The sequence below is a fragment of the Gluconobacter sp. Dm-44 genome, from assembly GCF_018256175.1.
GTDB classification, from domain to species: Bacteria; Pseudomonadota; Alphaproteobacteria; order Acetobacterales; family Acetobacteraceae; genus Gluconobacter; species Gluconobacter cadivus.
This window is the reverse complement of sequence record NZ_JAERLZ010000008.1, coordinates 1-57,671: the sequence shown is the minus strand read 5'-3', so window position 1 is coordinate 57,671 and position 57,671 is coordinate 1. Positions and strand designations below refer to the sequence as shown.

At 56.3% G+C, this 57,671-nt stretch carries 53 protein-coding genes and 2 pseudogenes (1 of these 55 running past the window's edge); 24 read left to right on the top strand and 31 right to left on the bottom strand.

The features are described 5' to 3' along the window. The 4 genes in view from JK213_RS10470 to JK213_RS10455 are tightly spaced (at most 48 nt apart) and all read left to right on the top strand, a layout consistent with a single transcriptional unit that may run on beyond the window. Nucleotides 1-1,159, top strand: the 3' portion of a protein-coding gene (locus tag JK213_RS10470; protein WP_211571425.1) for a DotA/TraY family protein. 1,175 nt of this gene lie to the left of the window's left edge; the window shows 1,159 of its 2,334 coding nt (coding positions 1,176-2,334); its start codon lies beyond the left edge, outside the window; its stop codon occupies nt 1,157-1,159. An 11-nt stretch (nt 1,160-1,170) separates the two neighbouring features. After that, complete coding sequence (locus tag JK213_RS10465) at nt 1,171-1,599, top strand: hypothetical protein (protein WP_349291796.1); 429 nt, start codon at nt 1,171-1,173, stop codon at nt 1,597-1,599. A 48-nt stretch (nt 1,600-1,647) separates the two neighbouring features. After that, on the top strand, nt 1,648-2,661 hold the full coding sequence (locus JK213_RS10460; RefSeq protein WP_211571424.1) for a thiol:disulfide interchange protein: 1,014 nt from the start codon (nt 1,648-1,650) through the stop codon (nt 2,659-2,661). Further along, complete coding sequence (locus tag JK213_RS10455; RefSeq protein WP_211571423.1) at nt 2,658-3,185, top strand: hypothetical protein; 528 nt, start codon at nt 2,658-2,660, stop codon at nt 3,183-3,185. The genes JK213_RS10460 and JK213_RS10455 overlap by 4 nt, the downstream gene beginning before the upstream one ends. Before the next feature lie 33 nt (nt 3,186-3,218). Here JK213_RS10455 and JK213_RS10450 read toward each other — a convergent pair whose 3' ends face one another. Both JK213_RS10450 and JK213_RS10445 read right to left on the bottom strand, forming a co-directional pair. Continuing rightward, nucleotides 3,219-3,518, bottom strand: a complete 300-nt coding sequence (locus tag JK213_RS10450; protein WP_211571422.1) for a hypothetical protein — start codon at nt 3,516-3,518, stop codon at nt 3,219-3,221. Between the two features lie 74 nt (nt 3,519-3,592). Continuing rightward, entirely contained in the window at nt 3,593-3,916 is a 324-nt protein-coding gene (locus JK213_RS10445) for a hypothetical protein (RefSeq protein ID WP_211571421.1), read from the bottom strand. A 552-nt stretch (nt 3,917-4,468) separates the two neighbouring features. Here JK213_RS10445 and repC point away from each other — a divergent pair. The 5 genes from repC to vapC all read left to right on the top strand — a co-directional run bounded on the left by repC (nt 4,469) and on the right by vapC (nt 8,724). Further along, nucleotides 4,469-5,713 (top strand): plasmid replication protein RepC, encoded by a 1,245-nt coding sequence (gene repC, locus JK213_RS10440; RefSeq protein WP_211571420.1) that lies wholly within the window; start codon nt 4,469-4,471, stop codon nt 5,711-5,713. A gap of 52 nt (nt 5,714-5,765) precedes the next feature. Continuing rightward, nucleotides 5,766-6,050, top strand: a complete 285-nt coding sequence (locus JK213_RS10435) for a DUF2312 domain-containing protein (RefSeq protein WP_211512124.1) — start codon at nt 5,766-5,768, stop codon at nt 6,048-6,050. Between the two features lie 505 nt (nt 6,051-6,555). Then, nucleotides 6,556-7,989 carry a DUF6880 family protein gene (locus JK213_RS10430; RefSeq protein WP_211571419.1) on the top strand — a complete coding sequence of 478 codons (1,434 nt, stop codon included), beginning with the start codon at nt 6,556-6,558 and terminating at the stop codon, nt 7,987-7,989. A 106-nt stretch (nt 7,990-8,095) separates the two neighbouring features. After that, on the top strand, nt 8,096-8,320 hold the full coding sequence (gene vapB / locus JK213_RS10425) for a type II toxin-antitoxin system VapB family antitoxin (RefSeq protein ID WP_211571418.1): 225 nt from the start codon (nt 8,096-8,098) through the stop codon (nt 8,318-8,320). After that, nucleotides 8,320-8,724: a tRNA(fMet)-specific endonuclease VapC gene (vapC, locus tag JK213_RS10420; RefSeq protein WP_211571417.1), complete on the top strand. Its 405-nt coding sequence runs from the start codon at nt 8,320-8,322 to the stop codon at nt 8,722-8,724. Before vapB ends, vapC begins: the two co-directional genes overlap by 1 nt. A gap of 189 nt (nt 8,725-8,913) precedes the next feature. On the opposite strand, the pseudogene JK213_RS10415 reads toward vapC, so the two are convergent. The 8 genes and pseudogenes from JK213_RS10415 to JK213_RS10380 all read right to left on the bottom strand — a co-directional run bounded on the left by JK213_RS10415 (nt 8,914) and on the right by JK213_RS10380 (nt 21,467). Continuing rightward, nucleotides 8,914-9,661 (bottom strand): annotated as a pseudogene (locus JK213_RS10415) (IS5 family transposase). A gap of 25 nt (nt 9,662-9,686) precedes the next feature. Continuing rightward, on the bottom strand, nt 9,687-10,181 hold the full coding sequence (locus JK213_RS10410) for a nitrate reductase associated protein (RefSeq protein WP_211571416.1): 495 nt from the start codon (nt 10,179-10,181) through the stop codon (nt 9,687-9,689). A 28-nt stretch (nt 10,182-10,209) separates the two neighbouring features. Beyond that, the gene (locus tag JK213_RS10405; protein ID WP_211571415.1) at nt 10,210-11,190 is read right to left on the bottom strand and encodes an ABC transporter substrate-binding protein; all 981 of its coding nucleotides are present in this window, start codon (nt 11,188-11,190) and stop codon (nt 10,210-10,212) included. Beyond that, a complete protein-coding gene (locus tag JK213_RS10400) occupies nt 11,187-11,768 on the bottom strand; it encodes an ANTAR domain-containing response regulator (RefSeq protein ID WP_211571414.1) in 582 nt (193 codons plus the stop codon). The genes JK213_RS10405 and JK213_RS10400 overlap by 4 nt, the downstream gene beginning before the upstream one ends. Before the next feature lie 15 nt (nt 11,769-11,783). After that, a complete protein-coding gene (locus JK213_RS10395) occupies nt 11,784-15,707 on the bottom strand; it encodes a bifunctional nitrate reductase/sulfite reductase flavoprotein subunit alpha (RefSeq protein WP_211571413.1) in 3,924 nt (1,307 codons plus the stop codon). A gap of 5 nt (nt 15,708-15,712) precedes the next feature. Continuing rightward, complete coding sequence (nirB, locus tag JK213_RS10390) at nt 15,713-18,613, bottom strand: nitrite reductase large subunit NirB (protein WP_211571412.1); 2,901 nt, start codon at nt 18,611-18,613, stop codon at nt 15,713-15,715. A gap of 26 nt (nt 18,614-18,639) precedes the next feature. Next, a complete protein-coding gene (locus JK213_RS10385; RefSeq protein ID WP_211571486.1) occupies nt 18,640-20,286 on the bottom strand; it encodes an alginate export family protein in 1,647 nt (548 codons plus the stop codon). Beyond that, a complete protein-coding gene (locus JK213_RS10380) occupies nt 20,286-21,467 on the bottom strand; it encodes a nitrate/nitrite transporter (protein WP_211571411.1) in 1,182 nt (393 codons plus the stop codon). Before JK213_RS10380 ends, JK213_RS10385 begins: the two co-directional genes overlap by 1 nt. Nucleotides 21,468-21,844: 377 nt before the next feature. Between JK213_RS10380 and JK213_RS10375 the strand changes: the two are divergent. Continuing rightward, nucleotides 21,845-22,416: pseudogene (locus JK213_RS10375) on the top strand (integrase core domain-containing protein). Nucleotides 22,417-22,624: 208 nt separating this feature from the next. Here JK213_RS10375 and JK213_RS10370 read toward each other — a convergent pair. The 5 genes from JK213_RS10370 to JK213_RS10350 all read right to left on the bottom strand — a co-directional run bounded on the left by JK213_RS10370 (nt 22,625) and on the right by JK213_RS10350 (nt 27,312). Further along, nucleotides 22,625-23,071, bottom strand: coding sequence for a DMT family transporter (locus JK213_RS10370; protein ID WP_211571410.1), 447 nt, complete (start codon nt 23,069-23,071; stop codon nt 22,625-22,627). A gap of 25 nt (nt 23,072-23,096) precedes the next feature. Continuing rightward, a complete protein-coding gene (locus JK213_RS10365) occupies nt 23,097-24,350 on the bottom strand; it encodes an arsenic transporter (RefSeq protein ID WP_211571409.1) in 1,254 nt (417 codons plus the stop codon). Continuing rightward, entirely contained in the window at nt 24,347-25,609 is a 1,263-nt protein-coding gene (locus tag JK213_RS10360; protein ID WP_211571408.1) for an MFS transporter, read from the bottom strand. The genes JK213_RS10365 and JK213_RS10360 overlap by 4 nt, the downstream gene beginning before the upstream one ends. Before the next feature lie 263 nt (nt 25,610-25,872). Continuing rightward, nucleotides 25,873-26,280: a VOC family protein gene (locus tag JK213_RS10355; RefSeq protein ID WP_211571407.1), complete on the bottom strand. Its 408-nt coding sequence runs from the start codon at nt 26,278-26,280 to the stop codon at nt 25,873-25,875. Nucleotides 26,281-26,655: 375 nt separating this feature from the next. Further along, entirely contained in the window at nt 26,656-27,312 is a 657-nt protein-coding gene (locus JK213_RS10350) for a TetR/AcrR family transcriptional regulator (RefSeq protein ID WP_211571406.1), read from the bottom strand. Between the two features lie 108 nt (nt 27,313-27,420). Here JK213_RS10350 and JK213_RS10345 point away from each other — a divergent pair, with 108 nt between their 5' ends. Together JK213_RS10345 and JK213_RS10340 are read left to right on the top strand one after the other, a co-directional pair. Further along, nucleotides 27,421-27,987, top strand: coding sequence for a hydrolase (locus tag JK213_RS10345; RefSeq protein ID WP_211571405.1), 567 nt, complete (start codon nt 27,421-27,423; stop codon nt 27,985-27,987). 48 nt (nt 27,988-28,035) lie between these two features. Further along, entirely contained in the window at nt 28,036-29,454 is a 1,419-nt protein-coding gene (locus JK213_RS10340; protein WP_211571404.1) for a DHA2 family efflux MFS transporter permease subunit, read from the top strand. A gap of 365 nt (nt 29,455-29,819) precedes the next feature. Here JK213_RS10340 and panB read toward each other — a convergent pair whose 3' ends face one another. Next, a complete protein-coding gene (gene panB, locus JK213_RS10335) occupies nt 29,820-30,683 on the bottom strand; it encodes a 3-methyl-2-oxobutanoate hydroxymethyltransferase (protein ID WP_062106044.1) in 864 nt (287 codons plus the stop codon). Nucleotides 30,684-30,752: 69 nt separating this feature from the next. On the opposite strand from panB, the gene JK213_RS10330 reads away from it, so the two are divergent. Continuing rightward, nucleotides 30,753-31,700, top strand: coding sequence for a ketopantoate reductase family protein (locus tag JK213_RS10330; protein ID WP_211571403.1), 948 nt, complete (start codon nt 30,753-30,755; stop codon nt 31,698-31,700). Next, nucleotides 31,693-32,652, top strand: a complete 960-nt coding sequence (locus tag JK213_RS10325) for an IS3 family transposase (protein WP_211571402.1) — start codon at nt 31,693-31,695, stop codon at nt 32,650-32,652. The genes JK213_RS10330 and JK213_RS10325 overlap by 8 nt, the downstream gene beginning before the upstream one ends. Here the strand turns inward: JK213_RS10325 and JK213_RS16090 are convergent. The 3 genes from JK213_RS16090 to JK213_RS10310 form a co-directional block, all read right to left on the bottom strand. Beyond that, nucleotides 32,616-33,002, bottom strand: a complete 387-nt coding sequence (locus JK213_RS16090) for a PAS domain-containing protein (RefSeq protein WP_283091834.1) — start codon at nt 33,000-33,002, stop codon at nt 32,616-32,618. The two genes, JK213_RS10325 and JK213_RS16090, sit on opposite strands and share 37 nt — an antisense overlap. A 79-nt stretch (nt 33,003-33,081) precedes the next feature. Continuing rightward, complete coding sequence (gene pdeM / locus JK213_RS10315; RefSeq protein ID WP_211571401.1) at nt 33,082-33,747, bottom strand: ligase-associated DNA damage response endonuclease PdeM; 666 nt, start codon at nt 33,745-33,747, stop codon at nt 33,082-33,084. Continuing rightward, nucleotides 33,744-36,083 (bottom strand): ligase-associated DNA damage response DEXH box helicase, encoded by a 2,340-nt coding sequence (locus JK213_RS10310; protein WP_249200572.1) that lies wholly within the window; start codon nt 36,081-36,083, stop codon nt 33,744-33,746. Before JK213_RS10310 ends, pdeM begins: the two co-directional genes overlap by 4 nt. 144 nt (nt 36,084-36,227) lie before the next feature. Here JK213_RS10310 and JK213_RS10305 point away from each other — a divergent pair, with 144 nt between their 5' ends. The 6 genes from JK213_RS10305 (at nt 36,228) to JK213_RS10280 (ending at nt 42,030) form a co-directional block, all read left to right on the top strand. After that, complete coding sequence (locus JK213_RS10305) at nt 36,228-37,265, top strand: ligase-associated DNA damage response exonuclease (RefSeq protein WP_211571399.1); 1,038 nt, start codon at nt 36,228-36,230, stop codon at nt 37,263-37,265. Then, a complete protein-coding gene (locus tag JK213_RS10300) occupies nt 37,262-38,857 on the top strand; it encodes a cisplatin damage response ATP-dependent DNA ligase (protein WP_211571398.1) in 1,596 nt (531 codons plus the stop codon). The genes JK213_RS10305 and JK213_RS10300 overlap by 4 nt, the downstream gene beginning before the upstream one ends. A gap of 140 nt (nt 38,858-38,997) precedes the next feature. Next, nucleotides 38,998-39,465 carry a hypothetical protein gene (locus JK213_RS10295; RefSeq protein WP_231865306.1) on the top strand — a complete coding sequence of 156 codons (468 nt, stop codon included), beginning with the start codon at nt 38,998-39,000 and terminating at the stop codon, nt 39,463-39,465. Beyond that, the gene (locus JK213_RS10290; RefSeq protein ID WP_211571397.1) at nt 39,462-39,953 is read left to right on the top strand and encodes a hypothetical protein; all 492 of its coding nucleotides are present in this window, start codon (nt 39,462-39,464) and stop codon (nt 39,951-39,953) included. Before JK213_RS10295 ends, JK213_RS10290 begins: the two co-directional genes overlap by 4 nt. Continuing rightward, nucleotides 39,950-41,506 carry a cryptochrome/photolyase family protein gene (locus tag JK213_RS10285; protein WP_211571396.1) on the top strand — a complete coding sequence of 519 codons (1,557 nt, stop codon included), beginning with the start codon at nt 39,950-39,952 and terminating at the stop codon, nt 41,504-41,506. Before JK213_RS10290 ends, JK213_RS10285 begins: the two co-directional genes overlap by 4 nt. Then, nucleotides 41,503-42,030 carry a 2'-5' RNA ligase family protein gene (locus JK213_RS10280; protein ID WP_211571395.1) on the top strand — a complete coding sequence of 176 codons (528 nt, stop codon included), beginning with the start codon at nt 41,503-41,505 and terminating at the stop codon, nt 42,028-42,030. The genes JK213_RS10285 and JK213_RS10280 overlap by 4 nt, the downstream gene beginning before the upstream one ends. Nucleotides 42,031-42,069: 39 nt before the next feature. Here JK213_RS10280 and JK213_RS10275 read toward each other — a convergent pair whose 3' ends face one another. The 7 genes from JK213_RS10275 to JK213_RS10245 all read right to left on the bottom strand — a co-directional run bounded on the left by JK213_RS10275 (nt 42,070) and on the right by JK213_RS10245 (nt 50,064). After that, entirely contained in the window at nt 42,070-43,410 is a 1,341-nt protein-coding gene (locus tag JK213_RS10275; RefSeq protein WP_211571394.1) for an aldehyde dehydrogenase family protein, read from the bottom strand. A gap of 13 nt (nt 43,411-43,423) precedes the next feature. Next, entirely contained in the window at nt 43,424-43,822 is a 399-nt protein-coding gene (locus tag JK213_RS10270) for a DUF2141 domain-containing protein (protein WP_249200530.1), read from the bottom strand. Between the two features lie 14 nt (nt 43,823-43,836). Then, the gene (locus JK213_RS10265; RefSeq protein ID WP_211571392.1) at nt 43,837-44,928 is read right to left on the bottom strand and encodes a glycosyltransferase; all 1,092 of its coding nucleotides are present in this window, start codon (nt 44,926-44,928) and stop codon (nt 43,837-43,839) included. Continuing rightward, nucleotides 44,925-45,686: a lysophospholipid acyltransferase family protein gene (locus JK213_RS10260; RefSeq protein ID WP_349291795.1), complete on the bottom strand. Its 762-nt coding sequence runs from the start codon at nt 45,684-45,686 to the stop codon at nt 44,925-44,927. Before JK213_RS10260 ends, JK213_RS10265 begins: the two co-directional genes overlap by 4 nt. Next, nucleotides 45,683-47,215, bottom strand: a complete 1,533-nt coding sequence (locus tag JK213_RS10255; protein ID WP_211571391.1) for an NAD(P)/FAD-dependent oxidoreductase — start codon at nt 47,213-47,215, stop codon at nt 45,683-45,685. The genes JK213_RS10260 and JK213_RS10255 overlap by 4 nt, the downstream gene beginning before the upstream one ends. Continuing rightward, on the bottom strand, nt 47,202-48,809 hold the full coding sequence (locus JK213_RS10250) for an NAD(P)/FAD-dependent oxidoreductase (protein WP_211571390.1): 1,608 nt from the start codon (nt 48,807-48,809) through the stop codon (nt 47,202-47,204). The genes JK213_RS10255 and JK213_RS10250 overlap by 14 nt, the downstream gene beginning before the upstream one ends. A gap of 130 nt (nt 48,810-48,939) precedes the next feature. Next, on the bottom strand, nt 48,940-50,064 hold the full coding sequence (locus JK213_RS10245) for a zinc-binding alcohol dehydrogenase family protein (RefSeq protein ID WP_211571389.1): 1,125 nt from the start codon (nt 50,062-50,064) through the stop codon (nt 48,940-48,942). A 105-nt stretch (nt 50,065-50,169) separates the two neighbouring features. Here JK213_RS10245 and JK213_RS10240 point away from each other — a divergent pair, with 105 nt between their 5' ends. Next, the gene (locus tag JK213_RS10240) at nt 50,170-51,063 is read left to right on the top strand and encodes an AraC family transcriptional regulator (RefSeq protein ID WP_249200528.1); all 894 of its coding nucleotides are present in this window, start codon (nt 50,170-50,172) and stop codon (nt 51,061-51,063) included. A 299-nt stretch (nt 51,064-51,362) separates the two neighbouring features. Here the strand turns inward: JK213_RS10240 and JK213_RS10235 are convergent, their stop codons facing one another. Genes JK213_RS10235 through JK213_RS10220 form a run of 4 tightly spaced genes read right to left on the bottom strand, consistent with a single transcriptional unit; the run spans nt 51,363 to nt 54,143 of the window. Continuing rightward, nucleotides 51,363-51,653 carry a ferredoxin family protein gene (locus JK213_RS10235; protein ID WP_211571388.1) on the bottom strand — a complete coding sequence of 97 codons (291 nt, stop codon included), beginning with the start codon at nt 51,651-51,653 and terminating at the stop codon, nt 51,363-51,365. A gap of 35 nt (nt 51,654-51,688) precedes the next feature. Next, nucleotides 51,689-52,594: an SDR family oxidoreductase gene (locus JK213_RS10230; protein WP_211571387.1), complete on the bottom strand. Its 906-nt coding sequence runs from the start codon at nt 52,592-52,594 to the stop codon at nt 51,689-51,691. After that, nucleotides 52,591-53,301 (bottom strand): TetR/AcrR family transcriptional regulator, encoded by a 711-nt coding sequence (locus JK213_RS10225; RefSeq protein ID WP_211571386.1) that lies wholly within the window; start codon nt 53,299-53,301, stop codon nt 52,591-52,593. Before JK213_RS10225 ends, JK213_RS10230 begins: the two co-directional genes overlap by 4 nt. A 53-nt stretch (nt 53,302-53,354) precedes the next feature. After that, the gene (locus JK213_RS10220) at nt 53,355-54,143 is read right to left on the bottom strand and encodes a helix-turn-helix transcriptional regulator (RefSeq protein ID WP_211571385.1); all 789 of its coding nucleotides are present in this window, start codon (nt 54,141-54,143) and stop codon (nt 53,355-53,357) included. Between the two features lie 145 nt (nt 54,144-54,288). Here JK213_RS10220 and JK213_RS10215 point away from each other — a divergent pair, with 145 nt between their 5' ends. Continuing rightward, nucleotides 54,289-55,191, top strand: a complete 903-nt coding sequence (locus JK213_RS10215) for a ketopantoate reductase family protein (protein WP_211571384.1) — start codon at nt 54,289-54,291, stop codon at nt 55,189-55,191. Nucleotides 55,192-55,428: 237 nt separating this feature from the next. Here the strand turns inward: JK213_RS10215 and JK213_RS10210 are convergent, their stop codons facing one another. Then, on the bottom strand, nt 55,429-56,160 hold the full coding sequence (locus tag JK213_RS10210; RefSeq protein WP_249200526.1) for a helix-turn-helix domain-containing protein: 732 nt from the start codon (nt 56,158-56,160) through the stop codon (nt 55,429-55,431). A 194-nt stretch (nt 56,161-56,354) separates the two neighbouring features. Between JK213_RS10210 and JK213_RS10205 the strand changes: the two genes are divergently transcribed. Both JK213_RS10205 and JK213_RS10200 read left to right on the top strand, forming a co-directional pair. Next, on the top strand, nt 56,355-57,236 hold the full coding sequence (locus tag JK213_RS10205; RefSeq protein WP_211571382.1) for an NAD(P)-dependent oxidoreductase: 882 nt from the start codon (nt 56,355-56,357) through the stop codon (nt 57,234-57,236). 46 nt (nt 57,237-57,282) lie between these two features. Continuing rightward, nucleotides 57,283-57,671, top strand: a 389-nt coding sequence (locus tag JK213_RS10200) for an NADPH-dependent FMN reductase (protein ID WP_211571381.1), incomplete at its 3' end; no start/stop codon positions are given.

Sequence of the window (57,671 nt, the reverse complement as noted above, 5' to 3'; positions counted from 1 at the left end):
TACGCCAAGTGTCAGCGCGCCAACCTATGTGGGACTGGGCGAAGACCTTCACGGGGATATAGCGCCCCTGATGCAATCTATTGGCGCACTTCTGGCCAACATCTCCAATATGGTCGCGACGCAGGACGGCATGAATGCTCCAGGTGGCAGCAGTGACCTTTATGCTGGCGTTACGCCAACCGGCGATGGTGCAGGCGTTCTGTCGCAGGTCGCGCGGTCTCTCCACCTGACCGATTACACACTCCAGACGGCCATGGCGTTCATCGAACCTTCAGGTGTTGAAGGTTACTGGACGGATCCATTCGGGAACCTCATGGGATTGGGGAACTGGATGGTCACGACTGCCCTTCTGGTCATGGCGTCCGCAGCACTTCTCAGTTCAGACGCAGGATCTGCGATCACAGCGGCTGGTGCGGCTCTAACTGGTAATTTTGCGGCGGCAACGGGCATTGGAGTCGGGCACGTTGTTGTCAGTTTCCTCAGTACGCCCATTCTATCGGGTGCCATGGCGCTTTTGGTTCCGGGCCTCATGCTGGCTTTCGTGCTGCCAATGGTTCCGTGGATCATGTGGATGGCAGCGGTTGCTGGATGGCTTATCCTGGTGTGCGAAGGTGTGATCGCTGTTCCGCTCTGGATGCTGGCCCACATGACAATGTCCGGGGAAGGTCTGCATGGGCACGCGAAGGCAGGATATGCCCTGATCTTCAATGTCCTTTTCCGACCGACCCTGATGTTGTTCGGGCTTTTCCTCGGCTACTTCGTGTTTGACGCCATGTCCTGGCTGATCCACCAGACATTCGGTGTGGCAGCAGGATTTGTGCTCTCGCATGGCTGGATCGTCACTAATCTGGTTGGCATTGTCGTGATGCTCGGCCTGTACGTAACAGTTCACATTACGCTGGCGCTGATGTGCTTCAGGCTGATTGGTATCCTTCCGGAACGCGTTCCTGCCATGATTGGGTTTCATGAAGGAAGCCGGGTCGATCTGGACCAATTTTCGAGAGATGCGGCTGTCGTTGGTATGGCGGGCACGTTAAAAGGAATTGACAGTTCAATTAAGTCGGTGATGAAAAAAGAGGACGGTCAGGGCAAAGGAAGCCAAGGGGCAGCCGGCAATCGTAAGCGGGTTATTGATACAACACTTTCCAAAACAACCTGAAGGTGGCAGCCGTGAGCAGTGATGGTAGTGGATTAAGCGGATGGGCTGGTTACGCTCTCGGGCGCATGGCAGCGGAAACAGACCTTGAAAACAGGCAGTTTGTGGAACGCTTCCAGCATCGCTTACGGCGCCGCAATGATGAAAATCTTATCGACACCCTCACGGCAAAGGGTGTTGAGTTCCTCGACCATATCAAGTGGCAAGAAGGGATCATGAAAGAGCGTAAGGACCAGATTGCGGCTCTTGAGGCAGATCTGATCCAGGTGCGCTCTGATTTGGAGCGTCAGCGTGCTCTTACGAAAGAATGGGTAACGTATGCCGATGTAGGCGACCGTAACATGGAGCGTCTGCAAAAATGGGCTGATGACGCGGAGGCGTCACTCAAGCAGTACCGCGCCCTCTACGGTCCTCTGCCAGAGACCACAAAAAACGGCTCTTAGTCGCATCTCAGCCCGATAGGGTCTCCTTAATTCTTCAGGAGACCCTTCATGCGTTCTCGTACCTCTCTTTATCTCGCCGCATCGCTGTTCCTGGCAGCGCCGGCAATGGCGCAGACCCAATGCGCTGTTCCTTCCCCACCTGTCCAAACATCAGCACCTCAAAAGGCCGCTTCGCTCGGGCCTCAGCCGACTGACGCGATCCAGCGGCTGGTGCAGGCAGGCAGCGAAATTCTGTGGGCAGAGCCACAGCATGGCCTCCAGACGGGTGTTGCTCATGGCGACAACCAGCTTCTGGTGTTCTTCACGCCGGAAAATCACAGCTTCATCATTGGCGGGACGCTCATTCCCGTCCCCTATGATCGCCTTCACGAGCTGATGGGCAAGCGTGCGACAGATCTTGAGGTCTGGCGCGGCACCAGAGGCATGTTTGTGCGCAATGGCGACCGTTTCCAGGTTGTCTATGCGACGCCAGACGGTCAGGCCGCGATTGCGGGCACAATATGGGATACCGCAGGCAAAAACGTCACAAGGCAGCAGATCCGCTATATTCCAGGGGCCGTTCCCACGGTTCGGATCGACGTCCCGGGAGGTGGAAAGGCCCCGGCCGGTTCGTTGTCCGAGCAGATCTATGCCGGTGTGGTCGGCCAGAAGGGTGCGCCGGAAGTGATCATGTTCATTGATCCGCGCTGCACGTTCTCGATCCGCGCCATGCAGCTCCTTCAGCCCGCCGTTGATAGCGGCAAGCTGCGTCTACGGGTCGTACCGCTTTCGCTCCTGGATTATGAGGATGGCGGCGCAAGTACGCGTTACGCCAAGGCCATGACCTCGCTGCCTGCGGATGCGAGTATGGTTCAGGCCTGGACGTCTGGCGGCCTCTCGAATGTGCTCGATCAACCGTCTCCTGAAGCGCAGTCCCGACTTGATGCCAACATGGCAGCGGCTAAAGCGGTATCGCTGACAGGCACACCGACCTTTTTCTGGAAGCATCATGATGGATCTCTGGGGCGTCTCGACGGCGTGCCTCCAGACCTGAACAAGTTCCTGACGGATGTCAGCCAGTGAGTGGGGCGAACGAAAAGAAGGGAGTCCTGACCAAAACAGGCCGGGCAGCCCGATTTGTCGTAGGTTCTCCATCCGTTGCGGTTGGGGCCACGAGTATTCGCGACGGCTACAGTCTGCTTCGGACACTGTGGGGCATTGTCCGGAGAAAGCCTGAAGCGGAAGACGGGTTTCGCGTTGATGATTCGGGCCGCATCGACATTGTTGCGACGGCAGAAGTGTACGATGTCAGTCCGGCCGCGGTAGAGATCTATCTCCAGAACCAACAAGCAAGGACGTATCAACGTGCCTGGGCCGCAGCCCTCATCGGGGCTTGCCTTCTCGCAGCGTGGATCATTGTGGGCCTCAGCGGGTTATGGCGGAGTCAGACGCTTGTGACTGCGATCGAGATGATGCCGTTCTGGTTCGCGCTGGGGCTCTATATTCTGCAGAATGGGTGGATGAACTGGCAGTTTCGTCAGCGGAGGAAGGCCGGGATGCTGGCCTATATCAGAGAGGCCGACACCCTTTTCCCTCGACGGTCCTGAAACAGGAAGCGGCCCCAGAGGGCCGCTTTTCTTTTAGAAGGTTCCGGGCGGGTGCGTGGAGTTATTATTCGGGCCACCGACGGCCCAGGCCGCGTGCTCATAGTCTTCACGGCCCCCAGAATTGCAGGGATCTTCCACCTTCACGATATGACCTTGCCGGTCATAGACGGGAGGCGCCCAGACGGCCCTGGCTGACCCATAGGCGACGCCCGGCTCGTAGCGAGCGTGTTTGAGCGGGGGCGGTTTCGGGCCGTGACCATGATCGGCTGTGACGTTGCCTGAACAGGCGGTCAAAACGAAGAGGGCTGTAAACGGCAAAAGACGCATAATCATATCTAGATCTAGATCTCGTGAAGGGAGATCAGAGAATTGCGCAGGTCTTTGCGACTTAAGGAAATATCTTTCTTCTAGTCGGGCAGGGAGCTGGAATCTTCTTCGAGGCACAGACCCGCTTCGAGAATGGCAAAACAGTTTAGGCACTCTCGTTTCATATTTTCGCTCTCAATATTCGTGAACGTCATTCTCTCAATTTGGCTGGCAAGGCGTCGAGCTTCTCTGAAACAGAGATAAATTTTTTGCACTTCAGAAGGCGTAACCGCAAAGGATTTGGCAAGTTTTTCGGAGGTTCTTTTGATAATAATCACTAATATATGGAATTCATTCAGAGTTTCTTGTGAATTATAATCGAAATAAATTTTATCAATATTATCTGAAGGAACTTTCGAACCCATCTGACACCTTTTGAACTGCACAATTATCTGAGAAGTAGCGGGGGAATTCGCACGTTAACCTCAATTTTCTTTCTGGCTCGTAGCACGGTCATAAACAAAGAAAAAAGGATTCATTAACGAATTATGAAAAAAAATTAGGAAAGTCCGCTTTTGTTCTTTTTTGACCCTTGCGAGGGTGGAACGGAATCATGTTGCAGATCAAAGTCGCAGATCCTTGTGGTGTTCTCTGAGCGCCAGAGAGATTTTGAATCAGGACCTTTCTTTCCGGCTACAGGGAAAGCATAAAGGCAAATCGCCTATTTGGGCTTGAAGAAGGAATTGTTTGAGTGAGTTAGCCAGAGCCCAGATACGTTTAAGGCCCCGCTTTCACGAGGCCCTAAGAACGTAGTCCCACCGGTTTGGCGACCGGGTGAACTGGATTGAAATTTCTCTGCTGAATTTTCAATCCTACATTTCAGCTTCGAATGCAAGAGTTTCTTGCAAACGGGAGGGGCTTGTTTGAAGGGTTGGAGAGCAGGGCTTCGGAAATCCCGAAATCCTGAGAAGTTTTCCATGACCTATTCGCTTTCGCATGACCCCCATCAGGCCGGGGTGAGACGCATTACCCCGGCCATGATCCTGGCCGAGATGCAGTGTGAGGCCCTGCCCCGCAGCGGTGCCACCAAGGCGCAGATCCTCAGCGCCTTGCATACGGAGCCCCGGGCGCTTGGCCTTCAGCCGCGCCAGTCCGATCTGCTTGGCTTCCTGATCAGCCGCACGAAGCCTGTGGATTGGGAAGATGACAATCTCACCATCTGCTCTGTGCGCAATCGCGACATCTGCGAGCGGTTCGGGATCGAGAGATCCACGGTCAAACGGTGGCTTCGTGGCCTCAGCGAATTAGGCTGGATCATCATGCGCGATAGTCCGAATCAGCAGCGCTGGTTGAGGCGCGACGGCCGCAATGGTGCGATCCTGGAGGGGTACGGGTTCGATCTGTCGCCGCTGTCTCGCCGCTATGATGAGATGCTCCAACGCGTCGAGGCCTTCAGAGAGCGCGAACGCGAAGGAAAACGTCTGCACAAGCGCGCGATGGTCTTAGGCCGCCGCATTACGGCCCTTTGTGCTACGGCCTTGGAGACGACCGCTGACAAGCCGACGGTCATGAGCATCCAGCAGAACGGGCATCAGCTCCTGTCATTGCGTGGCAATGACCACGATCTGGATACCCTGTCGCCGCTGGTTGAGCAGATGGAGGGTTTGGTCGAACGTCTGGAGGCCATGATTGCAGGGGCTGATCCTGTGGAAATAGACCCCATGGGGCGCACGGATGAACCCCACAATACTGATACAAACACAAATAGTATAACTAAAGTTACTGTAAGCGGAGCCGGCTACGCCGGCATTAGCATCGAAAACGAAGTAGTTGGCTCTGACAGTGCCTCCCGTTCCAAGGCCTCACCGCTTCGGGGCTTCAAGGCTGGGCCGAATTTCCTTCTCCAGCTTGTTCCTGATTTACGAGATCTCTGCACCAGCAGTCGTCCACATGAGGCCGAGCTGATCGAGGCGGTTGAGATGCTGACAGGGTCTTTGGGAATATCGTCTCATGCCTGGCGTCAGGCGTGTAGCGTTATGGGCCGATACGAAGCAGCCGTCGCCGTCTGCGTGATTTCCGCGAAGTCCCGCAAAGGGAAAGTGCGGTCGGCTGGTGGCCTGCTCCGCGCCATGATCGAGCGCCACCTTGACGGAACGCTTGCTCTGGACCGAACCCTCTATGGGCTGGCGTCAGATCTTTCGGCCGACCGGACCTATCATTGACACATCAGTCGCAGATTGAGCCTGCAGAATGGGCGAGTGAAAGGAGAATTGTATGTTGGCACATGAAGAACAGGACACAGCACCTGCTGAGACGACCGTTCAGACTGGAGGAATTGCAGCGGATCGGCTGAGATCCATCATTGAACGGGTTGAACGCCTGGAAGAAGAACGAAAGGCGCTGGCCGGAGATATCAAGGACATCTTCAGCGAAGCCAAGTCGGCCGGGTTCGACGTCAAGACCATCAAACAGATCCTGAAGCTGCGGAAGATGGAGCCTGCCCAGGTCGAGGAACAGGAAACCCTTTTGGACATCTATCGCCGTGCTCTGGGAATGTGACTTACTGGTGGTGTGTCCATTGCGGACACACCAAGAAGGAGAGACCAGATTTCTACGCCAGCAATAGCGGCATTGTCCTACCGTGTGGCTATGGTGTCCGGGATTATTGGGATCACTTTGATCTTGGCTGGGTATGCGTGGCTGAAATATCTACAGTCTCGCCCATCCTCATCAGGCCTGTCGTCTGCGGCGGTTGAGCGACTTCTTATGATGATTTTCTGCGGTACGCTCGTCAACATGACTGTTGCTTTCCTTGTCATCTGAAGATGGTTGCCAGCCAACCTTCTCAAGAGTGTTGAATGCGCTGTTCCGCAGAGGACAGTTTTCTGGCCCTTTTGGTTAGTGAGTTGAGCACCATGTCCAACCGGCTCCTGAATGATCGACGGAGGCCTTCCGCTCTTTAGGCTTGTCCGTCGATCCTTGTCATGACCCACTCATGGTTCAGGAGTTTGGAAAGCCGTGCCAGATGATTGCGTCTCTTGAGGGTCAATCATAAATTGTTTCAATGACTCGAAATTCCTCTGAGAAGCCTAAATCCCGTGCGCCCGTGAAAGTCAGCACAACCGTCACGAAAGCAAATTTGCAAGCGCTCGGTACTGATCGACTGGCGGACCTGCTTGTCGAACTCGCAGAGCAGGACGCCTCACTGTCTCGTAGGCTCCGAATGGCGCTGACGGCAGTTCACGCAAAGGATAAACTCGGTAAGGAGATTGAAAAAAGGCTGCGAACAATCCAGCGTTCCAAGGGCTTCCTCCCCTGGGAGCGGGTCCGCCCTCTGGGAACTGAACTCGATACCTTGCGGCAATCCATTCTGAACGACCTCTCTACTGTTGATGTCCGGCAGGCTATTTCAGCCATGCGTCTGCTCGTGGAGATTGCTCCATCCGTCTATGAGCGCTCTGACGACAGCTCCGGATATTTGTCAGATGTCTTCCGGGAGGCCGCCTCTGATCTCGGAGCCCTCTGGGGGCGGCAGGCCAACCGGGATCCGGCCAACGTTGTTACGGATATTCTCACGCTGCTTGATCATGACGGGTATGGCACTTGTGATCATCTTCTGGCCTCCTCCGGTGCAGCATTAGGCGAAACAGGCTCGGCCATGCTCCGAAACGCGCTTTTGGTGCGACTGCGCGATCTTCCTGCCTCAAAGGGGAAGAGAGATTATCATACCGACATCGCGCGCAGGCAGACGATCGGTCACCTTCTGGATCTGGCTGATGTTATGGGTGACGTCGATGCGTATATTGAAGCGACCAATTTGAGTGACCGCCAGTCTGGCTATATCGGCAATATCGCACGGCGCCTCATGGACAAAGGCCGGCATCGTGAGGCAATCGCATGGCTCGATCGTGAGACGAACGAGACGCCCGGCTTTCGCAGAGGACACGACGACCTGCGGATTGAGGCATGCGAGGCTGTGGGAGATCGCACAGCAGCACAGTCTCTGCGCTGGACGGTCTTTCGGGAAACGCTCAGCCTGTCGCATTGGAAAGCATATCAGCGCCATCTCAGCGATTACGATGCGATTGACGCCGAAGAGGCGGCGCTTGATCACATCCGGAATTTCCCGAACAGGAACGTTGCCCTTTCCATTCTCCTAGAATGGCCCGTGCTCAACGAAGCGGCGCGTTTCGTGCGAAAGCATGCGGAGGCACTAGATGGACGGGACTACGAAACGCTACGTCCGGCAGCGGAACGTCTGTTGGAAGGTTATCCTCATGAGGCAACCCTGCTTTATCGCTTGCTGATTGAGGCCGTTCTAGACCGGGGGCTTTCCCGTTACTACGCCTATGCCGCAAAGGATTTTGCGTCCTGTCAGCTTCTGGCCCCCATGTTGAGCCTGGCAGCAGGTATAGAATCTCATGACGCGTTCTGGACACGGCTGAAGGCTGCACATAAGCGCAAACTGGCGTTTTGGTCATTGGTCGCCGATCCGTAAGAGTGTTTTTTCCGAAAAAATGGGTGGGCTTGCATGACGCGTGAACTTTATTGCCATCCAACAAGCGTGTGGATATACTTTTGACATATCCCTCATGGAGGTTACCATGCTCACCCGCACGACGCTTTTTCTGTCCAATCGCTCCCAGGCCGTGCGCCTTCCCAAAGCAGTGGCGTTTGATGTCGGTCTAAAAGACGTCGTGATCATCCCGGATGGTCCGCGCCGCATCATCGCCCCGGCAAATGCCGCATGGGACGATTTTTTCGCCGCTTCGGGCATTCCATTACCTGAGCGCAATCAGCCCGGAATGCAGGAGCGTGAAAGCTTCTGATGCTTCGTTATCTTTTGGATACAAACTTTTGTATTCGCGTCTTGCGTGATCGTCCCCAAGGTCTGCGTGAACGTTTCAATGATAACGCCGAGGCGCTCTGCATCACGGACGTCGTCCTCTACGAGCTTCTTTATGGAGCAGAAAAGTCTCAAAATCCGCTCAAGACGCGACGTGACGTTGAGCATTTTGCCGCGCGTCTGTCTGTTTTGCCATTTGATGATGCCGCTGCCGTCCATACAGCGGAAATCAGGGCAGACCTGGAAAGGCGTGGCTGTGTCATCGGTCCATACGATTTGATGATTGCTGGGCACGCGCGAAGCAGAGGGCTTGTCGTCGTGACCGGAAACTTACGAGAATTTACGCGTGTAAATGGATTGCGATCTGAAGATTGGACGGCAGATTAGGGGGGATTGTGTTGAAAAAATCAGCTTGAGGCGTTTTCTTAGGCTTTTGTATCCAATTAGATATGAAAATCCCTCATAATTACAATACTCTATACGTTATGATATCGAACCAAAATGTTGAGTGGAAGCTCCAAAGGGACTTTTTCAACACAATTGGGGGAAAGCGGACAATCCGCTTAGGTTCAGGACTCATAGCCAGAAGCTGACGGTTGCTGCGAGGCAGACGGCTGAGAAGAAGACTGTCGGAGACCTGTCATAGCGTGTTGCGACCCGCCGCCAGTCCTTGAGCCTTCCGAACATAATCTCGATGCGGTTGCGTCTTTTGTATTTTCTCTTGTCGTATTTGACTGGTTTTCCGCGAGATTTCCGTCCTGGAATGCAGGGCTTTATCCCTCTCTCTTCCAGGGTGTCTCTGAACCAGTCAGCATCATAACCTCGATCTCCCAGCATCCATTGTGCTGCAGGAAGACTGTCCAGCAGGGCAGCGGCACCGGTATAATCGCTGATTTGTCCTGCCAGCTCAGCGGTCGTCCGTTCTGATCGGTGACCGCATGCAGCTTGGTATTCATACCGCCTTTGGTGCGACCGATCAGGCGGCCTGGATCCCCTTTTTTAGCCGCAGGGTCGAAGCCGTGTGGTGCGCCTTGAGATACGTCGCATCAATCATAATCGTCTGAGGCTCGGCTTTCGCAGCAGACAGGCCATCCATTATTCGCATGAAAACGCCCATGTCGCTCCAACGCTTCCAACGGTTGTAGAGCGTCTTGTGGGGGCCGTATTCCCAGGGCGCATCACGCCAGCGCATCCCATTGCGGTTCACAAAGATGATCTCGCTCAACACGCGACGGTCATCAGCGCGAGGTTTGCCGTGGCTCTTGGGAAAGAACGGCCGCAGACGCTCCATTTGTTCGTCCGTCAGCCAAAACAGGTCGCTCATCTTCAGTCTCCTTACAGAGCCTGAATCAAAAGTCCTCACAAAAATCAATGGGTCCTGAGCCTAAGTTAAACTCGTTTAAAGCCGCTGGGAGATTATGGTTTTCGTGGCCGGAACGACAAAGTTTCACAAGAGCAAAGCGTTGCAGTGGCGTTAAGGATGCCCATTTCTGCATGGAAAGAGGAGAGAGTTCTTTCGCTATAATCTGCTCTTGAAGGCATAATGGGACCGATTGCTCATCCTGCCATTCGACAGATTGGGGGCGATCCAGAAAAACAGGCTCTTCATTGGCGCGCGCACGAATCAAGTCCTGCAGAAATTGGCGGTAACGCTGTCTGTCGACCTCTAAAGTGGTTGAGAGGTAACAGAGTTCGTAGCGATCTTCGTAGTTGAAACGGCTCCACTGACGGAGACTGAGCTTTATTCCACATTCATCGAGCTTCATGCGTACGCTCATGGGAATACAACGTAGTGTATCGGCAAAGTCACGCTCAAATCCAAATATCTGTAAATCTGTACTCATGATTTTATCTCTGGAAGATTTGTGTTGCTCAGGCGACGGATGCTGGAGTGAGCCAGCCTAATGCGTGAAGCCGCTTAATATTGATAGAAGTTAACCAACGCTGTGCCTGCATGGCCTGAATTATCCAGTTGATTGAAAGATCGACGTCTAAAGCCGAAAAATTGAATTGCATGGCGTTGGAATTGTTCTGATCAGGCATGATCTGTTTTGTGGCTTCTGGGGGGAGGGCCAGGCCGTCATTCGTAGTGGAGTTCGAAAGTTGGCGAACAATCTCGGGAAAATTGCAGGGATTCATACAAAAACGGCTTGCTTCGCCAATGGCGGCTTGCAAATCTTGCAAGAGCACAGGTGAACTCTGCCCCCATCGTTGAGTAGTTACGAGAGTTTTCTCCAAATGACCGGCATGAATATCGGCGGACCCAGCTATAATGGAACCGAGACCACGCAGGTCCGCTTCGGTTCCCCATGGTGGCCCAGCACAAAAGCCGTCGATTTCCTCGTCGGCTAGAGCATCGATCATGCGGTCAGGTGGCATGATGACTATTTCCACGTCCTGTTCTGGATTAGCGCGAACGCGTTTGAGGAAGTCCATCAGAATAAGGAAGTGGGTCGAGTATAGATGCACAACAGCCAGTTTTGGGCGGCGGCGTAAGCCTGTACGCCAGATTTCAAAGTTTTGGTGTCTCGTTATGTCATCTGTATCAAGACAGGAGGGGATGTACTGGCCACGAAGGACAATTGTATTACCGCCGCGGCTAACAGGAATGCCTGGTCCGAGATTAATCTCTCGGCCGCGATGACCCATAGCCGTCATGATTGCCAAAGGGGGGAAAATCAGAGCCGCGTCCAGCCCGTTCCAGACGAGACCATCCGCGATATTGGCCCAGGATGGAGATACGACAAGTTCTGCATCCAGCCCATGTTTCTCAAATATTCCTAGATTACGGGCGATAATCAGAGGGGCGCTATCTGCCAGCCTTAGCAAGCCTATTCTGATGGCAGAACTCATGATGTCTCATCCTTAGTCTGAACCCGGAGGTAATCGGCGGCAACATCCACCATTTTGCGGGCCTGCTGCATGGCGCGGCGTCTGAGCCAACGGTAGGCTTCAGCCTCACCGCAGCGTTCGTTGCGCATAAAGAATTTTTTTGCTGTATCGACTGTTTCCCGGTCAGAGAGAACCTGTCGGGCTGCTTTGAGTTCAGCCGTCGTTTCCTGAAAGCGGCGGTACAAGGCAATTGCTGATCGAAGCAGGGGTTTGACATTGCGAGGCGGCGTATCCATCACGTTGTAGGAGCAGACGCCGGCTGCAAAAGCATCTTCCATAAAGGCTTCATCATCTTCGTCGACAAACAGTGCGATGGGGCGTTCAAGCCCAGAGGACGATAGCGCACGGACGCTGTCCAGCCCATCACGGTCAGCACGGCAGATGTCCATGAGTACAATGTCAGGAAGATGGGTTTTGACGGCTGATATCAAGCTTTCATACCCCTCAAGCCGGATGACCTCCAGTAAAGGATCAGCTTGCAAAATCTCTGCCAGGGCTCCAGCACGTTGGGAGTTTTCATCTGCAAGAAGTATTTTCATTGTCACCGACCCGGATCAGTACACATCACGGGCGTATCGCCCATTCCGGGTGAGGTTACTGACATAGTCATCAGCCTGTTCCGAAGACATATTACCATGACGTGCCACGATGCGACGCAAGGCACTATCGACGTCCCGAGCCATACGAGCGGCATCTCCACAGACGTAGAAATATGCCCCTTTACAGAGCCAGTTCCAAAACTCCTCCCCGTTTTCTTCCATTCGGTCCTGTACATAAATACGCTGACCCTGATCACGGGAGAATGCCGTATGCAGATGTGTCAGGTGACCTTGCGCCATGAAGCCTTCCAGTTCCTCGCGATAGTAGAATCCGTGTTCTGCATGCCGCTCTCCGAAGAAAAGCCAGTTTTGGCCGGGACTGTTGCAGGTAGCACGTTCTTGGAGAAAGGCGCGGAAGGGGGCAATGCCTGTGCCCGGCCCAACCATGATAACAGGTTTGGTATCGTCTTTCGGTAAACGGAACACGGATGTAGCCTGCAGAAAAACCGGGACCTCAAATCCTTCCGGCAAACTCGCTAGCCAGTTTGAGCATAAGCCGGGATAGGGATCATTATTGACACCCACAGTAATGTGGACGCTCTCAGGGCAGGCTTTCAGGGACGACGCAATAGAATAGAGCCGCGGCTGCATCCGGCGAAAGAGGCTCGGGACGTCCTGCGCCTGCACGTCGAGTTTGGTGGTAGCCAGCAACTCTGACAGGTAGCCGGCAGATTGTGCTCCCAGTTTTTCCAGAAGCGCAGAAGATGGCCGGGAAAGATCGAAATGTCTGGTCAGGGCGTCTTTCAGAGACACGGTACCATGGCCCCGAACGGAGACTGTTGTATCGGAAGGCAGCCCCAGAGAGTTCAAAACTGTTTCAACAGTCGAGCCAGCATTGCAGGGCCAGACCCCGAGAGCATCCCCCGGTTCATAGCGTAACTCTGTCCCTGAAAGATTCAGAACGATCTGTCGGGTTTCCTTGTCGCTATTACTTCCTGTCAGGCAGCGATTAAGGCTGACGCGTGCAATCGCTGGTGCGGCCCGTGTGATGACGGCGGCGTCAGGAAGCGGAACGTCTGGTTCTGAAACCGCTTTGGCACCCAGGGCAGCCAGAAATCTGTGCTGCCAAGCTTCAATAGTTTCTTCATAATCGGGCTCGCAATCCAGCCGTGGCATAACCGGGATTGCATGAAGCGCGATCAGCCGCTCATCAAGACTCCGGCCAAACCCGCAAAAATTGGCGTATGAAGAGTCTCCAAGGGCTATAATAGCGTAACGGAGATCTTCAAGAGGTCCTGGAGTTTTGCGAAGTTCATCCCAGAAAACGCTGGCGCTATCAGGAGCGTCTCCGTCGCCGAAGGTGGAGACGATGAAGAGGACCGTTCCGGACAGATCTGCAGGGTTGCAGGTCTCCAGGCTCATAGCATCGACGGCGTGCCCGCTTTCTTTCAGCCAGATGATGAGTTGTTCAGCAAGGCCTTCTGCTCGACCTGTCTGGGAGGCCCACCGAAGAAGCAGTTTGGGTGGGGTGGCTAGCGGTCTTTCTGAAACGGCGACATCGTTCGCTACGGGACTGCGTGCATATAGACCAGCTAGAAGGCCGTTAATTCTGGCTTTCTGCTCTGCGTTTAGAGGCGCGTTCGCCGGGATAAAAGGAAGTTCGTTTTCCGGTGGGGTAAGCCTCAGGCCTTCCATAAAGCCCGTTAACCACTGACGATTTTCGACAGACAGAGCCAGTGGCTCTAAAGCAACGAGGCCAAGGTGGTGTGTCAGATTGTCAAGTGGCATGGTAGCAGCGCTCTCCTCTGCCGGAGCAGAAACAGGTTCGATGCGCGAGAGGGACACCGCGCAGTGTTTGATCCCGGGCTGAAGCGAGACGGGGTCCGTGAAATCGGCTGTGACAGCATTGATGGTCAGATTTTCGCCGAAACGGTCGTTCCAATGAAAAGGGGAGAAGCATGTTCCGGGCGCAACGCGATCGGTAGGACGGGCGGGGAGGATTGCTGTGCCTCGGCGCGATCGAAGCTCGATAGGATCTTCCTTGCGGATGCCTAGTCGCTCGGCGTCCGTGAGAGCGATTTCCACGAAAGGGCCGGAATTGAGCTTGTTAAGTCCATCGACCCGACCGGTTTTTGTGAGTGTGTGCCATTGGTGCTGGAGACGGCCCGTGTTGAGCAGGAAAGGGAAATCCTCAGACGGCTGCTCTTCGAAGGGGAGATAAGGCCGAGGATGAAAAACTGCTTTTCCGTCATCCGTAGCGAAGACAGGCGGTTTATTTGGGTCTGGCCGGTAGCGGATTGGATGGCGGGGCACGGTGTCCCCCGCCTGGCTGGGCCACTGGACGGGTCCGGATTTCAAGCGGCTATGGCTGACTCCGGAAATATCGTAGCCTGTCTTTGGGTTGGCGAAACGACTGGCCTCCGCAAAGACTTCGGCGGCAGAAGAGAAGGTGAAGGCTCCCTCAAAGCCCATCTCACAGGCAACGCGTGCAATGATGTCCCAGTCGGCCATGGCATCACCGGGCGGGGAGACAGCCTGCTGGGCCAGCGTCATGGTGCGGTCTGAGTTCACCAGAACGCCGTCTTCTTCGGCCCATAATGCACCCGGCAGAAGAATATCCGCATAAGCCGCCGTTTCCGTATCGGCGTAGGCATCCTGAACAATGACCAGATCAGCGGCCTCAAGAGCCGCGGTAACGTTGGCGCGACGGGGAACAGTCACGACAGGGTTGGTGCAGATGATCCAGCAGGCACGGATTTCACCGCGGGTCATGGCCTCGAACATTGCTATCGCGCCATTGCCGCCCGCCTTGCGAATGGTTCCTGCGGAGAGCTTCCATTGCTGCTCTACAAAGGCGCGGTCATCATCGACCAATGCCGAGCGCTGCCCGGGGAGGCCGGAGCCCATATAGCCCATTTCCCGGCCACCCATGGCGTTGGGCTGTCCTGTGAGGGAAAATGGTCCTGCACCAGGGCGGCAGATGGCGCCAGTCGCAAGATGAAGGTTGCAGATCGCGTTGGTATTCCAGGCCCCTGACGTGCTCTGGTTCAGTCCCATGGTCCACAGCGTCAGCCACGCGTTGGCTTCCGCAATCCATCTGGCGGCTGTTTCGATATCCTCTTGCGACAAGCCGGTAATCTGGGCAACGCGTTCGGGAGAATAGTCTGCCAGAAAGGCCGGCATGTCGCTCCAACCGTTCGTGGCACCAGCGATAAAGTCCGGATCTATTGCATCGTCCCGAAGCAGAATGTGAAGTAGGCCGTTCAGCAGAGCCAGATCAGTGCCGGGACGGATCTGAAGGAACAGGTCGGCCTTGTCTGCCGTCGCAGTCCGCCGTGGATCAACGACGATGAGTTTTGCTCCCTGACGCTTACGGTCCATCAGACGCAGGAACAGGATCGGGTGACAGTCGGCCATATTGGCGCCAATCACGAAGAACAGATCCGTGCAGTCGAAGTCCTCGTAGCTTCCGGGGGGAGCATCTGCGCCCAGGGAGAGTTTGTAGCCAGCACCCGCCGCAGCCATGCACAAGCGGGAGTTGGACTCGATATGCTGTGTTCTCAGGTATCCCTTAACGAGTTTGTTCGCCAGATACTGCGCTTCCAGAGACATCTGGCCGGAGACGTACAGGGAGATTGCATCCGGACCATGTTCCTCCAGAATATTCTTCAGGCGACGCGCGGTTTCCCTGATGGCTGCGTTCATTTTGGTGGGAACGGGTAGGGACGTTCTGTCAGGCCGGATCTGGGCGATATCCAGCCGCGCGGACGACGAAACCGGCTTGTCGCAGGAGCTCCCTTTGGTGCACAGGCGACCACCATTCGTCGGGTGCTCGGTATCTCCGCGCACCTTGACGATCTGATGGTTCTCAACCTCCAGCACGATGCCGCAACCGACACCGCAATAGGGGCAGACAGAACGGATGTCTTCCCGTGCCATGACTGTCAGGCGGAAAGACGTTCTGCGGTGGTCTCCATAACCCTGGCGCGGATTTCAACCTTGCCCTCTGCTGTCAGGCGACCCTCCCAGGTCCGCAGGGATTTGCTGGGATCTTCAAGGCAGAGCCCGCTTTCCAGATTGAAGTGCTGTTTGTAAAGCGGGGAGGCGACAACGAGCTGCCCTCGCAGATCTCCCATAATGCCGCGCCCGATAATATTGGCCTTCGAGAACGGGTCATGGTTGTCCACGGCAAAAACACGGGCTGTCGTTGTTTCCGTTTCCGGCAGGTAAAACAGGGCAATCTGTGCCCCTTCATACCAGGCAACCACCCCTGATTTCGGTACCAGATCGCTGGTGTTGCAGAGGGCTGTCCACTCCACAGGGCCGGACTCTTCAGGAACGGCCGCCTGATTTGGGGCAGGCTTGACCTGATCCCGCTCTGGAACAAGCTGAACGTTTGGGTCGGGGCGGCTATCATTGACGAACGTGCGGAAACGTTTGAGCTTTTCACCGTCCGTGAGGGCATCTTTCCATTCACAGTGGTATGTTTCGACCACGTGTTGCATCTGACGTTCCAGCTCTTCGGCAATGCCAAGGCTGTCCTTGATAATGACGTCCTTGAGATAATCCAGACCGCCCTCCAGGCCTTCACGCCAGACAGACGTGCGCTGGAGCTTGTCTGCGGTGCGAATGTAGAACATCAGAAACCGGTCGATGTATTTCACGAGCGTTTCTGAATCGAGATCGGTCGCGAACAGCTCTGCATGGCGAGGACGCATTCCGCCATTGCCACAGACATACAGGTTCCAGCCATTCTCCGTGGCGATGATGCCTACATCCTTGCTCTGTGCCTCAGCGCATTCCCGAGTACAGCCGGACACGGCGAATTTGAGCTTGTGTGGGGAACGTAGCCCCTTGTAGCGGTTCTCCAAATCCAGCGCCTTACCCACGCTGTCCTGCACGCCATAACGGCACCATGTGCTTCCAACACAGGATTTTACCGTCCGGGTAGACTTTCCGTAGGCATGCCCTGTCTCAAATCCAGCATCCAGAAGTTCTCCCCAGATTTCAGGAAGCTGATGCAATTGGGCGCCAAACAGATCAACGCGCTGGCCACCGGTGATCTTGGTGTAAAGACCATATTTCTTTGCGACCTGTCCGAGGACAATCAGTCTGTCCGGGGTAATTTCCCCACCAGCAATGCGGGGAACCACGGAATAAGTGCCGTTCTTTTGCATGTTGGCCATGAACGTGTCGTTCGTGTCCTGCAAAGGAATATAGAGCGGGTCTGTGATGGGTTTGTTCCATGCCGAGGCAAGGATCGACCCAACGGTTGGCTTGCAGATATCGCAGCCGAGCCCCCCGTTGCCATGGCGGGCCATCAGCTCTTCAAAACTGCGGATCCCGTGGACACGGACAAGGGAATAGAGCTCCTGACGTGTATGGGAAAAATGCTCGCAGAGGCTGTGATCGACCTCAATGCCTCTAGCCGCAAGTTCCGTTTCGAACACGCTCTTGAGCAGTGCGGCGCAGCCACCGCAGCCTGTACTGGCTTTTGTGCCCTGCTTGAGCGAGGCAAGGTCAGCGCATCCCGCATCAATGGCGTTACAGATCGAGCCTTTCGTGACGTTGTGGCAGGAGCAGATCATGGCCGTATCGGGCAGGGCATCCGCACCCAGGAGTTCTGCCCCTTCACCACGCGGCAGGATCAGTACAGCAGGATCAGCCGGGGGCTTGATGCCATTTTGAACGTATTGAAAAATCGTGTCGTAATAGGAGTTATCCCCGACGAGGATCGCTCCTGTCACGCGTTGGCCATCTGCGGATAGAACGAGACGGCGATAGGAGCCGTCTGCTTCTCCAATGAAGCGATAGCTTGTCGCACCTGGCTCACGTCCATGCGCATCGCCGATCGAGCCGACATCAACGCCCTGAAGCTTGAGTTTGGTGGACATATCTGCCCCGGTGAAGGCAGCGTCTTCTCCGGCCAGAAGCGAGGCCACAGTACGCGCCATAGTGTATCCCGGTCCGACAAGGCCAAAAACCTGGTCCTGCCAGAGGGCACATTCGCCTATGGCGAAAATGTCCGGATCGGACGTTCGGCACTGATTGTCGATAACAATGCCACCACGCGCGCCCACACCTAACCCGCAAGCTCTTCCAAGCTGGTCTGTAGGGCGGATGCCTGCGGAAAAGATCACCATATCGGTTTCGAATGACGGACTGTCTGCGAATATCAGGCGATGACGGTATTGGTCTCCTGCAACGATTTCCTTTGTCGCATGTGATGTTCTCACATCGATACCCAGCGCCTCGATGCGGCTACGGAGCGCGCGGCCACCGTCTTCATCGAGCTGGGCTGACATCAGATGTGTTCCAAGCTGAACGACACTGACCTCCAGCCCCAGAAGTTTCAGGGCATGAGCGGCTTCCAGACCCAACAGGCCTCCACCAATGACAGTCCCATGCCGAACACCCTGAGCCGCGGCACGGATGACGTCCAGATCTTCAAGGGTGCGGTAGACCAGCCCCGCAGTGCCGGTATTGCCTGGGACTGATGGAACGAAAGGTGTAGAGCCTGTCGCTAGTATCAGGGTGCTGTAGGGCAGAAGACCATCTTCACTTTCCACTGTCCTGGCGTCACGGTCGATCCGCATGACTGGAACACCCAGATGCATGGTGATGCCGTGAGCCGAGTGAAAATCTTCCTCATGCAGACGCAGGGCCAGCGCATCCTGACCCGTCATATATTCCGTCAGATGAACGCGGTCATAGGCATGGTGGCGCTCAGAGCCAAAGACATGGATCTGATGCGTTTCATGCAGTCCGTGCATGATGAGCTGCTCGGCGCAGTAATGTCCAACCATTCCGTTGCCGATGATGATGATGTTTTCTTTCATGGTCATACGTCCGTTCTGTGGGGCAGTCATGGTCAGAACTTGAATTCGAGGGTCTGCATGTAGAATGCGTCGCTCTTTGCGCCTGCTGCGCGCATGCTCCGGGATGTGATGAAGCCAGCAATGTCGTGCGTCCAGGTCCAGTGTGGGGCAAAGTTCCAGGCAAGCTGCGTCTGGGGAGTGACCCCGATAAAGCCGCCGGATAACCCATTGCGCCAGGAATAGATCTTGCCTGTGCCATAAACCGCATCCTGTGTGCTTTCCCGCCAGAAGAAAGGAACATGCAGCTTGAAGTGGAGGTTTTTCTGTAAGGCAAATGTTGCGAGAGGCCCTACACCAATCAGGTTCTGGGACGTCACGGACAATGTGACGTCATTGTAGTACGGCAAGGGAAAATAGGGGGAGGCAAATGTTCCGATTGCTCCATCTTTGCTCTTGTACGAACCGCCGGAGAAAAGGTCTGCCTGAAGGCCAGCGCTCGGCTTTGTCGGAAGATCGGGTCGGTTATACAGCAGGGATGCATTGACGGCATAAGCCCGTACGGCGCGAGTTGGCTGGCTTTCCTGTGCTGGCCGAAACTGGCCTCCCTGAAACACACCGCTCAGGCTCGTCGAGAAAGGGCCAACATTTCCCCATAGACGCATGCCGACATTATCCCGACGGCTGGAACCTGCCTCTGTACCCGTGGTGGTCGGGATAGACGCTGTAGTGCCGCTGTAGAGATAGCCGATGTAAAAGATGTCTACGAAAAGCTGGCTTTTCTTTCCCATGGCGGTGAATGCAGGAAGCGCCGTGGACGTCATGGCGCCATACATCCGGGCGCTGTAGTTCGTGCCATCTCCAAAGACAGCATCAGGCAGTTTGTTGGTCTGCATGAAATCAAACAAATCCACCCGAAAACGTTTCCAGATGGCATAGCCACGGAAGCCATCCCAGGTTTGCTGGGCATTGGTCAGGTCTCTGGCAGACTGCATGAAGACTGGCGTATCAAGGAATACTTGGCGACCGCCAATAACACCTGCCTTAGCGCCCAGAATATTACCCTTTACTTCCAGAATGCCCTGCTGAAGATCCAGTCGCTCTCTTTGAACGCCTGTCTGATACCCATATGTATGGGAGCCTCCGGCAACGCCGTACAGAAACTCAGCATAGGCGCGGACATGCTCCCCCAGATGGAGATCCGCGCCATACAGATTGCGAAGAAGAATACGGTTGGCGTTGGTTTTGCCGGCCGTTCCCATCAGGGGTTGATTTTCATAGATGTAACGAAAGCGTTCCTCCGCGTTCAGGGAGAGCCAGATACTTCCGCTCTCATTCAGGCGAATGTATTTCAGGCGATTGAACCAGTCATTTCTGCGCTGTGCGGGCGGCATGTTGACAATATCGCTCCAGTCTTCGGCCCAACGAACCTGACCAAAGCCGGCCATTGACCCGAAACCGGAAGCGGCTCCGTTCCCCGCATTGAAAATGCCCCAGTCCGGGGAGTGGAGAGGCCGGCCCTGCTGAGAATGAACCGTCTGGCTGACCGCTCTTACTTTTGATGTTGCAGACGGGTGAATTTCGGTGCTGGGGTGAGGGCTATCGTCAGCTTTCAAAGAGCTGGAGAATGCCATTGCTCCCAAAGCGAGACCTGCCAGAACTGGCGTATAGGGATGAGGAGTAAAAATGGAGAGACCAGCCATCATGCTTTCTCCATCCAGCGACGATGACACAGAACAACGGAGATGCAGGCAATCAGGCAAATCCCGGCAAAGGCGAGAAATCCAGGCCCGTAGGAATTGACGATCTGCCGTGCTTCGCCAAGTGACAGGGCCAGATAAAATCCGCCAACACCGCCAGCCATCCCAACCAGACCTGTCAGAATGCCGACCTGACGCGGGAAACGGGTTGGCACAAGCTGGAAGACGGCTCCATTTCCCAAGCCGAGTGTCAGCATCCCGAAGAAGAATGCCGGAAATGCGAGATAGATCGTCGGAAGCCCGAGAGAAATGATGCCAAAGCAGACCGCTGCGATTGCATACAGAACCGTCAGAGCCTTTGTACCCCCTACGCGATCGGCAAAGGCTCCGCCAACAGGTCGCACAAAAGAGCCGACGAAAACGACAAACGCCGTGCATGCACCGGCAACTGCGGGTGAAAGGCTGTATTGATCATTGAAATAGATGGTCAGGAACGACGCAAGACCAACGAAACCTCCGAAGGTTACGCTATAAAAAAACATCAGCAACCAGCTATCGATTGACCCCAAAACGGGCCCCCATGCGCGCAGGCCGGGGGATGGTGGTCGATTGGCAGGTTCTTTGGCCAGAACAAGAAAAAGCAGCAGAACACAGATGAGCGGAAGCGTCGCAAGTCCTATGACATTGCGCCATCCGACCAGAACCGCAAGTCCAGGCGCAAAGAGGGAAGCCAGAGCAGTTCCTGAGTTGCCTGCGCCAGCAATACCCAGCGCGGTGCCTTGATAATGTGGGGGATACCAGACAGAGGCGAGGGGAAGAGCAATTGCGAAAGACGCGCCTGCAACGCCGAGAATACCCGCAAGACCAAACATCTGGGGGTAGGTATGCGGCGCAAGGTACCAGGTCAGGGCAAGGCCGATAATGACCGTAAGCTGTGCGACAATCGCAACACGGCGAGGGCCGAACACGTCCACGAGGCCACCTGCCAGTACGCGAAACCCAGCCCCCGCCAGGACTGGAGTTGCGACAAGCAGGCCTTTCTGCCCGGCATTCAGATGCAGGTCATGCGCAATGGCAATGCCGAGAGGGCCCAGCAACACCCAGATCATGAATGAGACGTCGAAATACAGAAAAGCGGCCAGCAGGGTTGGTGCGTGCCCGGCTTTCAGGAAACCCCTGTCCACAATGCGTTTCCAGACGACGCATCAAACAAAGGATGCATCATCGCCCTCTCGGGGCCAGTGGACCGCCATTGATCCACCCCATGCGTCTCTGTCCTGACCGGACAAACCCGAATCTCCGCCGACTCTGACAGAGAGTCATCATACTAAGACACATTTTACTATCACGGAATGGTCCGATTTCGGAATAGAAAATTATTTAATCGGGATGAGCACAAACATTACAATCGTTATTGACTGTGGGTTTCGTAGCACGCCCAAAGCGTCGAACGAACGGACTTTGTTAGCTGTCAGGTTGTGAGACGTCATTGGGACGGCGTATCGTGGGCTATTGCCGCTTACGCCCCCTGGTTTGACGTTGAACGCCGGAGTGATTGTTAATGCATCAGATCCACCCGCAAGCCCGCACCACACCTGTCGTTCGGGCCGAAATCGCACGCTCGATGGAAGGGACCGGGGTGTTGGCGCGACGCATCGGCGTCAGCGACGAGACGGTGCGCAAATGGCGCAGGCGTGGAGCCGAGGGATGCACGGATCGAAGCAGTAAGCCCCGGTTACTGGCCTGGAAAACGACCGAGGCTCGTGCTTCACTGCAGACGCCTTCGAGAAAGCCTGTCAGAATGTCGATCGTCGGCGAACCAGAGCGTATTCCCCTCAGACGAACGGTATGGTCGAGCGGTTCAACGGTCGCATCGCAACCGAGGTTCTGCCGATCAACGTCGCACACCACACGGATCTCGAAGTCCTGCTGCATGGGTTCAATCACGCCTATAACCTGCGCCGACAGCGGGTTCTGGGCGGCCTTTCGCCTACCGCCAAAGTCGCCGAGCGCCTCAGGCAGAGACCACGTCTGCGTAATCGAAGCTATAAAACTATGACAGAAGTCAGTATCATGAACGACGTCGACCGTATCATGGTTTACGCCAATGACGTCTCACAACCTGACAGCTAAGGAAGGGAACGATGATCCAGTTCGAAAAATTCGACTACCTCAGCCTTTAAAAACATGTAGGATTATGGTCGCATAATATTTCTTATGCCAACTTTTATGCTACAGAGCTGAGAGCAGAAATAACTGCAACGTTGGAATTCCTAGCTCTCCATTAACGTTGTTTGAGATTTTTCGCCGCCCCATTTTATGAAGCATTGATTCAAAGCACTTAAAATTTTGCAATCAGCGCAACGCCTGCTATCATTAGAATAGCTCCTACAATACGGTAAGGGTTTAACGAATGCTGCTCCATGTGCAGCAGCCCGAAATGATCAATCAGCAGGCTGGCCAGAATGTTGGCCGTGATGGTAACACCATTCATTGGCCCTGCCCCTAGTTTCTGAATTAGTAGAAGCCCGGCAAATACAGCAACGGCTCCGGTTATCCCACCCAAAGGAGCCCACCACGGCATCTGGGTTATATCTCCCGTAGACGGAAGCGGTTTGGGCATGCAAGCGAACAGACCAAGCGCCAGGAACAATACCAGTAGAAAAGAAATGGCGGTTGCAAGCCATGGATTGACCATAGCCTTGTTCAGGGCGCCGTTCATCACGGCGCCCACGGCCTGCAACATACCGGCCACAAAAATAAAAGCGAACGCCGCAAAAGTATTCATAGTGTCAGTCCCTGATTTTACCACGTTACCCGACCAAAAGTCGCGCACCGAGTGCCGCGAAGAGCGCAACGGGCATCGCCACGGCACCAAGCCTGAGAAATTGTAGAAACCCGACCTCTTCGCCTTCTCGACGGATCACCTGCAGCCAAAGAATTGTGGCCAGAGATCCCGTTACGGAAAGGTTTGGGCCAAGATCCACACCGATCAACAGGTTATCAATCACCAGCCGCGGGACATGCGCCTGCGCCACTGTCTCACTGGCAATCAAGCCGGCAGGCAGGTTGTTCATAATGTTGGAAATGAAGGCCAGAAGAGCGCCCGCCCCCCAGGACGCAGTGACAGGATCGGTGTTGGCGGCGTGCTGAAGCAGGCGGCCAAGCACCCCGACCACCCCCGTACTTTCGACGGCGGCCACCAGAACGAACAGGCCCCCGACCAGCGGGAGAACGCCCCATGAAATATCCCGCATGAGCGCAATCGGCGATCGTCGTGCCAGCGTCGATACGCCCAAAGCTGTCCCAATACCGGCGAGCGCTGTTGGTAAGCCGAGAGGCAGATCAAAAGCGGACACCGTCACAAGCAGGAACGCAGTTAGCACGATGCCGACAAAAGCCGCCTTGCCGCCCAGTGTTAACGGAGTGGTTTCAACCTGAGAGGCACAGGCCTGACGCAGATGTGCCCGCTCCATAAGGCGCAAAACCAGATAAGTGGTCATGATAGCTAGGAGCGACGGTAGCGCGAATGACCTCATCCATGATCCCAGCGCTGGGAGTGCGCCGTCATACAGAACCAGGTTCGCCGGATTGGAGACAGGCAGGACAAAGCTTGCTGCATTGGCGACGAGTGCGCAGGCAAACAACAGCGGAAGGGGATCCGCTTTTGCTTTTTTTGCTGCTGCGAACACGGCCGGTGTCAGCACAACAGCCGTCGCATCGTTGGACATAAAGGTCGTCACCACGACACCGGCCAGATAGACCAGTGTGAACAGCTTTGCCGTTGAACCTGCGGCATGATTGACGGCCCAGGTCGCGATCCAGTCGAACAGACCGTTTGCACGCGCCGTTTCACTGAGCAGCATCATGCCGATCAGAAACAGATAAACATCGCCGCCTTTCACGAGACCGGCCCCCGCCATGGTGAGCGGGATCAGCCCCGTCACCATAAGGACCGTGGCTCCGATGACGGCCCACACCCACTCCGGGGTCCGGAACGGTCGAAGAATAACACCGGCCGTCGCCAGAACAGCGATCGTCCAGATTGCCTCCTGGTGAAAGGTCATGCCGACACCTGATCGGCAGATCGCAGGGTCGATGCCGAGCCTATCCAGAGCCCGAGCGATATGATTGCAAAGCAGCCCAGAGTATAGAACGCCACCGGATATCCCAGATCTTCGGCAAGCCATCCTCCCAGCGCCGGAGAAAGGCTTGCTCCAATGCCCTGCGCCGTCATGACCACGCCCTGTCCGATATTGATCCGTCCGGTTCCGTTCAGCAGTCTGGCCACGAGACCCGGCACGGCGACACTCTGAAGCCCCGCACCGATTCCATCGAGGATCTGCACCGGCCACACCCCCCAATGCTGAATGAAGCTTCCCGCGATCAAACCACGCAGCGGCAGGGCGGCAAACGATATCAGCAGGACGAACCAGTAACCACGGTCCCTGACGAAACGTATGGCCAGCAGGCTCACGACGATCATCACAGCCTGTGCGACCATCACGGTCATCGCCGTGAACATGGCTGGATTGCCTTTGCCTGCACTGACGACCGCCATGCCGTACAGCGGGAGCATCGCGGCGTTTCCGAGATGGAAGAAACACAAACAACTCGCCAGAATGAGAAGAGGCTTGTGTCGCAGAAAAGATCGTAACCCCTCCGCCGTCCCCTCATCGTGAACGGGTTCATCGTCCAGTCCGCGTGCAGCTTTATGATCTATGGATTTTTCCGGGATCAGGAGGACCGCAGAAATGGCGAACAGACCGAAGGCGACTTCAAGGAAGAAAATCGCTGAGAGGCCAAACTGCCATCCCAGCCAGCCGGACAGTCCGGCCCCGGCCATATTGCCGGCATGGTTCCAGGCCTGATTACGGCCGATCTGTGTGTTGAAGCCTTTCTGGCGCACGATCCCGAGCGTTATGGCCGCCATCAGAGGGCCAATTCCAGCGCCGGCCAGAGCGGTTGCAAGCTGACTGGCTGTCACAACGGCCACGGATTGCGAACTCAGGAGAAGAAGAGAGGCGGAAATCGTGCAGAGCGCTGCCACAATGACGAGCAACCGCTTTTTCGTCGTGTGATCAATCAGCGCGCCTGCGGGAATGGTGGCGAGCATTCCCGCAACTCCACCCACAGTCATGACGGTTCCGATCGGTCCCGTCTGCCAGCCGTGACGCTGAAGGAAAACGCCCAGAAAGGGCCCTATCCCCGCCTGGACGTCCGCCATGAAGAAATTGAGAGCGCATAAGGCGAGCAAGGCCCGATTGAACCCCAGAATAGCAGGAGTTTCATCAGTAACGACTGTGGCAGTACGAGGCGGGGTCATCACGTTCTCTTCGTTAAGCAGCAAGCCTTAACTGTGTTCGAGAGAATAAGTTACAAAATTATTTTTCCACTGCTTTTTTGAGTTTATTGCAATATTCATTGCCATTTACCCCGTCTAATAAAGTATTTTTAACGCAAAAAGGGCCAATCTATAAAAATATTTATCCGTTATTTAATATAATGGACAAGCATGCTAATATTTCCTTCATCCCTCATCCTAAATCAGAAAGGTCGTTCAGGTTGCTCAGCCTCTCGTGCCCAGCATTAACATGGGGCTCTCCGATATGCTTCTTCGGGGCGAACCGGCGTTAATGTCGTCACTTCGATAAAATAACCCCCTTTCGCTCGAAAGTAGAAGGACCACGCACCATGCACGTTGCGTGGAGCCTGCACCTCCCAGCCATCGGCGCTTAGGCGCTCATATAGAGCATTAACGTCCTCTCGAGACTTCTGGATGAAACCAATGTGCAGGATGTCGAATTGCCCGGGATAATCGAAGCCTTCGAGCTTGTTGTCGAAATGATTGACGATCAGCACCAGCCCATCATTGTCCTCCATGATGGCCATCTTGATCCCACGTACAACGAGAGTGCGCAGGCCGAAATACTGTTCGAACATCACGCGATCAGCCTCAGTATCGTGGCTGTAGAGATTGATATGGTTTAGCTTCATGACTGTGTCTTTCCGTCGGTGAGACGGACACGAGCCGGTCGCAATCTGGACAGCGACGACCGACCACGGACGAGGCCTATCCTCGTCGTGTCCGGCCATGGCCAAGAGCGGGTTTATTCGCTCAAGCGTGACTGTCTCCGGAGAGACCACAGGTTATCACCATACCTGTATCGCTGTCTTTTTAGGCAAAACCGACTTTGCTGATGCCAGCATCAGCAGTCAAGCAGCGTTTTTAGTTATCCCCGCTTCATAGAAGTTTATTCGACGACAAAAATAACCGACATGAAGGCGACAACTGCCACGACGTCTCACACTCCTCCGGGACAGCGCCAACGCTTTCAGATCGTGGAGCAAATACTGCACCAATCTGCGAAATTATGGAGCGGCATCCGTTGTGCTGTCTGAAGCGGGCCGAAACGGCGCCAGCCGGTTCGTAAGATAAAGACAGTGCATCCGCCGGAGCTCGTCAGGCGAGCCTGACGTCGTGGGCGCGTCCTGCGCGAGCATGCTGCGTAGCACTTTCATAGTGTTTAGAACGACCGCAGCAATATCTCTCGCCAGTGCTTCATCCAACCCTGGCGCACAGACACGCAACGCTGCCGCAATCCCGGCTATCGCATGTTCGCGTGCACGATCACGGATCTCCATCCTGTCAGTCCGTGCCTCCATCAGCGCGGACAGGGATTTCACGCGAGGATGAAGCGTGACAAGCAGTTCTATGAGAACGTCCGCCAGAGCGTCCGGGGACAGCGTGGCGGCACGTTTGGCGAGTGCCGCGTATTCGTCTTCCAGAACGGCGATATGCCGCTGCACAAGAGCGTCCGCCACAGCCTCTTTGTTTGGAAAGAAACGATAGAGCGAGCCGATTTTTGCTCCGGCGCGCGCGGCGATCTCCGCCATGGTCGTCGCCTCGTAACCTCGTTCCGCCATGAGGTCGGACGCGGCCTCCAGTAATTCCTCGACGCGCTGACGCCCAGCCGCGCGCATCGGCTGAAGAGACGTCCGTTTACCTCTTGACGAATTTGAGTCCATCCTCAAATAATACTCCTTCTTGAGTGTCTACTCAACTTACTAACGTTTCCACGTGTCCCGGAAAACGGTTCGGGATGGCGGTCAAACGTTAACAGGGAAGGTCTTGCCATGATTTCACTTCCAGTCACTAGGACGGCCCTCGTTCTGATCGATCTCCAGAAGGGCATTACAGGACTTCCCCTGGCTCCGACACCGGGTGCTTTGATTGTTGAACGATCGAAAGAACTTGCCGCGCGCTTCCGGGCAGCCGGAGCACCGGTCATTTTGGTTAATGTAGCGTTCGCACCAGATTTCGCCGATGCCGTGCATGCGGTCGTCGATCGCTCCTTTTCACCGCCTGGCGGCTTCGCACCGGACTGGGCAGAACTGGTTGACGGACTTGCCGAACCGACCGATCTACGCGTCACGAAAAGGCAATGGGGTGCGTTCTACGGCACGGATCTCGATCTTCAGTTACGGCGACGTGGTATCACGACCATCGTGCTCGGCGGAATCGCCACCAATCTGGGTGTGGAATCTACCGCCAGAGCGGCGCATGAGCATGGATACAACGTCGTGCTCGTCGAGGATGTCATGTCCACATTCACCGACGAGATGCAGCGCTTTGCCTGCGAAGAGATTTTTCCCCGTCTTGGCCGGGTGACGACGAGCGACGCAATCGCGCTGGATGCATAAACGCATGGCTCATGTCTGCCCGTCTCGCGGTTCCCAGCGAGATCATTCATGAACGCCAGAACGTCGTCGCCAGCCTTAGACCCGGATCAACTGCCTCCGGGCACCTGGAAAATCGTGAGCGTCGCGGCGGTCGGATCTTTCATGGCGCAACTGGACGCCACGATCGTCAATGTTTCGCTACCCGATCTCGTTACGAGCCTGCACGCTCCGTTTTCACACATTCAATGGGTGGTCAGCGGCTATCTGCTGGCGCTCGCCCTGACGTTGCCACTGAATGGATGGCTCGTAAGCCGCCTCGGGGGACGGGCGGTCTATTTATGGTGCTTCGGTGCCTTCACGCTGACATCAGGCCTGTGCGCACTAGCGTGGTCTGCGCCGTCCCTGATCGTATTCCGGCTGCTGCAAGGCATGGCGGGCGGACTGCTCGCCCCTATGGCGCAGATGACGGTAGCTCGTGTGGCGGGCCGACAGATGCCGAGGGTCGCGAGCGCGATGACGGCACCTGTTCTGCTCGCGCCGCTTCTTGGACCCGTCGTCGCCGGTGCCATTCTCTCCGTCGCGTCCTGGCGATGGATCTTTCTTCTCAATGTGCCGGTCGGGCTTGCGGCTTTTGCCCTTACCGTTCTGTTTCTCCCTGACGATCGACATGACGGGCGTTCCCGTCCACTTGACCTGACAGGGCTAGGATTTCTCGCGCCCGCTCTCGTCTCGTTTCTTTACGGCATGGATCATGTCGCCCGGCCTTATGGACAGGCGACCTTAGGCACGTCCCTCGTGCTGTTCGCCCTGTATGTCCGATCCGCGCGACGCAAGGGCGATGACGCACTGATCGACCTGCGCCTGCTGCGTGCGCCTGCCTTTTCGGTGTCGGCGATCATCATGTTTCTGACGAACGGGGTGTCGTTCGCCGGTCAGATGCTTCTACCCGTATGGCTGATCCACGCCTGCGGTGTTTCGCCCGAGCGGACAGGCCTGTTCATGGCGCCCCTGGGTCTGGGGATGATGTGCGTCTACCCGCTCATTGGCCGCTTGAGTGACCGGTTTGACGCGCGCGATCTGAGCGGTTGCGGGGCGCTGCTTTCACTGGCCGGGACAGTGATCCTGGTGATGCTCGCCTATAGTGGCCTGAACGTCGCCCTGCTTGCCATAGCACTGCTGTTGCGTGGAGGCGGCGGGGGCGCCGTAGGCATTCCGGCGATGAGCGCGGGATACGCTTCGATCGCACGTTCGGATATCCCGATGGCAACGACTGCGCTGAACATCATGCAAAGGATTGGGGGACCGACATTGATCACAGCGTGCGCCACATTCCTTGGGTGGCGGCTTTCGACAGTCGCTCCGTTTCATGTCGCATCACAGGCTTATGCCGAAACGTTTGGGGTTCTCACGTTATTTCATGGTGTTCTGTTGCTCGCCACGCGCTTCATCAAACCTTTGGAGAAGAACCGCCAGTTTGGATCGAATTGATGCTGTCACGCATTGAGGCTTGCCTGAGTGAATAAAAATCACCCAGACAAGATGGGTCAGCGTCTTTTACTTTAGGCTCATTCGTTTGTATTTCGGATTGTTCGACATGTACATGACTATAGCCTGTTTGTTCTGAGCGAACAGGCAGATCAGGGGAGGAAACAGAATGCCCGTTATCAGACGCTCCATAAGTAAAGCAGATATTTTAAACGCCCATGGCGAACGATGAAATTTTTTGTTTGTGTTCGACCCACCCCGAAAAGGACTTGATGTCAATTTCTAGCGAGATAATAGAATGTAAATCAGGCGACGCCAACATTTCCCTCTAGCCCCCCGATCCTAAAGGACTTCAGAGCTCGGGGAGCTTAAATTGGCTGACCAAAGCTATGCACCTGTGCCGGAAATTCTCCAGCCCGAACCTCCGCAGCATATTGTTCGATCGCCTGACAGGCCTGGTGTGAAAGATCCGCATAGCGTTTCACGAATTTGGGTCTGAAATCAGCAAAGGCACCAAGCATGTCATCCACGACCAGAATCTGTCCATCGCATGCAGGTCCGGCGCCGATCCCAATCGTAGGGATTGCAGTTGCTTGTGTAATCTCATAGGCAAGTGCTTGTGGTATCTTTTCCAATACCACCGCGAATGCGCCCGCGTCTGATACGGCTTGGGCATCGGTAAGAATACGCTGAGCATCCGGACCCTTTCCCTGGACCTTGTAGCCACTCAGAACATTGACCGCTTGCGGTGTAAGACCAAGGTGGCCCATAACAGGGATGCCTCGTGCGACAAGGAAGGCGATCGTCTCCGCCATATGTACGCCGCCTTCAAGCTTGACTGCTGCGGCTCCTGTTTCAGCCAGGAGACGGGACGCATTCCGAAAGGCCTGTGCGGGACTTTCTTCATAGGTCCCAAAAGGCAGGTCAATGACGCATAATGAGCGTGAGAGGCCACGCATTACAGCTTGACCATGAAGAACCATCATCTCCAGGGTCACCCCCAGTGTGGAAGGCAGACCATGCAGGACCATACCCAGGCTGTCTCCGACAAGAGTGACATCACAATGCTGGTCAACAAGCCGGGCTGTCGGCGTCGTATAAGCCGTCAGACATACGAGAGGAACGCCTCCCTTCCGCCCTTGAATGTCTGAAACCGTGAGGCTCTTTTCCGGTAGATTTGTGCTCACAGGATATCCCTTCCAGACCGTGTTCAACGAGTTTTGGGGTTGCATATGTCACGTTGCCCCTGTTTTACGCAAAATCTGAGAGGTACTCCCTGACAGATCTTATCGAGAGTTCACATGACTTCATCACGATATTCAGCCACCCTGATCGGAGCGGGATCCGTTGGTCTGGTGCTTGCTGCCTCTCTGGCAAAGGCCGACTGGGATGTATCGATTGTCGGCGCACGGACGCCTTTGAACAAAATTTCCATGCAGGAAAACGGAATTTCCTCACAATATTCGGTGAAGAGAGTCGACGTCAATCAAGACTTTAAGCCGCCAAGAGTGCTGATTATTGCGGTCAAGTCCCAGCAGGTTGAGACGATATCGCATTGGCTCCCAGCTTTTGATAGCCAAAATACGACCGTATTGGTGGCGCAAAACGGCATTGATCAGCGGCAGACTTTTCGAAAATATTTTTCTAATTCGCCCATTATTCCGGCAATTATTTACTTCAATGCACAGCGAGACAAACCGGGAAGCGTCAATCTGCGCAGAATCGGTCATCAGGACGTGTGCTTGCCTCAACAGGACCTAACACGACTGCTGGCCAGCGCATTCTCCACTGGCGGCCTTCGTGTCCTACTGACAGAGGATATCCAGACACGCCTATGGCTGAAACTTCTGGCAAACATTTCCGTCAACCCGTTGACTGCCTTAACCGGTCAGCCAACACGCATCATGCACCGTTCGGACATTGCGGACAGTGCGAGAGCCCTGATGCTCGAAGCTCTTCCTGTTGCCCAAGCAGAGGGGGCGAAGATTACAATACAGGATCTGGAAGACACCCTGAAATGGATATCCACCATCCCCCCAGAGAGTCGGAGCTCCATGCTTCAGGACAAACAGGCAATGGTTCCTTTGGAATATCAGGCTCTGACAGGAGCTGTGGTGCGAGCCGGCGCGCGGCACAGCATCCCAACGCCATTGAACGAGCTCGTTCTCTCTCTTTTGGCAGGATCTGAAATTGAACCGCCCCGGGATTGGCGGAGACCTATTCACCTGAGAAGAGGGTCTGATGAGTAATTCTGTGAAGAAGTTTTCTCCTGAAGTCCGTTCCCGTGCGGTGCGGCTGGTTCTGGAGCATGAGGGCGAACACCCGTCGCGGTGGACGGCGATGGTGTCGATTGCCGGCAAGATCGGCTGCTCGGCGCATACGCTGAACGAGTGGGTTAAGAAGGCTGAGGTGGAGACTGGCAAACGAGCCGGCGTTCCGTCTGAGACTGCGGATCGACTCAAGGCGCTGGAACGCGAGAACCGCGAGTTGCGGCAGGCTAACGAGATCCTGCGCAAGGCATCGGCATATTTCGCTCAGGCGGCGCGATGCACGGTCGCGCGGCTGATGCGTGATCTTGGCCTGCAGGGCGTTATCCGCGGCAAACCGAAGCGCACGACGATCAGCGACAAGAGCGCGCCCTGTCCGCTCGATCGCGTCAACCGGCAATTCAAGGCACCGGCGCCGAACCGGCTGTGGGTGTCGGACTTTACTTATGTCGCGACATGGGCCGGGTTCGTTTATGTGGCATTCGTCATCGACGTGTTCGCCCGATACATCGTCGGCTGGCGCGTCAGCCGGACAGCACATGCGGGCTTCGTGCTCGATGCGCTGGAGCAGGCGATCCACGCCCGATGCCCGTCAGGAGCAGGCAATCTTGTCCACCACTCGGATCGCGGCTCGCAATACGTCGCCATTCGCTACACCGAGCGCCTGGCCGAGGCCGGGATCGAACCCTCGGTCGGCAGTGTCGGAGATAGTTACGACAACGCCTTGGCCGAGACAATCAACGGTCTCTTCAAGGCCGAGGTGATCCACAGGCGTGGCCCATGGCGCTCGTTTGACGCCGTGGAATATGCCACTCTCGAATGGGTGGACTGGTTCAACAACCGACGCATCCTCGAACCCATCGGCAACATCACACCAGCCGAGGCCGAGCAACAGTTTTACACCGCTATGGACCACGTCCCACTGGCAGCATAACTTAAGAAAACCAGTCTCCGCCAATCCCGGGGCGGTTCACCTTGTAGAAAACGACAGTTTCTTCCGACCACTTCACTGACCTCATATCCGGTGAGGTCAAGAAAGGCATTATTTGCAAAGGCAATCGGGCAGTCGGGCAGACGCGGATCAGCCAAAATCATGGGCATTCTGGTCATTTCGACTGCTGCAAAGAAAACATTGCTTCTGTTTTCAAGCGTCGGGTCACTGATTTTTGTCTGCGCCCAATGGTGCGGCTCACGATCGCTCAATGTTGCCAGCTCCCCAGTCGAGGGATGTTTGGATAAATCTTGATTCATGAACTCTGCCGATGACGTGGGGCGCGTTTGCATAGCCTTCCATCCCACGCGGAAGAACGGAACGGCAACATAAATCTTGCTTCCGGGTAAAAATCATCCGTCTGGTTCTTTTCTAGGCAACCCGATGAACGTCATTCGTGCCCCAGACATATGCCGCAGATCCATGCGCAAACAGGTTGCTGATAACCGGAGCGGAGATGTCCAGACCTCCCGTATAGGTCCCCATCGCCGGCAGGATCAGACGTTCTTCTCCTGTGATAAAGCATGGGCGGCTCATAACGTGGCCCTTGCTTCGTATCCTGATCTTCGGATGAAGATGCCCTGCCAGTTCCGCATGGCCGGAAGGAATGACTGCAGATGGAATATGTCGAAGGAGAAGATTGCCACACCGGTATTCTTCAAGCCATTCGCCTGCGGCCTCTCGAACCGGACCCCCATCATGATTTCCTGTAATCCATAACGGAGCTACTTTCTGGCTGATACGATTAAGAAGAGCTCGTTCGGCGCCAAGAAGACGCTTCCCAGCGTAATGGTCATGAAAGCTGTCCCCAAGGGCTATCAAAAGTCGAGGCGTATACGTTTCAGTTAGCAGTAATACCCTCTCCAGCGTGGAAACCGTGTCTCCCGGCGGCAGCAGCAACCCGCGTGTCCGGGCAGATGTGCCTTTCCCGAGGTGAAGGTCAGCGACAACGAGTGTCTCAGTTTCAGGCAGAAGAACGGCACCACCGGGGAGAAGATGTATTCGCTCACCTGCGAGGGTAATCTCCCGGAATTTCATGCTTTTCCTGCTAGAACGTACAGCTTGTCAGCCTCAGCCAGCAGATAGTCTTCCCCTTCTCCTCCTTTAATTTTTTCACGCCCCTGTTCGAGAAGAACAGGAACGGCCAGCGGCGAGACATGGGACAGGGTAACATGCTCGATATGTCCCTGAATTCGATCCAGCATGGCGGACAAGCGCCCCAGATCGGTCAAACCTTCTTCTGCCTGTAGACGTGTTGCCCGCAGGAGGATGTGATCAGGATCATATTTTCTAAGAACGTCATAAAGCAGATCGCTACTAATCGTCATTTGGCGCCTGTTTTTCTCGCGTCCCGGATAATTACGCTCTACCAGCCCGGCAATAATGGCAACGTCCCTGAAAGTCCGGCGAAGCATGGCACTTTCGGCCAGCCAGTCCGTCAGATTGCCGCCCAGCAGATCCCTGCTGAACAGCTCCGTCATGGCGCCTGTAGGATGAACGTACCAGCATGCGACCATATAATCGTTCGCAACAAAGCCCAGAGGACCTTTTCCTGTTTCTTCCAGTCTTTTCGTCAGCAACAGCCCCAGCGTCTGATGTGCATTCCGTCCCTCAAAAGGATACGCCACGATGTAATGCAGTCCCCGATGGGGAAAGGTCTCGACCAGAAAGTTTTCCGGCCCGGGCAAACGGGAGCGGGCTGCCTGCAAAGTGAGCCAGTCCTGCACGGATTTTGGCAATACATCCCAAGCGGATGGTGTGTGCAATATTTCACGCACATGCCTTGCCAGATCAGGGGAGATGGAAAGCTGGTTGCCTCCGTAAACCGGCACACGTGGGTCTTTCCCCCGACCTCGGGCAGCCTGAACAGTCGTATCGTGCAGCCCCAGAAACTCAAGAAGCTCTCCGCCCAGCAAAAACGTATCGCCCGGCACAAGTGTCGAGGCGAAATACTCGTCAATTTCTCCATAAGGCTTTCCGCGCCGCGACTTGACGCGCAGCATCGGGGTATCAACGATGGTACCAATATTCATCCGACACTGCCGGATAATCTGCTCATTACGGACCCAGAGTTGCCCGAGTGAATCCCGGAAAAGACGTTGATGGCGTTCGTAGGCCTGCAAAGCATAGCCGCCATCTTCCACAAACTGGATAATTTCATCGAAATCAGCGCGGGAAAGCTGGCTGTAAGGAGCGGTCTGACGGACTTCTGCGAATAGAGTGTCCGGAAAGAAGGGCCCGGTACAGGCCGTGACCAACACATGTTGAGCCAGAACATCAAGGGCTCCTGCACGTGGAGGCTCACCATCAAGTTCGTGGCGCAAAACAGCTTCTTTGGCGGCTTCACATTCCAGAACTTCGAACCGGTTGGCCGGGGCAAGAAGTGCGCGCGAGGGTTCGTCCATCCGGTGGTTCGCGCGTCCGATCCTCTGGGTCAGACGAGAAATCTGCTTTGGTGCCCCGACCTGAATGATCTGGTCCACGGCACCCCAGTCCAGTCCCAGATCAAGCGAGGACGTCGCCACGACCGCCCGCAGGTCCCCCCGCGCCATGGCTTCCTCCACCCGCGACCGACGTGCTGCGTCCAGACTGCCATGATGAAGTCCGATTGGCAGATTATCGGCATTATCTTTCCAGAGTGCCTGAAACAGCAGTTCCGCCTGTGCCCGACTATTGACGAACACAATGGTCAACCTGGCACGCGCAATTTCTGCCAGAATGGCCGTAGCACTTCCCAGACCCGTGCGACCAGCCCAAGGAAGATAGCCCCTTTGGTCAGGCAAAAGCACATGAACATCCGGTCGTACGCCGTCTTCCGCTTTGACAAGGCGAATGTCAGCACTTTGCCCCGTTGGAGACACCCATGCAGCCATGGCAAAAGGATGTGCCACGGTTGCAGAAAGACCATTGATGCGTAGCACGGGTGCAAAAACTCTCAGGCGGCTGGCGCACAAAACGAGCTGGTCTCCCCGCTTTGTACCTGCCAGCTCATGGACCTCATCGATAATCAGCACTTTGAGCGTGGAAAAATATGTAGCCGCATCAGGATACGAGAGCAGGAGCGCCAGACTTTCCGGCGTTGTCAGCAAAATATGTGGCGGATTTTTCTGCTGCTTTTTCCGACGTGCTCCGGATGTGTCTCCGCTTCGGACCTCAACCCGGACAGGCAGATCCATCTGCATGATCGGACGGGACAGACTTTCTGCAATATTGGCCGAAAGCGCCTTCAGGGGACTGACATACAGCGTGTGTAGACCTTCGCAGGAACCGTCAGCCAGTTCGATAAGACTGGGTAGAAACCCGGCAAGCGTTTTTCCTCCACCCGTCGGCGCAATGAGGAGCGCGGACACGCTGTCTTCTGCCGCCTGCAACATGGCGAACTGGTGAGGTCGGGGAGACCATCCCTGTTGCGAAAACCAGCTCTGAAAAGGTTCGGGAAGATGTTTGCTCATTGGCGTTAAGGAACGCACACGCGTTTCGCGGGTTCTGCTGGCCGGACAAGACATGGAGAAAACCGGGTGGACTGGCTTGAATTGAAACCGGAAGGTCTTTTCTGCGCGCCTGGCGACTTTTACATTGACCCTCTTCAGCCAGTAGCCCACGCCGTCATCACTCACGGCCATTCCGATCATGCCCGACCCGGCCACAGGCATGTCACCGCCACGCCTGAAACACTGGCGATCATGCGTCTTCGGATGGGCGAAGACCGGGCGGGCCAGACTCAGCAAGGACTGGCTTATGGGGAAGTCGTCTCCATTGGAGATATAAAGCTCTGGCTTGCGCCTGCCGGACATGTTCTGGGAAGCGCGCAGATCGTTATGGAGTACCGTGGGGAACGCGCCGTCGTCAGTGGCGATTACAAGCGCGCGCCTGACCCGACATGCGTTCCGTTTGAGGTGGTTCCCTGCGATCTGTTCGTGACGGAGGCGACCTTTGGTCTTCCCGTCTTCCGGTTACCCGATCCCGCTCACGAGATCGCCAAACTGCTGCATGACGTGCGCCTGTTCCCGGAGCGCACGCATGTCGTGGGCTGTTATGCCCTTGGTAAATGTCAACGCCTGATCGCTTTGCTTCGAGAGAGCGGCTATCACGCGCCGCTCTGGCTCCATGGTACTCTTCTGCCGATGTGCAGTCTTTACGAAAGTTTCGGCATTCCGCTGGGGGAACTGCGCTCTGCAACAGCAGCCAAAAAAGGCGAAATGCGCGGAGGCATTGTTCTGGCGCCACCTTCCGCAATTGCCGACCGATGGGCGCGTCGCCTGCCAGAGCCGGTCGTGTGTCTGGCCTCCGGCTGGATGCATGTCCGACAGCGGGCAAAGGCGCGTGGGGTCGAGTTGCCTGTTGTCATCAGCGATCACGCCGACTGGGACGCCCTGCTGGAGACGTGCCAGGCCACGGGAGCGAAGGAAATCTGGGTCACGCACGGGCGCGAAGATGCTCTGATCCACGCATTAAGCCGGAAGCAGATTCGCGGCCGGGCCCTTCGGCTGATTGGCTATGAAGACGATGAGGAAGCCGCTGAACAGGAAGCTGCCGGTCAGGATGCCAGCATATGATCGAGTTCGCCACGCTTCTGGAACGTCTGGCCTTTACACCTTCGCGAAACATGAAACTTACCCTCCTCAGGGAGTATTTTTCCATGGCCCCGGATCCGGATCGGGGATACGCACTGGCCGCAATGGCGGGAAGTCTGTCTTTTACCGCGGCCAAACCAGCTATGCTCAGGGCGCTGGCCATGGAGCGTACCGATCCCGAACTGTTTGCCTGGTCTTACGATTATGTCGGAGACCTCGCAGAAACAGTTTCATTGATCTGGAAGCCGGAGCGCACGGAGCACGATATTCCGGCTCCTCCCGGGCTGGCAGAGGTTGTTCACACACTGGAGCGCCTTCCCAAGACAGATGTTCCGGACGTTGTCAGACAGTGGCTGGATGCGTGCGATACAACCTCGCGCTATGCCCTTCTCAAACTTATCACCGGCTCACTCCGGGTAGGCGCATCGGCTCGTCTGGCAAAAACGGCTCTTGCCGAGATGGCTTCTGTCGCCGCTGATGACATTGAAGAAGTCTGGCATGGCCTTAAGGCACCCTATAAGGAGCTTTTCGCCTGGGTCGAAGGAAAAGGGCCAAAACCGGATGCGAAAGATGCTCCTGTCTTCCGGCCTCCCATGCTGGCCCAACCTCTGGAAAATGTTGATCTGACCGCTTTCGATCCTGCCGAATGGCGTGCGGAATGGAAATGGGATGGCATCCGGGTCCAACTCGTTTCTACTCCTCAAGGAGAGCGGGTTTACACCCGCACAGCGGAGGATATCGGCAAGGCATTTCCGGACATACTGGCTATCCTTCAGGATCTGGGAAGTCGTGTCGTTCTGGATGGAGAGCTTCTGGTCGTCCAAGATGGTGTCGTCGCACCGTTCGCGGATCTCCAGCAGCGCCTGAACAGGAAATCGCCGACCGCTTCCATGCTCAGGGACATGCCAGCCGGTATCCGGCTGTACGATATCCTGTTTGAAGATGGCGAAGACCTTCGGTCCCTGCCCCTCGATATCCGGAGGCAGCGGCTGGAAAGCTGGTACGCGCGTCTGGAGCCGCCCCGTATGGTTCTCTCAGAGCTCATCTCGTTCCGCAACTTTGAAGATCTGGCCACGCTCCGCGAGAATGCCCGGAGCGAAGGTATTGAAGGACTGATGCTGAAAAAGGCCGACAGCCCGTATGTGCCCGGCCGTCCACGGGGACCCTGGTGGAAATGGAAACGTGAACCCCTGACTGTCGATGCCGTCGTTATGTATGCCCAACGTGGTCACGGCAAAAGAAGCAGCTTTTATTCCGACTATACGTTTGGCCTGTGGCGCACAGTCGAAGGAAAACGCGAGCTTGTTCCCATCGGCAAAGCCTATTCAGGCTTTACGGATGAGGAACTGAAGTTTCTGGACAAATGGGTCCGCGATCATACCACGAAACGTTTCGGACCAGTCCGGGAAGTCGCACAGGGGCTTGTGCTGGAAATTGCCTTTGACGCGGCTCAGTATTCCAAGCGGCACAAGAGCGGCGTCGCGCTCCGGTTCCCCCGTGTAGCCCGTATTCGACGCGACAAACCCGCAGAAGAAGCCGACGATCTGGAAGCCTTTATCAGGGCTTTCCTATAAGGATGGGACCAGATTTTCCAACGTGAATTCTTCCTGCCCGAAACAATCCGGAGACAGAGTCACGCGTTGGTGACCTGCCGAACAGACTTTGCATTCAAGCTGACTGATAAGTTGGCTGGGCCGAGGGAAACAGGAAGATCATGATTTCACGTCTCTGGAAGATTACGCTCGGGGGCGCGCTTGCTTCCTCCTCGGCTGCCTTGATCCTCAGTCGGATCAGGACAGGCTCTTATGGACCGGGCGTGAACTGTACCGCACACTGGCTGCACGGCGATGACGCCGCCAAAATCGGGAGACTGGATGTCTCCCATTCCCTCGCCGGCATCGCAACCAATACATCTGCCGTATTTTTCTGGGCCTGGTTCTATGACAGGGCCCTCGGTCGCAATCCGACGGTGATGCGCACACTGCTCTTAACGGCGGCTCTTGGTCCCGTATCCTGTGTGGTGGACTACAAAGCCACTCCAAAACGTTTCACTCCAGGCTGGGAACTCGTCTTCTCCCGTTCGGATATGGCGGTCATCTACCTGTCGATGGTCGTCGGCATGCTCTGTGGCACTCTCGGAAAATCATCGCCTCGCAAGAAGACCGAAGGCGACGAAGCATGACTCCCCGAATATACCACGGCGAGGAAGCTCAGGCGGACCATGTACCCCTTGAAGGCGGCCTGCTGGGATGGCTGGCCATCCTGATGCTGGCCGTCCTCCTGCTCTGTAGCCGCCTCACATCCGGGAAGATCCGGTCTTTCGTTTTCCGTCTGGCCCGGATCTGGGTTGCAGGTCTTTTCTGTTTTTTTGCTGGCGTCCATCGTGGGGCGAGTTTTTACAACCCGGAAGGGCCGCGTCTGTCTGATCCGCTGATTTTCCTGAGCATGCATTTCGGAGGGCTGGGGCTTGCGCTTCTGCCCTCGCGCACAGCATGGCGGATTGCGCCAGCCGGAATGCTTCTGACGCTTGGTGGAGACGTTTTCCTGGCCCGTCAGGACCGGCTTCCCCGGTTTTTTCTACGCCTGCGGCCGTTCCAGCTTCTGGTCGCGACAGCACTGATTGCTCTTCTTGGTTCGGCCGCACGCAATAACGTCGAGGCCCGGGGGTGACATTGCTGATCCCTGTTCTGGGAGACCAGCTTTCGTCCTCTCTTGCCAGTCTGCAGAATGTGGACCGAAAGACGTCCGTGGTGCTCCTCATGGAAGTCTGGGACGAAGCGACCTATGTCCGGCACCATAAGAAAAAGATCGCGTTCATATTTTCCGCCATGCGTCACTTTGCCGATGATCTGCGAGCAAAGGGCTGGACGGTCGATTATGTCACACTCGACGCGCCGGAAAATACGCACGGTTTCACAGGCGAGGTTGTGCGTGCAGCGAAAAGGCACCGTGCCACGCGTATCCGGACAGTCACAGGCTCTGAATATCGTGTCTGTCAACTCCAGCAGGAATGGGGTAAAAAAGCTGGCATTCCCTGCGACATTCTTGAGGATGACCGGTTCATCTGCTCGCGGGACGAATTCGAGCATTGGGCCAAAGGCCGCAGAGCGCTACGCATGGAGTATTTCTATCGCGAGATGCGCCTGAAAACCGGTCTGTTGATGAATGCTGACGGCACACCGGCGGGCGGTCAATGGAATTTCGATCATGACAACCGCGAAAAACCTGCCTGCCGCCTGAATTATCCTTCTCCAGAGCGTTTCAATCCCGATGATACGACCACAGATGTCCTGAAACTCGTGCAGCATCGCTTCGGTGAGCATTTCGGAGAGCTGGAGCCTTTCGCACTTCCTGTTACACGGCTTCAGGCCCTGAAGGCACTTGAAGCATTTGTTGGAACATCCCTCCCCGACTTTGGGCGCTACCAGGATGCCATGATGACGGGGCAGGACTATCTTTATCATAGCAGCCTCTCCCTTTGTCTCAACACGGGGTTACTGACTCCGCTCGAGGTCTGCACAGCAGCAGCCGAGGCCTACGAGCAGGGCGACGCCCCCATCAATTCGGTCGAAGGTTTCATTCGCCAGATCATTGGCTGGCGCGAATATATGCGCGGAATGTACTGGCGCGACATGCCCCGGTTTGCATCCCGGAATGAGCTGGCCGCTCGCAGACCCCTGCCTGAGTTTTTCTGGACGGGCCAGACAGACATGAACTGTCTGGCCCAGAGTATCGACCAGACAAAACGGGAAGCATACGCCCATCACATCCAGCGCCTGATGGTTCTGGGCAATTTTGCCCTTCTGGCTGGTCTAAATCCGCAAGAAGTCTCTGACTGGTTTCTGGTTGTATATTTCGATGCCTTCGAATGGGTTGAACTTCCCAACGTCATTGGCATGAGCCAGTTTGCGGATGGCGGGAAGATCGCGTCCAAACCGTATGTAGGTTCAGGCGCCTATATCAACCGCATGTCGGATTACTGCGGGAAATGCCGGTTTGACGTCGGACAAAAGACAGGCTCCGAGGCGTGCCCCTTCAACGCTCTTTACTGGGACTTTCTGGCACGGCACGAAACACGGTTTTCTCACAACATGCGCATGAAAAACATGTATGCAACGTGGCACCGTTTCAGCAGGGAAAGACAGCAGGAGTATCGCTCGAGTGCATCTGCTTTTCTCGAAACCCTCACCCCGGCTGCAGCGGGCTGGGCGCGTAAAGCGTGAGTCACTCTCTGTCCGAAAAACAGGACGCGCCCCTGATCCTGACCCTTGAGTTGGAACAGTCCATGCAGGACTGGGCGCAGTCCATGCGGGACCGCCACTTTCCCCAAGACCGCAATATTGTCCCTGCCCATATCACGCTTTTCCACGCCCTGCCTGCAGACTATGCAGACACCCTCCTGACGCATCTGACCGGATACCGACAGGCGCCCCGCGTCACAATCGAGGCGCCATTTCTGCTGGGACGGGGTGTGGCTTATCGTATCATCTCCCCTGAGATCAAAGTCGTCCGGGAAGAAATTGCCGCTCTTGTTCCGCCAGAACGCCGTACGGCACAGGATCGCGCGCGATGGTACCCCCATCTGACCATCCAGAACAAGGTTACTCCCCAGAAAGCCCGAGAGCTTCTGGAAAATCTCTTACCGGCATACAGGCCTGTCAGAACCTATGGAGCGGCCCTTCGCCTGTGGCGATATCTTGGCGGACCTTGGGAACTCCTCGTCCGCTTTCCGTTCTTACTCCCGTAAGAGCGTCTGAGGCGATTGTCTCGCAGTAGCCGACAAGGATCAGATCCGGCCATCCAGAGATTGCAAATATCGAGACTTCGTAACTCTGCGAGCCACCCGGGCGATGAAGCCAGACGCCTTTATAACCTGATCACTGCGGACCGACGTCACCACAGGTCGCGTTAATGCCAACAATCCCTCCGGCCCACGCGTCACTCCATAGCCACTTGCGCCCGCTCCTCCAAAAGGCAGTCTCGGATCCGCAGTCGGGACGATCAGGTCGTTGATGCAGATTGAGCCGGAGCGTATTCGTCGTGCCATTCGTGTGGCCTCAGGCACAGGTCCGAAAATACTCGCTCCCAGCGCATAAGACATTCCCGTGTCCAACATCAGGGCCTCTTCCATGTCTGACACACCTGTCACCGCCAGCCATGGCACGAAGATATCCGTATCCAGACGGTCGCTTAGCCCTTCCACCTCCGTGAATAGGGTCACACCACCAATTGTTTCCGCACGACCACCCGAAGCTTCAATCTGCTCCACCAATGCCGCGAGCCGCGCCTGGCCAGCACTGTCGCATGAGAGCGGTGGTTTTTGTGCCAACGTGGACCTTAGCAATGCCAGAAATTCTGCCTTGTCTTCGTGCCGGACAAAAACCCGATGCGGCGCGATACATGTCGCGCCGTTATTCAAACGGATCCCATAAGCAAGCCGACGAGCCACATATCCCAGATCAGCGCCCCGAAGCACAAACACCGGGTCTACGCCTGAAAGCTCCATGATCGTCGGCGTCAGTGTCCTGGTAGCACCCTCAAGCACTTGCCGCCCCGTCTGCACGGATCCCGTCAGCATGATCAGATCAAAACCCGCCGCAACTGCCTCAGCCCCTGAATCCGTTGGTAGAACCATACATACGGATTGGGGGAAACCAGCCTGCGCCAGAAGATCGACCAGCAAACGCGCCGCCGCCTCCCCCCCTAGGGCTGGCTTCAGAGCCACCACATTGCCCGCCACCAGAGCCTGCAAAAGCTGGATACCCGGCAGCATCAGCGGGTAATTCCCCGGTGCAAGGATCAGAACCGCCCCGTAAGGCCGCCGTTCCACATGCGACGTCACACCCGGCAGCCACAGCGGCCGCCCCCACATTCCTGCTGTGCGTGCTCGCAGAACTTTTTCTGCATTTCGCTCAAGAAACCTGCACGCTGCCAGCAACGGTAGCAACTCGGCCGTCCATGTCTCGATTGCCGGTCGTGCGGGAAACAGACTGGACAACATGCGCCACCTGCTGCGCAAAAGCCGACGGAACCGTCTGACCAGACGCAACCGAACTGTCATCGGCACCGCCTTCCAATGCTCTGCCGGCTGTTTCAGCCGGGCGACAACGTCGTCGGACACCGTCATCTGTGCGGTCCCCCTACTTCGTTCTCAAGGCTACGGAGAGCGCCGCATCCTGATTTCCAAGTGTAAAGGCCGCATCGGCAAACCGGGGTGGTCCGAAATGCATCGGCGGACTGCGCGAAAAGCCCAGTGGCTCCTTGGGCATCCCCAGAAAATTCTGATCCAGCTTCTGGTTGCCATTGCGGTCCTGAAAGGACTGAACCGCATAAACCCCAGGCCGGACATCCGCAAATGTTACGCTCACCTGCCCCGGCCGGGACGGTACGATCGCATGATACCCGCAATCCGGTGCCAGAAACTCCGCCTTCATACACACAGCCACGCGAATATTCCCGGTCGCATCAGGAATATTCGTCACCGTCACAGTCAGTGCAGCAGCCTGCACGGCACCGGGTAACAGAAACAAAAACAGCATCAGAGGTAATTTCATCATACAGACCCCCGTGGATAAGACCGCCCCCGCCAGCGCGGCGCATGGCCAAGACATCTGCCAATCAACGCCTGCCACTGAAGCAGCAGCAGCAGTGCTGTTCCAAGGGGCGCCAGTACAACAGTGCCCCAGCCCTGCCGGAAGCGGTACGAAATCAGCCCCCGTGTCAGAAGCGTCATCCCGGCCGCCAGCCGGGAGACCGGGGTTGCAGGCAGTACGAAGGGAAGAATCTGCGCTGCTCCGAGCAACACGCTCCAGACCGGAAGCCCCCGGGGCGTCGCCATGCCTTCCGTCGCGTTTTTCAGAAGCCCGTTCCAGACATCCGCCCCACGGCGGTACATCCGGCACGAGGCGAGATCCGTCGCATCAAACAGCATCGTCCGAAACCCGTGCCCCCGGAACTGTCGCGCAAGGGCAAGCCCGTCATGCAACCGGTTTCGGACGGCAGCATGCCCCCCGCTGGCCTGATAGGCTTTGCGTCTCACCAGAACGAGTTGCCCGCAGGCCGCAGCGAAAGCAGGCTTCCGGCCGGTATCGAGTACCATCGGCAGATACCCCAGCAGCAGGACATGGATAAACGGCAGGAGCAGCCACTCCAGAAATGTCCGCGTCACCTGCCGCGGCACACCACTGAGAAACGAAACATCAGGCTGCTCCGCCATCAGGGCGGAAAGCCGCGCCAGCGCATCGGGCTGCAGCCGCACATCCGCATCAACAAACAGCATCAACCCGTACCGCGCAGCCTCCCCGAGCACCGCACAGGCATGCGTTTTGCCGCACCATCCTTCCGGAAGATCGGGCGCCTGTAACACGCGCAGACGCGGATCATCGCAGGCCCGCAGAATCTCCAGCGTCCTGTCGCTCGAATGGTCATCAAGCACGATCAGTTCCAGCTCCACGCCCTGACTGGCCAGAACCGTATCAATCGCTCCCTGAATGGTTTTTTCTTCATCCCGCGCCGGAATCAGAACGGAAATTGCCCCATGTCCGGATGCGTCCGGAAGCCTGCGCAACCTGCCCAGATTCAGCAGCGTCATAACGAATGGCAGAAGAGCCGCGCCGAATGCCAGTTTCTCAAGCTTTCGGGTCATGGATCATGCCGTGGCTGAAAATTCTCCCGCCGCCCCCACTGCCGGGCTCTGCGCCCCATATCATAAAGGCCGCCGATCCCTGCCCGCCCCTGCACAAACGTCGTAAAGCGTGCTGCATCGCGCGTACACGCATCGCGCGCCAGCGCATCCATCGTTTCCGTCAGAGCGGCCTCCATGCGCATAGTCACACAGCGCACACTCTCCCTCTCACCCACAGGCACCGGGGCGCCAAATCTGAGCAGAAGCTCCGGCCGGTTCTCGTTCCAGAATGGATATTCGATCGCCAGCGGCACAAGCCGGACCGAAGGAATATGCCGCACCAGATGCGCAAACCCCGGCTGAAGCCGGACGGGCCGCACACGGCAATCGGCAAAGTCTCCCTGAGGCGTGATCCACAGGACATGCCCCTGCTGCAGTACATCCCGCGCAACACGAACAAACTGCCGGAGCGACTGCGGATCATTAGGATCAATGGGGATAAGCCCGGCCTTTTCCAGCAGCGGGTATCGGCGCAAGGCCGCCGCTTCCATCGGGCCATAGCCATGACAGTGCCCGAAAAAATGATGTTGCAACCATGCAAAAACCGCAGGATCCCACCATCCCGGATGGTTTGCACACACCACGAGAGGTCCGCGATGACGCAGTGCCTCTGCATCTCCCGACAGCCGGACCGCATTGAAACCGCGCTGAATCCCCCGGCGCATGCCCCGCGACACAAGTGCGGCCACCAGCGGATGCCGCCCCCCGGGCGCTGTCACGAGACGCGGGCTTTCGTCATGTCCTGATCGGCGCAGTCCGCCGCGATCCATCCCGACATCAGCGCCATCGGCATTCCCGCTCCGGGATGCGCAGAGCCGCCTGCAAGATAAAGCCCCGGAACATCTGCTGAGCGGTTCGCAGGCTTGAACGCCCCGTTCAGACGCCCGTGGCTCGCCAGACCATAAATTGCCCCACGTAACGTGGAATAACGTTCCTGAATATCGAGCGGCGTCAGATGATGTTCCACCCTGATCCGCTCCTCCAGATCAGGCATTCCTCCACAGCGCTTCAGCTTGTCGAGAATGACCTGCCGGTATCCCGGAAACATGTCCTGCCAGTTCTGACCGCGGTGGATGTAAGGGGTGTGCACCAGAACATACAGCGCCTCGCCCCCTTCCGGTGCGACCCCGGGGTCGGTCCGTGACGGTGCCGCAAGATAGCAGGTCGGGTCCGGCGCAGGCACGCCCCGGCGATAGATGGCGTCGAATTCCTCTTCCGGATCGTCGGAAAAGACGAAGTCATGATGCGCCAGATGATCATAGGCACGATCCAGCCCCAGATAGAGCACCACACCCGAACACGCTGGCCGGCGCCGCTTCCAGTGCCGCTCAAACCCTGCGGTCGGAACATGCGCCAACAACTCCCGCATCGTGCGCACACTGTCCATGTTGGAAACGATCGCATCTGCCTCCAGAACATCACCCTGCGCCGTCAGAACGCCACAGGCGCGCCCGGCCCGCGTCAGGATCCGCTGCACCCGAATTCCCGTCCTGAATTCGACACCGAGTTCCTCGCCAAGCCGGACCAGCGCTTCCGGAACGGCACGGGTGCCCCCCATCGGATACCAGACCCCGTCATGACTCTGCATATCGGCAATACCAAGCAGTACCGCTGGTGCCTGAAATGGATCAGAGCCCACATACTGCGTCAGATGATCCAGCATCTGCGCCGCCTGCGGATTATGGATGCGCTTGCGGATTTCCCGCGCGAACGTGGAATCCATCCGCAGCCGAAGTACATCCTGCAACGTCGCAAGCGTGAACGACGTGCGCAGATCCATCGTATCCGCAATGCCGCCCACGCTTTTCCAGAAGAAAAACCGTTCGGACGTCTCATGCAGCTGACGGCTGGTTTCCATCAGGTCGCGATACCCGTCGCCATCCCCTGCACACAGGCTTTCCAGAACCTGCGCCATCCGCTCCGCATTTTCTTCCAGATCAAGCGTCTGCCCGTCCTCGAAAAAGCAGCGCCACTGCGGATCAAGCCGCCGCAGATCCAGCCGCTCGTGCATATCAACGCCCGCTTCGGCGAAAACACGCTCCAGCACACGCGGAACGGTCAGGATGGTCGGCCCCATATCGAAGCGGTAGCCGCCCTCCCGCCATTCCGCAGCCTTGCCCCCCAGCCAGTCATTGACCTCAAGCACGGTCACTTTATAGCCACGCGCCGCCAGCGTGCAGGCCGCTGCAAGTCCGCCCAGCCCGGCTCCGATGATAATGACGGACGACTTGTGTTCAGGACGCGACATGGGTGGCCCCTTTCCGGGAACGCCGGTTGAAAAACGCAGAACCCCTGCGAGGCGCAAGATCGCGGATCACCAGGTCGCTGCTGATCCGCGCACCCTCGAAAATCACCGGAAGCCCGCTTCCCGGATGGGTTCCGCCCCCCGCCAGATAGACGCCCTGAATATCCTCGAAACGGTTGTGCGGCCGCCGGTGCAGCATCTGACCCAGATTATGCGCCAGATTGAAAACCGCCCCCTTGTGAACGTCGTAACGCTCCTCCCAGTCGGCCGGCGTCAGAATCTTCTCAAAGCGGATCCGCTCCTCGATATTCGCAAAACCGGCCTTCTCCAGACGCGCCATCACGAGTTTGCGCGCCTGCGCCCGTGTTTCATCCGTCCAGTCCACACCCCCGTCACGCAGATGCCCCACCGGCATCAGGACATAGAGCGTGGAATGGCCCGCCGGCGCCTGCTCCGGATCGGTCACGCAGACGTTCTGGATGTAGAGAGACGCCTCCTCGGACAGCATTTCCCCTGCCTCGATTTCAGCGAAGTTCCGGTCATAGGATTCCGACAGGAAAATCGTGTGGTGTCCCTTGTCCGGGACACTGCCCTCAATTCCAAGATACATCATGAAGGTCGAGCAGGAATATTTCTTCTGCTCGATGGACGTGTTCTTCCACCGGCGCCGTTTGCGGTCCGGAACCAGCTTCGTCATCGCCCGCCCGAAATCGGCATTGATGACGACGGCATCCGCCCGTTCAGGCCCCTGATCGGTCAGCACACCGGTTGCGCGCCCCTTGCGGGTCAGAATCTCACGCACGGGCGTGTTCAGACGGATCTTAACCCCAAGCCGTTCCGCCGCCTGCCCCATGGCCTCCATGACGGCCATTGTGCCCCCGACGGGATGATAGATGCCGTATTCATGCTCCATGAAACTCAGGATCGTAAAAAGGCTCGGACATCTGTAAGGCGACATGCCGAGATATTTGCTCTGAAACGAAAAGGCGAGCCGTGTCCTCGGATCCCGGAAATACCGGCTCAGATCCCGGTCAACCGAGGCGAGTGGCCGCAGTTTCGGAAAAGCCCGCAGCATGTCAGGGCGCAACAGATCCAGGATACTGTTGAAAGGCCGCTGTAAAACAGGAATGAAGTTCCGGAACTTGGCACGGTTATCGGCAATGAACGCCCGGACCTGTCTGGCATCCTGCGCATCGATCCGCGCAATCTCACGCTCCAGCACCTCAATGTCGGACGTGACAGTCAGAGAAGGGCCGTTTTCAAAAACCAGATCGTAGTTTTCATCAAGTTTCTTCAGGGTGATCGTGTCTTCCATCCGCAGTCCGCAGCGCGTGAAGATATCCCGAAGGATCTGCGGATAAAGAAAGAAGGTCGGGCCGGTATCGAACCGGAACGCCCCGGCTCCTGTTTCGCCCTCAATGGCGGAAGACCTGCCCCCGAGCTTACCGTGCCGCTCATAGAGCGTCACGTCCGCACCGGCATGGGCCAGCAGCATTGCCGAAGCCAGGCCGCCCGGCCCGCCCCCGACAATCGCAATCCGCCGATTGTGGAGAGAGCCAGACTTTGTGAGCGTTTTGGCGATCGCATCGTTTTCCAAGTTTTGGTCTTTTCCACTCGAGACAGAATTTTTTCTCAAAACAGAGACGCGATGAAACGCTGTATTTTGCCTCTGCAAGAACTCGTCAGACGCCCGTTCGTTGCATGTCGGTTCTGTTTTGAATCGGCCGTTATCGTGGCCCTAGGGTTACAACCAGTTTTCTGGCCGAAACGCCCTTACGCTGGCGTTCGAGTGCTTCTGGAATTACTTCCAGGCCGTGCCCGACAATTTCTGGCTCAGGCGCGGGCCTGAACTGCCCGCTTTCAAGCACCGACGGCAGGAATTCCCTGTAAATCATAGGACCGACGTCATTATGGAGTGCACTCCCACCCCAGATGAATTTTGTTTTTACACCTTTGCGTCGGGCTCTCAGAGTAAGAGAAATATTTCCGGCCACTATCCACATCAAGGCAGGAATTAGTTTTTGCCAGCGTCCACGCCCTGCCGGAATTTCGTCGAAAGACCCAGGGGGCGTTGCCAATGCGATAAAGCGCTGCCCTTTAGAGGCACCCAGAATATCAATACAGGCTTTGGCTGATCCGGTGCCGATCGTCAGAGCCCCGCAGACCTCCCGTCCACGCAACTCCTCAATCATGACCGAAGGTGTCGATGGGCAGTGTCGATCATAAACGACACGGGCGCCCAGACTTTTCAGATAGGGTGCATTATGTAGAGATGACGTCGTAATGACATCATAGCCCGCTGCAACCGCAAGCTGGATTGCATTGCATCCTACGCTTGTGGAACCTCCCCATACGATCAGCGTCTGACCCGTTGACACAGGCTGCGTGGAGGGATGTCGCATGCCTAGAAAATCAGACTGGAACAGGCCCGAAGCAGCAGTTGTCAGGGCAAGAGGCAAAACGCTTCCTGCTTCAAAGGATAGGTCGTCCGGAAGCGGGGTCGTCATTTTCTCCAAGAGAATGACCTGCTCCTGAAATCCCCCTTCGGCAGACCTTCGCCCCTTTTCCGCTCCGGCAGCAAAACCTGCGACCCGATCTCCCACTCTGAAACGTGTTATATTTGAACCGACCGCGATGACTTCACCGGCGACATCTGAACCCAAAATGGCCGGATAAATCATATAGGGTGTGATGATATCGCCCACGGACTGGATGAGCCGTTCAAACGGATTAACCGCAACGGCACGCACGGAAACGAGAATTTCATCCGTACCGGGAGCGGTGTCCGGAACAGCGCGGATCTCGAACAGACCACGCTTCTTGCCAAGAATAAGGGCTTCATGACTGGGCATGGAATACTCGCATCGCGTTTCAGAATGGTCTTTTTTCTAGCGAATGCCTCTTGTACGATCCATGTTTTATAATCCGGTTTTTCGTCGCAATCGTACAGGGGCTTTATGGATCCACTTTCTGAAATTCTCCGGCTCCTTGAGCCTGACAGCTACGGTTTTCGTGGCCTGAGCGCAAAGGGAGAGTGGTGTCTGGAATTTCCAGAAGGACCCGGTCTGAAATGTCAGGTCATACAGACAGGGACATGCTGGGTTGAGGTGGACGGTCTTGATGGTCCCGTTCAGCTGGAGGCGGGAGATCTAGTCCTCTTGTCAGGCCAACACGCTTTTCGGACTTACACGAACAGAACCATTTTGCCTCGAAATGCCTACGATGTTTTACTGTCCGTGCCCGCCGGCCATACTGCCGTATTGAATGGTGGAGGACATGTCCTCGGCGTAGGCGGGTTTTTCAAGTTTAGAGCGCCCTATGCAGAACAAATGCTCAGTGAGCTTCCACCCCTGATACACATTAGGCCTGATGCGTCGGGAAACATGATGAGATGGGCCATCGAGCAACTGATGTCTGAATTACGTCATCCGGTAATAGGAGGAGAACTCCTTGCGACTCATCTCGCTCAAATGCTCCTGATTCAGGGACTTCGGCTGCATATTATTAACAGCACTCAGGGTGTTGGCTGGCTATATGCTTTGCGCGATCCACGGCTTCACGCCGTCCTATCCGCGATCCACAAAACTCCGCAAATCCAATGGACGCTTCAAAGTCTTGCAGGAATTGCCGGAATGTCACGGACCAGCTTTGCGGCCCATTTCAAAGCAACAATTGGCGAGACCTGTATGAACTATTTGGCCAAATGGCGCATGACGGTTGCAGCACGCCATCTTGCCAAAAAGGGAATAAGTGTAGGACGCGCTGCTGAACTGGCTGGTTACAATTCCGAAAGTGCCTTCAGCGCGGCATTTAAGCGCGTCATGGGGCAGTCACCGTCAGATTTTCGTTGAGATAAGGGATTACCCAAAAGTATATTTTACATGCACCTGGAATGAACAAGCATCAAATTACAAGGTCACAATCACTCAAATAAAATCGCCGGTTCCTGTTCCCCTGATTTACCTGCCGGTTCAGTGATACAGGAGCAGACAACCGGCTACCTCTAGAAATATTTATCGACTTTGAAAAATTTGCCCGTAATCAGGACGCTGATTATACAGGTAAATACTACTCTAAAATGTGGCTCTGTATCAAGCTAACTATGCCTGCCGAGCACGGTTTCAAGAGCCAGCCGATCTGTTTCTGCGCGTCAGACTTTCACAAGTTTGATGGCGCGCTCGGGACAGGCCTTTACACCGAGACCGCAGGCACGGCACTGATCGGCATAAGGCGTATACGCGACCATTCCCCCATGAACGCGGCTTTTGATCTTTCCGACAAAGGAGAGCTCACGATAGTCAGAACGGTCGATCTTTCGAACCTCGAAAACATTGTAAGGGCACACGGCGACACAGGCGTCTTTTCCCTCACAGCGATTGAAATCCACAATCGGGACGACCAGCCCTGTCCGACCTTCTTCCAGGCATTTAGGTATGCTCATCGCTCTTTCCCCGTTTCTGGTCGTTTCGATACCCTTCATTTGACGCTCTGCTGCAAATTCCGACTTTGCCGGAGCCCCCGCGCGAACATCTCAAGCGTGGTCGTCGGCCTTCCCAGCTTTTCCCAGGTCTCCTTGGCGCAAAACGGATCTTCGTGATCCCCGAAATAGGCAAACAGATGCGCCACGAATTTCATTTTCGGATTGAAAAGACCGATCATCCGCATGACCCAGAGTGGGGCCACGCGGATTTTGAGAGAGGGATCGTAGTTTTTTACAAACCGCTCCAGCGCCTGTCTGACGGAGATCGCCTCCGGTCCCTGCACGGGACAGTGTTCCGGCATTGCCTCAGGATTCTGGAACGCCTCGACCACCCATCGCGCGTAATCCGCGGCGCTGATCCACCAGATCCTGACGCGCGTATTCCCGATCCACTGGATCGCGCGTCCGCTGATCATGAAAGGCAGTAATTCCATGAAATGCGTCGGCGCGAAGAAGGTATGACGGATACCGGTGTCCGTGATGATCTTGTGCCCTTCCATACGGATGATATTGGGCACGACATTATGTTTGATGTGTCCAAGTGCCGGCGGATAGGCGCCAAGAGCGCCGATCTTGGCAATATACCGGATATCCAGCCCCTGTAGCGCCGTCATCAGGTTTCGCACCCCCTCGCGCTCTTCATAGAAAGGAAGGTTCGGGTCTGCCGTTTCGGTCGCGAGATTGAGATAAATGGCATCTACCCCATCGAGAGCCGAGCGCAGCCCCGGAACCTCCCGCAGATCGGCCTGAACGATCTCGACAGTGTCTGGAAGCATCCTGCGCGCCTTGTCCGGCGAGCGGACAATGGCGCGAACCTCGAAATGTCTAGCCAGTTCTGTCGCGACCGGCGCGCCAAGCCGACCCGTCGCACCAATGACAGCTATTGTCCTGATCGGTTTCATGGGGTGTCCTGATCCATCAATGCAAAAGTTGTCCTGAGTTTTTCAGGATCGTAATGCCGGTTTATGGTGGTGCTTCTGAGGCCGATCCCGCGCAGCAGGAAACGGACCGTGTTTTCGATCAGCTTGGCGCGTGTCACGCCGTATTCAACGACCGTGATGTCGGGCAGGCTGATCAGATGCAGCGTGTTCGCCAGATGATGGACGAACCAGATCTCGGCACTCCCGGTCTCAACACCGTCCTCGACATCGCCTGCGTCCTGCGCAGCCCGGAAAGATCGTTCAAAAACGCCGATCCAGGGTTTCACATGCCGGTCGAGGAAAGCCTTTGCGAACTGTCCGTCGCCCAGCAGACTAGCCGTGACCAGCCGCTTGGTATCGTCGTGAGACTGCCCATCGCCGATGCCGGGGAAGACCGCTTGGACAAGCAGGGCCACGCCTGTGACCAGTGTTGCTGTCGAAGGTATTGCCTCCGCGAGAAGACGACTGCCGACAGCGTTGGCTTCTACGCAGTGGGCCTCAAGTTCTGCATAAAGCACCTCCTTGCTGGCGAAGTGTCGGTAAAGAAGGGCTTCGGAGACACCCGCCGCTCTGGCGATCTCTTTCGTAGTCGCACCCTCCCGACCAAGCCGGGCGAAAACGGGAGCCGCCGCTGACAGGATCGCCTGCCTACGATCCGTCGCGGAAAGTCTGGATGGACGTGATGGCATGGTTTCTCCTTACGGAGAATTGGTAAGTGAATACTCACTTATATGCAAGCGCCTTATGACACCTCGCCGTATATGACCAGAATCAGGTCCGGGCGCCCATCGACTGCGAAGGTTGAAACCTCAAAGGCCTGGGGACCATGAACAGGATGATGGAACATCTTGGCGCCATGCCCGAACGTATGAACCGTCCTGTCCTGCCACAGCGCCCGGAATTCAGGACTGGCAGCGCAAAGCTCCGCCACTAAAGGCTCGACCGCCTCCGATGCACCTGCCCGGGCCGTATCCATCCTGAAACTGCTGACGATGAAACGGGCAGCATTTTCCCAATCCGGATGAAGCATCCTGCTGCGCGGGTCGAGAAAAATCAGCCGAAGAATATTGCGGTGTTCGGGCGGGAGGAGCGCAAAATCCGTCATCAGTTCCGTGGTCGCACGGTTCCATGCGACCATGTCCCAGGTTGCGGTGCGGATAAACGCCGGACTGGAATCAAGCCTGTCGAGCACGCGTTGAAGTCTCGGCGTGACATCCGTGTCCTGCCGATAACGTGCCTCGGGCGATCGCCCCAGCCCGAGAAGGAAAAGATGCTCGCGTTCGGCGTCGGTCAGCATCAAGGCACCAGCAAGACGCTCCAGAGCCGCCGCCGACGGCATGCCGCCCCGGCCCTGCTCAAGCCGAGTGTACCATGTCACGCTCAGCTTCGCGCGGTGCGTCACCTCCTCGCGACGCAGGCCCGGGGTTCGTCGGCGGGTTGCCGGGAATCCCAGTACGGCAGGATCAAGTTTCTGGCGTGCATTGCGAAGATAGAGACCAAGCGCCTTCTCACTGGCGTGCAGGCTGCTCATCCTGTTAGTTCCTATACCCCTGTAAGTTCACGGCTTTACCGGTGTATCTGATCCCATTCAGTCTGTCCTCTTTCGGAAATACTGTCCGGATCTCAATCCTGATTCGGGCTGGATCTTGTTTCCCGGAAACGCAGGGGCACAGCACATGAGCATATCTTCCAATAAGTCTTCACCACTGCGCATCGCCATTCTGGGCGGCGGACGGATCGGCAGCGCTTTCGCCTTTCATTTCGCGCGAAACACGAGGCATGAGGTCACGATCATTGCCCGTCCGAATTCTGCGCGCCTTGCACAGTTGCAACGGGATGGAGGGATCGTGACAACGACGCATGAGCACGCCTCAGCGACCATCTGCGACACGCTGGATGGAAACATTCCGTATGATCTCCTGCTTGTTACGGTGAAAGACTACCAGGTGAGATCGCTTCTGCCGGCGCTCACGCGCTCTGCCGACCGGAAAATCCATTTCATGTTCATGACGTTTGAACCGGACCGTCTCCGGCAGGCGGTCGGCCCTGAACGTACCGTGATCGGCATGCCCTTTATCCAGTCCGATTTCGATGCGAACGGCCATCTCAAGATGTCCGTCGGAAAGCGCGAGACGCTGACCAACGACCCGGAATGGGCACATCTTTTCAGGGCTGCGGGGTTGCCAGCCCGGCACGAGCCTCAAATGGCCCTGTGGCTTCGCTGTCATGTTCCGCTGGGTGCCGCTTTCGAAAGCGTTGCCGTTGCTGGCGTGCAGCGTGGCAGAGGCGCTTCATGGAGCCGTGCCCAAACCCTGGCTCTTGGTGTCCGCGCCTGCTTTGCCATGATCCGGAGCCAGGGATATGAGATTTACCCGAAGGACAAGGCGAGACTGGAAAAACTGCCGGTTTCCATCGTGACAACTATGCTTTGGGGGCTGTCGCGTGTTCCAACGTTCCGCACGCTTCTGGCGACTGGAAAAGCCGAGTGCTGCGCTCTTGTAGACGACATGCTGGAATCAGCGCCCACGGCTGCCCAGTCAGTCGAGGCCAACGCCATTTGCGCGATGAAACCAGAATGATAACCTGATCCTTTTACCGATATGAGGTCTCAGGTTGTCACCACACATGCTGTAGTGCGCATGGCCACTTGCAGATAATTTTTATTAATACCGGACAGGCAGTAATCGCCCTCATATAAGTCAGGCAATACGTATGAATGATTTACCAAGAGCAGATATAAGCCACTTTCTAACCATTGATATGGTGCCGTAACCAGTAGGTTATCCAAGATCTGATCTGAGATGGGCAAATAAACTTTACGAACCTTTGTCACTCGACCTGCACATTTTCATATAGGCTGCGGGACTATGCCCCGTGATCTTCCGAAATATTGCCGCGAAGGCACCTGGACTTTCGTAACCGACATCAAGTGCGACGCTTGTAACCGCCTCCCCGCGTGCAAGTCTTTCCTGGGCATTGAGGATACGCAGCCGCTGACGCCAGGCCGTAAACGGCATTCCCGTCTCAGCCCCGAAATGCCGGACGAAGGAACGCACTGACATGGAAGCCTCGATCGCCCAGTCCTGCTGCTCGCGCGTGTCGGCCGGATTTTCACTCAGCGCATCAGCCACACGACGCAGGCGGCCATCCGTCGGAAACGGCAGGGAAACCGATGCGCGGGGCAAGGATAAAAATTCATCCCAGAAACTCTCGGCCAGACGGGCGAGACTATCGCTCCAGGATTGATCCGACGCACAATGCGATAGCCGTTCGGCTTGCGCGATCAGGAGGGGCGTACCCCGCACGAGAAACGGCTGGGCGGATAACATCGTGGAGCGTGCCTGATCGATGAACAGGCTCCATCCGCGCACGGCGCCGTGCGAACGGGCTTTATGGCACAGATAAGGTGGCATCCACAAAGCCTGGCCGGGGCCAATCAGCCAGTATGCCTCTTCCGTCCGCATACCCATCACCCCATGCCCGATCCCGAAGATCTGACCACGGGAATGGGCATGAAGGTCCGCCGTCCGGCGAGTTTTCTGCTGCATGTGCCCTCCCAACAGCCAGGGAAGGCCCGCATCTGGACCGTCCATACAGGACGGAATTAGGGATGATCTGGCGCGCATGAGTCGAAATGTGGCTTACGTGATGAAGCACGCCAAGCCCCGCCTTTTTAAAATCTCACATGAAGCGACACGGGCCCCCTGAGGATCTCGTGCAACCACAGCAAAGAGACATCATCATGAAAATCGGATTTATCGGACTTGGCGCCATGGGCCATCCTATGGCAAGACGCCTTCTCGATGCGGGACATCATCTCGTCGTCTACAATCGAACAGCAGCCAAAGCAGACGATCTCGTGGCTATGGGAGCGGTCCTGGTGGAAACGCCCGCCGCCGTCGCCTGGGAAGTCGATATCGTCTTTTCCATGATGTTCGACGATGCGACTACCCAGGAAACAACGTTCGGCAAGGACGGAATTGCGGCCGGTTTGTCGTCAAAGGCCATTCACGTCTGCTGTAGCACGGTCTCCCTCGCCCAGGCGCGCCGTCTGCGCGACGGTCATGCGGAGCGTGGGCAGAGTTATGTCAGCGCCAACGTTCTCGGGCGCCCGCCCGCGGCAGAAGCGGGGGAACTGTTTGTTATGGCGGCGGGAAGCCGTGACGCACTGGATCGCCTGGAACCGGTGCTCAAGTGCTTTGGACCGCATATCTTCCGGATGGGCGATGACCCCATACAGGCCAATCTCGCCAAGCTGTCGCTGAATTTCATGATCTATTCGACCATCGAGCAAATGGCGGAGGTGTTCGCGCTCAATGAGAAAGCCGGAACCGACCCCCGCGTGATCTTCGAGGTTATGACGGGCAGCTTCTACAATGCTCCGGTCCACAGGAACTACGGCAAGCTGATGGTCGAGCACGATTACGACTATCCCGGCGCGCCGGTGACGCTCGGTCTGAAGGACGTCAGTATGTTCATGGATGCTGGAGGCGACTATGGCGTTCCGCTGCCTTATGCCTCTGTTGTCCGCGATCGCCTGCTGAGTGCGATCAGCGCCGGAGATGCCAGTCGCGATTTTGTCGTGATGCTGGAACGTGTGCGGCAAGAGAGCGGCCTGAAGTAGGATGGACGGTAACCACGCGAACACATCTGGAGGCTTGGCCGCAAAAATGACGAAGCAGGTTCTGGTGATTATGGGCAGTGTGCGGGCCCGGCGTCATTGCCCTGCCATCGCACGGTGGGTTTCCGAAGTCAGACAGGAAAGGACCGATCTCGCCATCGAGATCATCGATCTCGCGGAATGGTCGCTTCCGATGGACGACGAGCCCGGCATTCCGGCACTTGGGCTTTACAAGCAACCCCATTCAAAAGCCTGGAGCGAGAAGGTGGCGCAAGCGGATGGGGTCGTCTTCGTGACACCCCAATATAACTGGGGGTATCCCGCCGCTTTAAAGAACGCAATCGACCATTGCTATCTCGAGTGGAAAGGAAAACCCTTGATGATCGTCACCTATGGCGGTCATGGCGGCGGGAAGTGCGCGGCGCAACTGCATCAGGT

Coding starts and splice junctions, on each gene's coding strand:
- JK213_RS10230 (WP_211571387.1), bottom strand. CDS start 52,594: ATGAAACCGATCAGGACAATAGCTGTCATTGGTGCGACGGGTCGGCTT.
- pdeM (WP_211571401.1), bottom strand. CDS start 33,747: ATGAAATTCCGGGAGATTACCCTCGCAGGTGAGCGAATACATCTTCTC.
- JK213_RS16090 (WP_283091834.1), bottom strand. CDS start 33,002: ATGCAAACGCGCCCCACGTCATCGGCAGAGTTCATGAATCAAGATTTA.
- JK213_RS10275 (WP_211571394.1), bottom strand. CDS start 43,410: ATGACGGTGTCCGACGACGTTGTCGCCCGGCTGAAACAGCCGGCAGAG.
- JK213_RS10205 (WP_211571382.1), top strand. CDS start 56,355: ATGAAAATCGGATTTATCGGACTTGGCGCCATGGGCCATCCTATGGCA.
- JK213_RS10345 (WP_211571405.1), top strand. CDS start 27,421: ATGATTTCACTTCCAGTCACTAGGACGGCCCTCGTTCTGATCGATCTC.
- JK213_RS10400 (WP_211571414.1), bottom strand. CDS start 11,768: ATGAAAATACTTCTTGCAGATGAAAACTCCCAACGTGCTGGAGCCCTG.
- panB (WP_062106044.1), bottom strand. CDS start 30,683: ATGCAACCCCAAAACTCGTTGAACACGGTCTGGAAGGGATATCCTGTG.
- JK213_RS10430 (WP_211571419.1), top strand. CDS start 6,556: ATGACTCGAAATTCCTCTGAGAAGCCTAAATCCCGTGCGCCCGTGAAA.
- nirB (WP_211571412.1), bottom strand. CDS start 18,613: ATGACCATGAAAGAAAACATCATCATCATCGGCAACGGAATGGTTGGA.
- JK213_RS10435 (WP_211512124.1), top strand. CDS start 5,766: ATGTTGGCACATGAAGAACAGGACACAGCACCTGCTGAGACGACCGTT.
- JK213_RS10270 (WP_249200530.1), bottom strand. CDS start 43,822: ATGCTGTTTTTGTTTCTGTTACCCGGTGCCGTGCAGGCTGCTGCACTG.
- JK213_RS10355 (WP_211571407.1), bottom strand. CDS start 26,280: ATGAAGCTAAACCATATCAATCTCTACAGCCACGATACTGAGGCTGAT.
- JK213_RS10410 (WP_211571416.1), bottom strand. CDS start 10,181: ATGAGTACAGATTTACAGATATTTGGATTTGAGCGTGACTTTGCCGAT.
- JK213_RS10360 (WP_211571408.1), bottom strand. CDS start 25,609: ATGACCCCGCCTCGTACTGCCACAGTCGTTACTGATGAAACTCCTGCT.
- JK213_RS10325 (WP_211571402.1), top strand. CDS start 31,693: ATGAGTAATTCTGTGAAGAAGTTTTCTCCTGAAGTCCGTTCCCGTGCG.
- JK213_RS10210 (WP_249200526.1), bottom strand. CDS start 56,160: ATGCAGCAGAAAACTCGCCGGACGGCGGACCTTCATGCCCATTCCCGT.
- JK213_RS10245 (WP_211571389.1), bottom strand. CDS start 50,064: ATGCCCAGTCATGAAGCCCTTATTCTTGGCAAGAAGCGTGGTCTGTTC.
- JK213_RS10445 (WP_211571421.1), bottom strand. CDS start 3,916: ATGGGTTCGAAAGTTCCTTCAGATAATATTGATAAAATTTATTTCGAT.
- JK213_RS10395 (WP_211571413.1), bottom strand. CDS start 15,707: ATGGCACGGGAAGACATCCGTTCTGTCTGCCCCTATTGCGGTGTCGGT.
- vapB (WP_211571418.1), top strand. CDS start 8,096: ATGCTCACCCGCACGACGCTTTTTCTGTCCAATCGCTCCCAGGCCGTG.
- repC (WP_211571420.1), top strand. CDS start 4,469: ATGACCTATTCGCTTTCGCATGACCCCCATCAGGCCGGGGTGAGACGC.
- JK213_RS10240 (WP_249200528.1), top strand. CDS start 50,170: ATGGATCCACTTTCTGAAATTCTCCGGCTCCTTGAGCCTGACAGCTAC.
- JK213_RS10295 (WP_231865306.1), top strand. CDS start 38,998: ATGATTTCACGTCTCTGGAAGATTACGCTCGGGGGCGCGCTTGCTTCC.
- vapC (WP_211571417.1), top strand. CDS start 8,320: ATGCTTCGTTATCTTTTGGATACAAACTTTTGTATTCGCGTCTTGCGT.
- JK213_RS10235 (WP_211571388.1), bottom strand. CDS start 51,653: ATGAGCATACCTAAATGCCTGGAAGAAGGTCGGACAGGGCTGGTCGTC.
- JK213_RS10460 (WP_211571424.1), top strand. CDS start 1,648: ATGCGTTCTCGTACCTCTCTTTATCTCGCCGCATCGCTGTTCCTGGCA.
- JK213_RS10265 (WP_211571392.1), bottom strand. CDS start 44,928: ATGACCCGAAAGCTTGAGAAACTGGCATTCGGCGCGGCTCTTCTGCCA.
- JK213_RS10385 (WP_211571486.1), bottom strand. CDS start 20,286: ATGGCTGGTCTCTCCATTTTTACTCCTCATCCCTATACGCCAGTTCTG.
- JK213_RS10255 (WP_211571391.1), bottom strand. CDS start 47,215: ATGTCGCGTCCTGAACACAAGTCGTCCGTCATTATCATCGGAGCCGGG.
- JK213_RS10300 (WP_211571398.1), top strand. CDS start 37,262: ATGATCGAGTTCGCCACGCTTCTGGAACGTCTGGCCTTTACACCTTCG.
- JK213_RS10330 (WP_211571403.1), top strand. CDS start 30,753: ATGACTTCATCACGATATTCAGCCACCCTGATCGGAGCGGGATCCGTT.
- JK213_RS10310 (WP_249200572.1), bottom strand. CDS start 36,083: ATGTTGCAGGCGGCAGAAGACAGCGTGTCCGCGCTCCTCATTGCGCCG.
- JK213_RS10365 (WP_211571409.1), bottom strand. CDS start 24,350: ATGACCTTTCACCAGGAGGCAATCTGGACGATCGCTGTTCTGGCGACG.
- JK213_RS10290 (WP_211571397.1), top strand. CDS start 39,462: ATGACTCCCCGAATATACCACGGCGAGGAAGCTCAGGCGGACCATGTA.
- JK213_RS10405 (WP_211571415.1), bottom strand. CDS start 11,190: ATGAGTTCTGCCATCAGAATAGGCTTGCTAAGGCTGGCAGATAGCGCC.
- JK213_RS10225 (WP_211571386.1), bottom strand. CDS start 53,301: ATGCCATCACGTCCATCCAGACTTTCCGCGACGGATCGTAGGCAGGCG.
- JK213_RS10450 (WP_211571422.1), bottom strand. CDS start 3,518: ATGATTATGCGTCTTTTGCCGTTTACAGCCCTCTTCGTTTTGACCGCC.
- JK213_RS10215 (WP_211571384.1), top strand. CDS start 54,289: ATGAGCATATCTTCCAATAAGTCTTCACCACTGCGCATCGCCATTCTG.
- JK213_RS10340 (WP_211571404.1), top strand. CDS start 28,036: ATGAACGCCAGAACGTCGTCGCCAGCCTTAGACCCGGATCAACTGCCT.
- JK213_RS10370 (WP_211571410.1), bottom strand. CDS start 23,071: ATGAATACTTTTGCGGCGTTCGCTTTTATTTTTGTGGCCGGTATGTTG.
- JK213_RS10350 (WP_211571406.1), bottom strand. CDS start 27,312: ATGGACTCAAATTCGTCAAGAGGTAAACGGACGTCTCTTCAGCCGATG.
- JK213_RS10220 (WP_211571385.1), bottom strand. CDS start 54,143: ATGAGCAGCCTGCACGCCAGTGAGAAGGCGCTTGGTCTCTATCTTCGC.